The organism is Providencia sp. PROV236, from assembly GCF_033676985.1.
GTDB classification, from domain to species: domain Bacteria; phylum Pseudomonadota; class Gammaproteobacteria; order Enterobacterales; family Enterobacteriaceae; genus Providencia; species Providencia manganoxydans.
The window spans coordinates 3,513,918-3,571,588 of the sequence record NZ_CP096297.1 but is presented as its reverse complement, the minus strand read 5'-3'; the positions used below and the strand labels follow the sequence as shown (position 1 = coordinate 3,571,588).

Annotated in this window: 44 protein-coding genes, 3 tRNA genes and 1 riboswitch (2 of these 48 cut by a window edge); of the genes, 25 read left to right on the top strand and 22 right to left on the bottom strand. The window is 40.8% G+C overall.

Annotated features, from left to right (window positions below; all coding sequences use genetic code 11):
• On the bottom strand, nt 1-14 hold the 5' portion of the coding sequence (gene surA / locus M1E96_RS16420) for a peptidylprolyl isomerase SurA (protein ID WP_070928845.1). 1,306 nt of this gene lie to the left of the window's left edge; 14 of the gene's 1,320 nt are visible here — the first part of the coding sequence; it begins with the start codon at nt 12-14; its stop codon lies beyond the left edge, outside the window.
• Nucleotides 15-249: 235 nt separating this feature from the next.
• Nucleotides 250-2,616 carry an LPS assembly protein LptD gene (lptD, locus tag M1E96_RS16415; protein WP_272580741.1) on the bottom strand — a complete coding sequence of 789 codons (2,367 nt, stop codon included), beginning with the start codon at nt 2,614-2,616 and terminating at the stop codon, nt 250-252.
• A gap of 180 nt (nt 2,617-2,796) precedes the next feature.
• Here lptD and djlA point away from each other — a divergent pair, with 180 nt between their 5' ends.
• On the top strand, nt 2,797-3,612 hold the full coding sequence (djlA, locus tag M1E96_RS16410) for a co-chaperone DjlA (RefSeq protein WP_070928844.1): 816 nt from the start codon (nt 2,797-2,799) through the stop codon (nt 3,610-3,612).
• 358 nt (nt 3,613-3,970) lie between these two features.
• On the opposite strand, the gene rluA is transcribed toward djlA, so the two are convergent.
• From rluA to thiB, 6 genes are all read right to left on the bottom strand, one after another.
• A complete protein-coding gene (gene rluA / locus M1E96_RS16405; RefSeq protein ID WP_070928843.1) occupies nt 3,971-4,624 on the bottom strand; it encodes a bifunctional tRNA pseudouridine(32) synthase/23S rRNA pseudouridine(746) synthase RluA in 654 nt (217 codons plus the stop codon).
• A gap of 84 nt (nt 4,625-4,708) precedes the next feature.
• On the bottom strand, nt 4,709-7,615 hold the full coding sequence (gene rapA / locus M1E96_RS16400; RefSeq protein WP_070928842.1) for an RNA polymerase-associated protein RapA: 2,907 nt from the start codon (nt 7,613-7,615) through the stop codon (nt 4,709-4,711).
• 394 nt (nt 7,616-8,009) lie between these two features.
• Complete coding sequence (locus M1E96_RS16395; RefSeq protein ID WP_272580670.1) at nt 8,010-10,361, bottom strand: DNA polymerase II; 2,352 nt, start codon at nt 10,359-10,361, stop codon at nt 8,010-8,012.
• Nucleotides 10,362-10,412: 51 nt separating this feature from the next.
• Nucleotides 10,413-11,120 (bottom strand): thiamine ABC transporter ATP-binding protein ThiQ, encoded by a 708-nt coding sequence (gene thiQ, locus M1E96_RS16390; protein ID WP_140180423.1) that lies wholly within the window; start codon nt 11,118-11,120, stop codon nt 10,413-10,415.
• On the bottom strand, nt 11,113-12,717 hold the full coding sequence (thiP, locus tag M1E96_RS16385) for a thiamine/thiamine pyrophosphate ABC transporter permease ThiP (RefSeq protein WP_272580669.1): 1,605 nt from the start codon (nt 12,715-12,717) through the stop codon (nt 11,113-11,115). The genes thiQ and thiP overlap by 8 nt, the downstream gene beginning before the upstream one ends.
• Nucleotides 12,693-13,697, bottom strand: coding sequence for a thiamine ABC transporter substrate binding subunit (thiB, locus tag M1E96_RS16380; protein WP_272580668.1), 1,005 nt, complete (start codon nt 13,695-13,697; stop codon nt 12,693-12,695). The genes thiP and thiB overlap by 25 nt, the downstream gene beginning before the upstream one ends.
• Nucleotides 13,698-13,757: 60 nt before the next feature.
• A riboswitch (TPP riboswitch) is annotated at nt 13,758-13,876 on the bottom strand.
• A gap of 113 nt (nt 13,877-13,989) precedes the next feature.
• Between thiB and rppH the strand changes: the two genes are divergently transcribed.
• The 13 genes from rppH (at nt 13,990) to M1E96_RS16315 (ending at nt 33,322) form a co-directional block, all read left to right on the top strand.
• Nucleotides 13,990-14,523: an RNA pyrophosphohydrolase gene (gene rppH / locus M1E96_RS16375; RefSeq protein WP_140180429.1), complete on the top strand. Its 534-nt coding sequence runs from the start codon at nt 13,990-13,992 to the stop codon at nt 14,521-14,523.
• 4 nt (nt 14,524-14,527) lie between these two features.
• Nucleotides 14,528-16,774 carry a phosphoenolpyruvate--protein phosphotransferase gene (gene ptsP / locus M1E96_RS16370; protein WP_272580667.1) on the top strand — a complete coding sequence of 749 codons (2,247 nt, stop codon included), beginning with the start codon at nt 14,528-14,530 and terminating at the stop codon, nt 16,772-16,774.
• A 217-nt stretch (nt 16,775-16,991) separates the two neighbouring features.
• On the top strand, nt 16,992-17,891 hold the full coding sequence (gene lgt / locus M1E96_RS16365; protein ID WP_272580666.1) for a prolipoprotein diacylglyceryl transferase: 900 nt from the start codon (nt 16,992-16,994) through the stop codon (nt 17,889-17,891).
• A 68-nt stretch (nt 17,892-17,959) separates the two neighbouring features.
• Entirely contained in the window at nt 17,960-18,811 is an 852-nt protein-coding gene (locus M1E96_RS16360) for a thymidylate synthase (RefSeq protein ID WP_272580665.1), read from the top strand.
• A 250-nt stretch (nt 18,812-19,061) separates the two neighbouring features.
• A complete protein-coding gene (locus M1E96_RS16355) occupies nt 19,062-19,547 on the top strand; it encodes a prepilin-type N-terminal cleavage/methylation domain-containing protein (RefSeq protein WP_272580664.1) in 486 nt (161 codons plus the stop codon).
• Between the two features lie 9 nt (nt 19,548-19,556).
• A complete protein-coding gene (locus tag M1E96_RS16350; protein WP_272580663.1) occupies nt 19,557-20,144 on the top strand; it encodes a prepilin peptidase-dependent protein in 588 nt (195 codons plus the stop codon).
• On the top strand, nt 20,141-20,587 hold the full coding sequence (locus M1E96_RS16345) for a DUF2509 family protein (RefSeq protein WP_272580662.1): 447 nt from the start codon (nt 20,141-20,143) through the stop codon (nt 20,585-20,587). Before M1E96_RS16350 ends, M1E96_RS16345 begins: the two co-directional genes overlap by 4 nt.
• A complete protein-coding gene (locus M1E96_RS16340) occupies nt 20,584-20,961 on the top strand; it encodes a prepilin-type N-terminal cleavage/methylation domain-containing protein (protein ID WP_272580661.1) in 378 nt (125 codons plus the stop codon). The genes M1E96_RS16345 and M1E96_RS16340 overlap by 4 nt, the downstream gene beginning before the upstream one ends.
• On the top strand, nt 20,939-24,313 hold the full coding sequence (recC, locus tag M1E96_RS16335) for an exodeoxyribonuclease V subunit gamma (RefSeq protein WP_272580660.1): 3,375 nt from the start codon (nt 20,939-20,941) through the stop codon (nt 24,311-24,313). Before M1E96_RS16340 ends, recC begins: the two co-directional genes overlap by 23 nt.
• A 20-nt stretch (nt 24,314-24,333) precedes the next feature.
• Complete coding sequence (gene ptrA, locus M1E96_RS16330) at nt 24,334-27,231, top strand: pitrilysin (protein ID WP_272580659.1); 2,898 nt, start codon at nt 24,334-24,336, stop codon at nt 27,229-27,231.
• A 5-nt stretch (nt 27,232-27,236) separates the two neighbouring features.
• Nucleotides 27,237-30,839 carry an exodeoxyribonuclease V subunit beta gene (recB, locus tag M1E96_RS16325; protein WP_319067392.1) on the top strand — a complete coding sequence of 1,201 codons (3,603 nt, stop codon included), beginning with the start codon at nt 27,237-27,239 and terminating at the stop codon, nt 30,837-30,839.
• Complete coding sequence (gene recD, locus M1E96_RS16320) at nt 30,839-32,701, top strand: exodeoxyribonuclease V subunit alpha (protein WP_272580740.1); 1,863 nt, start codon at nt 30,839-30,841, stop codon at nt 32,699-32,701. The genes recB and recD overlap by 1 nt, the downstream gene beginning before the upstream one ends.
• Nucleotides 32,702-32,752: 51 nt before the next feature.
• Nucleotides 32,753-33,322 carry a hypothetical protein gene (locus M1E96_RS16315; RefSeq protein ID WP_140180515.1) on the top strand — a complete coding sequence of 190 codons (570 nt, stop codon included), beginning with the start codon at nt 32,753-32,755 and terminating at the stop codon, nt 33,320-33,322.
• Nucleotides 33,323-33,385: 63 nt separating this feature from the next.
• On the opposite strand, the gene argA is transcribed toward M1E96_RS16315, so the two are convergent.
• The gene (argA, locus tag M1E96_RS16310; protein WP_070928829.1) at nt 33,386-34,729 is read right to left on the bottom strand and encodes an amino-acid N-acetyltransferase; all 1,344 of its coding nucleotides are present in this window, start codon (nt 34,727-34,729) and stop codon (nt 33,386-33,388) included.
• Between the two features lie 245 nt (nt 34,730-34,974).
• Between argA and amiC the strand changes: the two genes are divergently transcribed.
• On the top strand, nt 34,975-36,222 hold the full coding sequence (gene amiC / locus M1E96_RS16305; protein WP_272580657.1) for an N-acetylmuramoyl-L-alanine amidase AmiC: 1,248 nt from the start codon (nt 34,975-34,977) through the stop codon (nt 36,220-36,222).
• Between the two features lie 87 nt (nt 36,223-36,309).
• Here amiC and M1E96_RS16300 read toward each other — a convergent pair.
• The 3 genes from M1E96_RS16300 to M1E96_RS16290 form a co-directional block, all read right to left on the bottom strand.
• Nucleotides 36,310-36,386 (bottom strand) — tRNA-Met (locus M1E96_RS16300).
• Nucleotides 36,387-36,413: 27 nt separating this feature from the next.
• Nucleotides 36,414-36,490 (bottom strand) — tRNA-Met (locus tag M1E96_RS16295).
• 31 nt (nt 36,491-36,521) lie between these two features.
• Nucleotides 36,522-36,598, bottom strand: a tRNA-Met gene (locus tag M1E96_RS16290).
• A gap of 223 nt (nt 36,599-36,821) precedes the next feature.
• Between M1E96_RS16290 and mltA the strand changes: the two genes are divergently transcribed.
• Complete coding sequence (gene mltA / locus M1E96_RS16285) at nt 36,822-37,916, top strand: murein transglycosylase A (protein ID WP_070927308.1); 1,095 nt, start codon at nt 36,822-36,824, stop codon at nt 37,914-37,916.
• A 111-nt stretch (nt 37,917-38,027) separates the two neighbouring features.
• Nucleotides 38,028-38,846, top strand: coding sequence for a tRNA cyclic N6-threonylcarbamoyladenosine(37) synthase TcdA (gene tcdA, locus M1E96_RS16280; protein ID WP_272580656.1), 819 nt, complete (start codon nt 38,028-38,030; stop codon nt 38,844-38,846).
• Between the two features lie 33 nt (nt 38,847-38,879).
• Here the strand turns inward: tcdA and csdE are convergent, their stop codons facing one another.
• Together csdE and csdA are read right to left on the bottom strand one after the other, a co-directional pair.
• Nucleotides 38,880-39,341 (bottom strand): cysteine desulfurase sulfur acceptor subunit CsdE, encoded by a 462-nt coding sequence (gene csdE, locus M1E96_RS16275; RefSeq protein WP_070927312.1) that lies wholly within the window; start codon nt 39,339-39,341, stop codon nt 38,880-38,882.
• Nucleotides 39,342-39,350: 9 nt separating this feature from the next.
• Nucleotides 39,351-40,565: a cysteine desulfurase CsdA gene (csdA, locus tag M1E96_RS16270; RefSeq protein ID WP_272580655.1), complete on the bottom strand. Its 1,215-nt coding sequence runs from the start codon at nt 40,563-40,565 to the stop codon at nt 39,351-39,353.
• 710 nt (nt 40,566-41,275) lie between these two features.
• Between csdA and M1E96_RS16265 the strand changes: the two genes are divergently transcribed.
• From M1E96_RS16265 to rlmM, 3 genes are all read left to right on the top strand, one after another.
• Complete coding sequence (locus M1E96_RS16265; protein WP_140180458.1) at nt 41,276-42,217, top strand: transcriptional regulator GcvA; 942 nt, start codon at nt 41,276-41,278, stop codon at nt 42,215-42,217.
• A 112-nt stretch (nt 42,218-42,329) separates the two neighbouring features.
• Nucleotides 42,330-42,725, top strand: coding sequence for a DUF423 domain-containing protein (locus tag M1E96_RS16260; RefSeq protein WP_070927317.1), 396 nt, complete (start codon nt 42,330-42,332; stop codon nt 42,723-42,725).
• Nucleotides 42,718-43,815, top strand: a complete 1,098-nt coding sequence (gene rlmM, locus M1E96_RS16255; protein WP_070927319.1) for a 23S rRNA (cytidine(2498)-2'-O)-methyltransferase RlmM — start codon at nt 42,718-42,720, stop codon at nt 43,813-43,815. Before M1E96_RS16260 ends, rlmM begins: the two co-directional genes overlap by 8 nt.
• Nucleotides 43,816-43,863: 48 nt before the next feature.
• Here the strand turns inward: rlmM and xni are convergent, their stop codons facing one another.
• From xni to queF, 3 genes are read right to left on the bottom strand one after another with little or no spacing between them, the layout of a single operon-like run.
• Nucleotides 43,864-44,631, bottom strand: a complete 768-nt coding sequence (gene xni, locus M1E96_RS16250; RefSeq protein ID WP_272580654.1) for a flap endonuclease Xni — start codon at nt 44,629-44,631, stop codon at nt 43,864-43,866.
• A gap of 31 nt (nt 44,632-44,662) precedes the next feature.
• Nucleotides 44,663-46,030, bottom strand: a complete 1,368-nt coding sequence (gene ppnN, locus M1E96_RS16245) for a nucleotide 5'-monophosphate nucleosidase PpnN (RefSeq protein ID WP_140180462.1) — start codon at nt 46,028-46,030, stop codon at nt 44,663-44,665.
• A gap of 52 nt (nt 46,031-46,082) precedes the next feature.
• Nucleotides 46,083-46,928: an NADPH-dependent 7-cyano-7-deazaguanine reductase QueF gene (gene queF / locus M1E96_RS16240; RefSeq protein ID WP_272580653.1), complete on the bottom strand. Its 846-nt coding sequence runs from the start codon at nt 46,926-46,928 to the stop codon at nt 46,083-46,085.
• Nucleotides 46,929-47,196: 268 nt separating this feature from the next.
• Between queF and syd the strand changes: the two genes are divergently transcribed.
• Nucleotides 47,197-47,757 (top strand): SecY-interacting protein, encoded by a 561-nt coding sequence (syd, locus tag M1E96_RS16235; RefSeq protein WP_272580652.1) that lies wholly within the window; start codon nt 47,197-47,199, stop codon nt 47,755-47,757.
• 401 nt (nt 47,758-48,158) lie between these two features.
• Here the strand turns inward: syd and M1E96_RS16230 are convergent, their stop codons facing one another.
• Nucleotides 48,159-49,073 (bottom strand): DUF535 family protein, encoded by a 915-nt coding sequence (locus tag M1E96_RS16230; RefSeq protein WP_070927327.1) that lies wholly within the window; start codon nt 49,071-49,073, stop codon nt 48,159-48,161.
• A 262-nt stretch (nt 49,074-49,335) separates the two neighbouring features.
• Here M1E96_RS16230 and M1E96_RS16225 point away from each other — a divergent pair, with 262 nt between their 5' ends.
• The 3 genes from M1E96_RS16225 to M1E96_RS16215 all read left to right on the top strand — a co-directional run bounded on the left by M1E96_RS16225 (nt 49,336) and on the right by M1E96_RS16215 (nt 51,033).
• On the top strand, nt 49,336-49,671 hold the full coding sequence (locus M1E96_RS16225; protein ID WP_140185886.1) for a YqcC family protein: 336 nt from the start codon (nt 49,336-49,338) through the stop codon (nt 49,669-49,671).
• A gap of 7 nt (nt 49,672-49,678) precedes the next feature.
• On the top strand, nt 49,679-50,428 hold the full coding sequence (gene truC, locus M1E96_RS16220; RefSeq protein ID WP_319067385.1) for a tRNA pseudouridine(65) synthase TruC: 750 nt from the start codon (nt 49,679-49,681) through the stop codon (nt 50,426-50,428).
• A gap of 152 nt (nt 50,429-50,580) precedes the next feature.
• Nucleotides 50,581-51,033 (top strand): flavodoxin, encoded by a 453-nt coding sequence (locus M1E96_RS16215; protein ID WP_070927331.1) that lies wholly within the window; start codon nt 50,581-50,583, stop codon nt 51,031-51,033.
• Between the two features lie 50 nt (nt 51,034-51,083).
• Here M1E96_RS16215 and M1E96_RS16210 read toward each other — a convergent pair whose 3' ends face one another.
• From M1E96_RS16210 to map, 4 genes are all read right to left on the bottom strand, one after another.
• A complete protein-coding gene (locus tag M1E96_RS16210; protein ID WP_070927333.1) occupies nt 51,084-51,470 on the bottom strand; it encodes a DUF3461 family protein in 387 nt (128 codons plus the stop codon).
• 176 nt (nt 51,471-51,646) lie between these two features.
• Complete coding sequence (gene dapD, locus M1E96_RS16205) at nt 51,647-52,471, bottom strand: 2,3,4,5-tetrahydropyridine-2,6-dicarboxylate N-succinyltransferase (protein WP_140180474.1); 825 nt, start codon at nt 52,469-52,471, stop codon at nt 51,647-51,649.
• Between the two features lie 46 nt (nt 52,472-52,517).
• Nucleotides 52,518-55,154, bottom strand: a complete 2,637-nt coding sequence (gene glnD / locus M1E96_RS16200) for a bifunctional uridylyltransferase/uridylyl-removing protein GlnD (protein ID WP_369427207.1) — start codon at nt 55,152-55,154, stop codon at nt 52,518-52,520.
• Nucleotides 55,155-55,341: 187 nt separating this feature from the next.
• Nucleotides 55,342-56,139 (bottom strand): type I methionyl aminopeptidase, encoded by a 798-nt coding sequence (gene map / locus M1E96_RS16195; protein WP_070927339.1) that lies wholly within the window; start codon nt 56,137-56,139, stop codon nt 55,342-55,344.
• Between the two features lie 586 nt (nt 56,140-56,725).
• Between map and M1E96_RS16190 the strand changes: the two genes are divergently transcribed.
• Nucleotides 56,726-57,671 carry the 5' portion of a hypothetical protein gene (locus tag M1E96_RS16190; protein WP_272580649.1) on the top strand. It continues 71 nt past the right edge of the window, so only the first 946 of its 1,017 coding nucleotides appear in the window; the start codon lies at nt 56,726-56,728; the stop codon falls past the right edge of the window.

Sequence of the window (57,671 nt, the reverse complement as noted above, 5' to 3'; positions counted from 1 at the left end):
TTCCAATTCTTCATAATGGTCCTATTTATTGATTTAGGTTCCGCCCAAGGCAGGTTAATCGTCCTTTTGTACTGCTGCTCTTGCTGATGTGAGAGAGCTAGCAGTACAAATAATTATGTATACTCGTCATATTTCTAGATGCAGGGTTGTTGACTGCGCTATGCTTGCCGAGTCACATAGTTCATCTATGCTCCCCGTCTATCTTCGCTTGTCGCCTACCTGCATCTCGAATTATTTAGAGTAAATTTATCAGAAAGCACGCTGATAAGGCATGATACCTTGTTTCAGCATTTCCTGACTACCTAAACTATGATTGTTATTTAGGCCTCTAAGTTCCACATTGAATGACCATTTATTGTCATATTCGCTGTTGAATTTATCTTTTTCCCAGCCGACAATTTTGCGTTCGTAGCCAACATTAAACGCCCAACAGCAAGTATTGTATTGTAAACCAACCAGTTGGCTGGCGGATTGCTGCTGTTTCGTATCATAGTAGTAAGAGCCAACGAAGCCCCAACGTTCACTTAATGGCCAACTTAATACAGCGCCGACTTGTGATATACCTTGTTGGTATTCAGGTAGTGTATATGTGTAACCACCAGATTCATCACGGCGGAATGTGGCTTGAATATAGTCACGGTCAACAAAACGGTAGTTTAACTGTAACAAGCGATCGGCATCAATACGATACTCTGTAACCGCATTCCCCATGGTAACGTTACCTAAGCGACGATCGTATTGCAGACCTCCACGTATACCCCATTTATCATTGATGCGCCAGTAAGAATCTGTCGCCCACAGTAAGGAGCCAGTATTACTTTTATCATCAATTTGTAGGCTGGAGTTACCTGCGCGTGGACGCTCTAGATAATAAATTTGTCCTACGGAGAAGTTAAAGCGTTCAGTTAACGTTTCATCATAAACACGCGTTGTTACACCGGTGGTGAACTGGTTTGCTGAAGCAACACGGTCAAGACCACTGTAGATGCGGTCACGGAATAAACCGTTGTAGTCTGATTGCAGCAGTGCGGAGTCGTAGTTATTGATGTTGTCCTGATCTTTATAAGGAATATACAGATACTGAACACGCGGTTCTAATGTTTGAATAAAATCACTGCCTTCGAGTAGGTTACGTTCAAAGACAACTTTTGCGTCACTTTTGAACATAGGCAAAACTCGGGTGACATTTTTTTCTAAGCTAGTGTTTTTATTTGTTTTAGGGATATCCTGATCATAATGCGTTGCCAGCAACTTGAAACTGTTGTTCATATTCGCCCAGCCGTTTGAGAGCGGTAAGCTCAGTTCTGGCTCGATATGCAGACGGGTCGCATCAGGATTATTTTTGCCTACGCTAGTAAAGCGAGCAGCTTGAGCATAGGTATGTAAATCAAAGGCCCCTAAATTGTTTTTATAGTAGTTAAAATCTAACTGTGGCTCAGCTTTATAGGCACGGCGATTTGGATCATCGACAAAAATTTGGAATTGCTTATGCGTTAAAGTGGCATTCCAGTTTTCCGCAGAATAGCCAGTGCCAAATTTTTGCGTTGCATAGCCATCGGTGGTACTACCGTATTGGGAACTAAAGTCGGTAAAGTATTGGCGGTCACTGACCTTGGTGTAGTCAACATTAAAGTTCCAATGTTGGGCATAGGTGCCCGAATGACGCCAGTAGAATAACCAACGATCATCGCTCTCACGTGCATCACGTTTCTTACGATCTTTATCTTTAATATAGGCTCGGTCGTGGTTGATAAAGTCAAAGGCGAGTGTACCTGTGCCTGGTGCTATTAAGTAACGGAACTCGTTATTCAGTTTAACACCACGGTGAGTCATAAACTGTGGTGTGATCGTCGCATCGTAGTTTGGTGCGATATTCCAATAATAAGGTAGAGAGAACTCTAACCCATCGTTATTAGAATAGCTTCCTGTTGGAATTAAGAAACCTGAACGACGCTTACTGCCAATAGGCAGTTGCATATATGGGCTATAGAACACAGGGACATTGCCAAGACGGAATCGAGCATGCCAGATCTCAGCAACTTCTTCTTCTCGGTCAATGATAACTTCAGAGCCTGCAACACTCCAACTGTCGTTACCCGGTAAACAGGTGGTAAAGGTACCGTTTTCCATAATGGAATAGCGGTTTTCACCACGCATTTTCATTTTTTTCGCGTCACCACGTCCCTGACGGCCCACCATCATGTAGTTACCATCATTAACATCAGTATTTTTATTATTCAAGTTAGACCAAGCTGAAGGGCCTTTGAGAATAATTTGTGGATCATCGTAATGTACGTTACCCGTCGCGGTGACCTCACGGATTGGATCAACACTATCAGGGTTGGTTTGCGTTAATTTTACATTGTCAGCAGTTAATGTTTGATTGCCTTGCTGAATGTCAACATCACCGCTGTATTCAACAAAGTTTGGATACTCGCCTTGAACATCCTCCGCAGTGATACGAATTGGCAAATCTTTGGGATCGCCCTTAACCAGCGGTTTATCATAAACCGGGACGCCCAGCATACATTGTGCTGCAAGATCAGCATGTGCTTGCTGACTATAAATTGCCGCCCATACCATGGTGGCAAGTAGTGTTGGATAGCTTTTTTTCATCATTAAATATGCGGTTCCGTCGTAATTGGCATAGCCGGCAACGCTCAAAGACTAACTTAGCCAACCACATTGCGCCAGTATAATGTAAGAAACTTTACGCGCTTGTAGTTATGCACCGAGCAGAATGGGTAGTATGATAATGCAAAATTGCATTCTGAGCATTGAAGAATTGAGGGATATATGCACTATTGGGGTAAAATTATCGGTGTTGTACTGGCAATTGTCTCTGGTTTGGGCTTTTGGGGCGCACTGATTGGTTTAATTTTAGGCCATGGATTTGATAAAGCATCGGCTCAACGCAAATTTGCCGGTGGGATGAATAAACGTGATCGTCAGGCGATATTTTTTGCTAGTACATTCCAAATTTTGGGGCATTTAACCAAGTCAAAAGGCCGTGTAACCGAGACAGACATTCAGTTAGCGTCGAATTTGATGGATAGAATGCAACTGCACGGAGAAACGCGTAAAGCTGCTCAACAAGCGTTTAGAGAGGGGAAGGCACCTGATTTCCCATTACGTGATGTCCTTAAACAATTACGTATGGCGTGTTATGGCCGTTTTGACCTGATTCAGATGTTTCTGGAAATTCAATTACAGGCAGCATTTGCAGATGGCAACTTACATCCAAATGAAAGAAAAGTCCTGTTTATCATTGCCGAAGAATTAGGAATATCAAAAAGCCAATTTGAGCAATTCTTGGATATGATCCAAGGTGGTCGCCAATTTGGACAAGGTTATTCTCAGCAACAATCGGGTGGCTATTACCAACAATCAAGTGGGCCAACCCTTGAAGATGCTTGCAAAGTACTTGGTGTTTCAATTAATGATGAACCCACTAAGATTAAACGGGCCTATCGCAAACTTATGAGTGAGCACCACCCGGATAAGTTGATCGCTAAAGGGCTACCGCCTGAAATGATGGAGATTGCGAAGCAAAAAGCCCAATCAATCCAAGCGGCTTATGACCTAGTTAAACGCGAGCGCGGCTTCAAATAATTTTTCCTCGTCATATTTCATGCCGTAGCGTTGTTGGCTTCACTTAGTTACCCGAATCACATACTTATGTATGCCCATCGAGATAACTTTCGTTTGCCGCCTAGCTACAGCATGAACTATTTAGAGGAAACTCGAGTGTGTATTTGAATAGAAAACAAAAAAATAACATAAGGTTATAGTTTGGCTGCGACATGCATTGTTTAGAGGAAACTCGAGTGATGCTTGGATAAAAAGCGAACAGCGAACAGCGAACAGCGAAAAGCAAAAAGCAAAAAGCAAAAAGCGAAAAGCGAAAAGCAAAAAGCCTGACCATAGTATTGATGCTACTATGATCAGGCTTTTTTATTCAATTGAATGATTAAAAATCAGGCTGGCAAGTAAAATGCATTGGTGTGCCGTAGGCTGGGTGAGTGATGTATAGCTCTTGAGCATGTAGCTGTAAGCGAGGTGCGAGGGCTAGTGCTTGTTGGTGAGCGTAAAATCGATCTCCTAATATTGGATGGCCTATTGCTAACATATGCACGCGTAATTGATGTGAGCGGCCGGTGATTGGAGATAGCTTGACACGGGTAGCTTGCTCTTCATATTCCAAAACCAGATACTCTGTTTGTGCTGATTTACCCGTTTCGAAGCAGACCTTCTGTTTTGGGCGATTAGGCCAGTCGCAGATAAGTGGTAAGTCAACCAATCCTTCTGATTTTTCTAAATGACCCCAAACGCGGGCAATATAATGCTTCTTAGGCTCTCTATCACGAAATTGACGCTTTAATTCACGCTCTGCGGGTTTGTTAAGAGCGACGACCATTACGCCACTGGTGGCCATATCTAAGCGATGCACAGATTCAGCATTTGGATGATCGCGTTGTATGCGGCTCATAATGCTGTCATGGTGCTCAGGTGCTTTGCCGGGAACGGACAGTAACCCACTCGGTTTATTGACCGCGATGATGTGTTCATCTTGATATAGAATGTGTAACCATGGGTCAATTGGGGGATGGTAGGGTTCCATCATGAGAAATCGCGCTCCTGAAAAATAAATTCTCCCTCGATTGAGGGAGAAATAAACAACAATTTTAAGCCAATTAAAACAGTTTGACTATTGGTGAGTGACAACCACAAGGCGAATGGCATCAAGGCGCCATGTTGCTTGCTCAATATTAGTCAGTAATTGTTTGCGCTCTTCTTCGATCACATCCAGTTCTTCATCACGAATATTTGGGTTTACTGCTTTCAGTGCTTCTAATCGTGATAATTCAAGCGTGAGTGCCTTATCTGCCGCTTCTTTAGCGTTAGCAATCAAGATATCGGCTTCTTTCTGTACCATAGGTTCAGAAAGTTTTAGCACTGAGTGAACTTCGTTTTGTACTGCATTCACTAGCTTGCTCGCCATATGACGGTTGATCGCATTAAGCTGACGGTTAAAGCTTTCGAACTCAACTTGTGAAGAAAGATTATTACCTTTCAAATCGATTAATAAACGAATTGGGGTTGCAGGTAAGAAACGACTAATTTGTAAGTTCTTAGGTGCTTGAGCCTCAAGGACATAAACCAATTCAGTCAGTAAGGTACCAACGGGTAATGCTTTGTTTTTCAACAAGGAAACTGCACAGCTACCCGTATCACCTGATAACACTAAATCCAAACCATTACGTATGATAGGGTGTTCCCAACTAATGAATTGGGTGTCTTCACGGGATAACGCCTGCTCACGATCGAAAGTAATAGTGCAGCCATCTTGGGGGAGACCTGGAAAATCAGGAACTAACATGTGATCAGATGGTGTTAAAATAAGCAGGTTATCGCTCTTATCTTCCTGATTAATACCAACAATATCAAACAAGTTGAGTGCAAAATTGACCAGTTCTGTATCGTTGTCTTCAGCGCCAATCGTTTCAGCTAATTGAACGCCTGATTCACCACCATTAGAGTGCATTTCAAGCAGTCGGTCACGACCTTGTTCAAGCTGTGCTTTCAATGCTTCATGCTCTTCACGACAAGTTTTCAAAAACTCTTCAAAACCATCCGTTACCGTAGGCTCTGCCATATATTGCAGAAGCTGTTGGTAATATTTGTCATAAATGGTGCGTCCGGTTGGGCAAGTATGCTCAAAAGCATCTAGACCTTCATGATACCAACGCAATAGTACTGCTTGTGCGGTATGTTCTAAGTAAGGGACGCTCAGTACGATATCGCGTGTTTGACCAATACGGTCAAGTCGACCAATTCGTTGTTCTAGCAAGTCCGGATTGAACGGTAAATCAAACATAACTAGCTGGTTAGCAAACTGGAAGTTACGTCCTTCAGAACCAATTTCAGAGCAAAGTAGTACTTGTGCGCCATCTTCTTGAGATGCGAAGTAAGCTGCTGCACGGTCACGTTCTAAGAGTGATAAACCTTCATGGAATACTGCCGCACGGATCCCTTCACGTTCACGCAGTACTTGCTCTAGTTGTAGTGCAGTCGCAGCTTTTGCGCAGATCACCAGCACTTTTTCGTTACGATTGGCCATTAAGTAGCCCATAAGCCACTCAACACGAGGATCAAAGTTCCACCAAGTGGCGTTTTCACCTTCGAATTCTTGATAAATTTGCTCTGGATAAAGCAGTTCTTTCGCACGCGTTTCGAGATCTTTTTTCGTCCCCATAATACCCGCGACTTTAATTGCCGTTTGGTATTGGGTTGGCAAAGGCATTTTCAGTGAATGCAATTCACGATGTGGGAAGCCTTTAACGCCATTACGAGTATTCCTAAATAGTAGGCGGCTAGTACCGTGCCTATCCATTAGCATACTGATCAACTCTTGACGGGCAGCGATACCATCTTCACTTTCAACATTTGCAGCTTTCAGTAATGGTTCAATATCCTGCTCTTTAATCAAATCATTGAGTAAGTTTTGCTGGTCGTTAGTCAGTTTATTACCCGAGAGTAATAATGATACTGCATCGGCAATAGGGCGGTAGTTTGATTGCTCATCAAGAAATTCTTGATAATCGTGAAAACGATTAGGATCAAGTAGGCGTAAACGTGCAAAATGGCTTTCTTGTCCAAGTTGCTCAGGCGTTGCGGTTAACAATAGAACAGATGGTACACTTTCAGCCAAGGTTTCAATAACTTGATATTCACGGCTAGGGGCGGCTTCACTCCATTGTAAATGGTGAGCCTCATCGACAACCATCATGTCCCAACCCGCTTCGACGAGTTGGTCAAAACGTTGTTTGTTGCGGCGAACAAAATCTAAAGAGCACAGTACCAGTTGCTCAGTTTCAAATGGATTGTCGCTATCGTGTAGTGCTTCGCTGTAGCGACTATCGTCAAACAGTGAGAAACGCAAATTAAAGCGGCGTAGCATTTCAACGAGCCATTGATGCTGTAAGCTTTCAGGAACAATGATTAATACGCGCTCCGCACGACCCGCCATCAGTTGTTGATGGATAATCATACCTGCTTCGATAGTTTTTCCTAAACCGACCTCATCCGCCAGTAGCACCCGAGGGTGATGACGCTTGCCGACTTCGTTGGCAATGTGCAATTGGTGAGGAATTAAACTAGCACGAATGCCTCGTAAACCTGTTGCCTGATGCTTGACTTGTTCGCTTTGGAATTTACGTGCGCGATAACGTAGTGCAAAGCGATCCATGCGGTCAATTTGACCGGCAAATAAGCGATCTTGTGGCTTATTGAAGGTTAGTTTGCTATCGAGAAAGACCTCTCTCAGATTAACATCCTGCTCTTGTGTATCGAGGCGCGTACCACAATAAGTGAGTAATCCGTTATCTTCATTAACGCTCTCGACTTGTAGCTGCCAGCCTTCATGGCTTGTAATGGTATCACCTTCGTTAAACATCACACGGGTGATGGGGGCATCATTGCGTGAGTAAAGTCGGTTTTCACCACTGGCGGGAAAAAGTAAAGTCACCATTCGGGCATCAATAGCCACAACGGCGCCTAATCCGAGTTCGCTTTCTGTATCGCTGATCCAGCGCTGACCAAGAGTAAATGGCATAGGTTTAACTCAGTTCCATAATTTTGATAGTTTATTTTTAGACTGTTGCAGGCAAATCATTTCATTGCCTTCACCCTGTGTTGGAAAATAAGAGTGTTAATTTTTGTCGTTGCCGGAGTGACAACGATTACTCAGTATCCCGCAGATTTTGTGCAGTAAAGAAGTGCGAGATATCAAAGGGGCGATATATTAATTCAAGCGAGGCTTATCGTCACCTGTTAAAAAAACAACAACACATAAGGAATTCTATTATTTTTGTAGGATCATCGAATATGTTGTTTTCTTTGATATCAACAATAGATAAATCCAATCACTGTTTATTATAACACTTGACTCGTAACTCACTATTGTAGCAAAAAATCGCACAAAATTTAAGCCTAGTTGAGCATCATTATCAAAATAATAAAGTAATTTGCCCAGTTAACAGCGTATCAAAATCTTCTTGTAAAAAAGGTAAAATAGCATCAGCAATTGGCTTTATTTGTTTCAAAATATAATGTTCGTAATCCGGAGTTGCGGTAATAATCTCTAGTGGCTCTGGCCCTGCAAGTGTGATGATATAGCTTATCCAACCGCCATTTTGATACTGCTGAGGGCGCTGTTGCTTTAAATTGTACTCATCTGCTTGGCGAGCGGCTCTGACATGTGGGGGCACATTGCGTTGATAGTCCGATAGCTTACGGCGTAAGCGTTTACGATAAACAAGGCGGTCGTCATATTCACCATTACGAATGGATTGGACATATTCACGAATAAATTCACGGTATGGTTGACGATGAAAAATTCGTGTATACAGCTCTTTTTGAAAGTACTGTGCCAGTGGTGTCCAATCAGAGCGGATAGTTTCTAAGCCGCGAAATACCATTTTTTCACCGCTGAGCCCTGCATAGCGCTTTTTACTGCCAGATTCTGAACCACGGATTGTTGGCATTAAAAAACGCCGATAGTGGGTTTCAAATTCGAGTTCTAACACACCTTCTAGTTGCCATTCGTCTTGTAAATGCTGTTTCCACCAATTATTCACATAATCACGTAGTTCGAAGCCAATTTTTTGAGCTTGTTCCTCACTGTGAGCTTCTTTTAGCCACACAAATGTTGAATCGGTATCGCCATAAATCACTTGATAACCTTGGGACTCAATCAGCTCTTTAGTGATTTTCATGATTTCATGACCACGCATCGTAATTGATGCAGTAAGACGAGGATCAAAAAAGCGGCACCCTTCAGCCCCCAGTACACCAGCAAAAGCGTTCATAATAATTTTTAATGCCTGCGAGAGCGGGGCATTATTTTCTTTTTTGGCTTTATCACGGCCTTGCCAGATATGGCTGACAATATCTGGCAAGCAGTGCACTGTGCGCGAAAACCATGCATTGCGAAAACCTGAAACAGAATGCTGTTTTTCGGGGTGGGCTAGTCCTTCGATCATCCCTGCGGGATCAATTAAAAATGTGCGAATAATTGAGGGATACAAACTTTTATAGTCGAGCACCAGTACAGAGTCATATAAACCGGGTTGCGAATCCATTACAAAACCACCTGGGTTATGCTGTAATTTTTGCTCTGTAAGGTTTGGAGCGACAAAACCTAAACGATGTAACCGAGGTATATATAAGTGTGAAAACGCCGCGACTGAGCCTCCCATGCGATCGACAACTAGCCCCGTTACGGTAGCACGCTCTTGCAGGAAAGCCATCAAATCGGTTTTTTCAAAAATGCGATGGACTAAAATACAGTCCTGAATATTGTAATGAGCAAGTGCGGGTTTATCGTATTGAAAGCGGCGATTGATCTCATCCATGCGATCATAAGGGCTATCAATGGCTTTGCCTTCACCTAATAAAGTTTGGGCAACAGCTTCAAGGCTAAAAGAAGGGAAATTCCACGTGGCGGCTTTTAACGCATCAATGCCATCAATAATCAAACGACCTTCGGCAGACGCGAAAAATACCCCTTGTTTGAAGCCATGTTCACGCCATTCTAATTTTTTACCTTGGCGACCAAATAATAGCGGTATGCCATAACGCTCCGCATGTTTCTGTAGCACATTTAAGTCGAATTGGATCAAATTCCAACCAATAATTGCATCGGGATCATATTGCTGTATCCATTGATTAAGTTTATCCAGCAATTGTGGTCGACTACTGACATAAACTAAGCGATGCGCATCGGTGAGCGCTGGACCTTGCTCAGGCCCCAACATAAATACGACATCATCACCACAGCCAGATAAGCCTATTGAATATAATTCGCCATGTTGGCTGGTTTCGATATCTAAAGAGACCGCTTTAATCGTTGGACGATAATTTTCACATGGTTTGAGTAGATATTCCCCTTGTTGATTACGTGAAAACCAAACGGGCGCAGTAATAAAGCGCTCCATAAGATAACGTTCACATGGGCGAATATCGGTTTCAAGTAATGAGATACCCAACTCTAGGCAATTTTTATCTAAATTCTGGAGCTGTCGATATTGGGGGCTATAAATCGCATAAACTTTTTCACGTTGAAAATCTCTTAACTCAATAGGCCGATAAGCCATATTAGCTTGCCCATCAAGTAAATGTTTGACTTTTGGTAATAACGATTGAGGGATAAACGCAACTGCTTGTTGATAGGGAACAGTGACTTTACGTGGGCCATTATCTGTGATCAGCCAATAACTGACTTCAACGCCTTGGCGAGTATCTCTCCAATGGCGGCTAATAATGAAGCCTTTTTCAGCGGGGGACATAAATTGGGGCATAGCTGGCTCGCATAAAAATCAACGAACCTACTATACGACAGGGGTGGAAATTTATACAGTATTTTTTGTGATGCCAAGTAACTCAGCAGCGAGGCTATCTCCCCGTAATAATTCCTGAGTACTACCGTCGTAGGCTATAGTGCCATCAGCAATTACCAGTGTTCTCGGTGCTATTTGTAAGGCATCTTCAATGTTATGAGATACCATAACTAAGGTGATGTTTTTTGTTTGGCAAATGTCATCAAGCAGTAATAGCATTTCATTGCGTAAAGCCGGATCGAGAGCAGAAAAAGGCTCATCAAGTAGTAAAATAGGCTGCTGGCGGATCAAGCAGCGCGCTAAAGCTGCACGTTGTCGTTGTCCTCCTGAGAGCTGAGCTGGGAGCCTATCAAGAAATTCATAAAGGCTAACTTGAGCTGCGATCAATTCAACTTGCTGCATTTGTGAATTACTTAAGCGTAAGCCTGGATGCAAACCTAACCCAATATTTTGCCTAACGGTTAAATGAGTGAATAGGTTGTTTTCCTGAAATAGCATTGATACAGGGCGTTTCGCGGGAGGGGTAAAGGTATGATCAGTTTCATTTAAATAAATAGAGCCACTTCTGGCAAATTGGAAACCGCTGATCAAACTGAGCAAAGTACTTTTTCCTGCGCCGCTTGGTCCCATAACGGCAACGCGTTCACCTGCCTGGATAGCAAAATCAAATCGCATGTTTAGGTTGTCATACTGATAATCCAGTTTATTTAATTTAATCATGCTGTTTTCCTGATATGCGCTCAAGTAGGCTGAATAAGCCAAAACATAATAAAAGAAGCACCATCGCAGTGACGGCTCCATCATTGGTTCGATAGGCACCAATTTGCTGGTAAAGGTAATAAGGCAGCGTGCGGAAGTCGTCATTACCAAATAAAGCGACTACGCCAAAATCACCAATGGAAATCACACAAGCAAAAGCAAGAGCTTGGGCGAGTGGTTTCTTCAATGCTTTTAATTCAATGATCCGCAGCCGATTTAGCCCACTGATGGCGAGTGAGTGGCACAGTGGGTTATAGCGTTCTGCCAGATCTCTCATTGGGTTTTCGAGTACTTTTAATGCATAAGGAATCGCGAGTAATGCGTTGGTCATGATCACTAATGCATAAGGGGATTCTGGAATACCGATTGTTTCATTAAACAGAATAAAAAAGCCAGTCGCAAGCACGATACCGGGCATAGCTAAAATGAGCAATCCACTCAATTCCATCGCTTGCCCTAGTTTAATCGCTCTACGTAAGCGTAATTCACGGCTACTCCATAACAGCATCATCGTGAGGAATACACATAATGTACCTGCGCAAATAGCAATAAATAGCGAAGTGGAAGCGGCTTGCCACAATGCAGATTGACTGAGTACCTCAAATAAGCGTCCATTTAGGCCATCTAAAATAATAGCCAGTAAAGGTGGAATTAAGAGTAATACAGCTGCGCTGATAATGATGGCATCACGGATACGGCGAAAATAGTTATCAGCCGGATCGTACCAATGATTATGTTGGCTGTGACCAATTGAAAATAAGCTATTGATTTTTTGGCTGAAGAACATTAAACCGACACAGAAAAAGAGTTGGATCAAGGCTAAAATGGCGGCTCTACCGAGATCAAAATCATAGTTGAGAGCTTGATAAATGGCTAATTCTATCGTCGTAGCCGCTGGACCACCGCCTAAAGCCAACACGGTTGCAAAGCTTGCAAAACACAACATAAAAATCAGTGATGCGGTTGGTAGCATTTGCCGACGTAAATAAGGCCACTCTAAAATGCGAAATTGCTGCCACTCATTAAATCCTAACTGAGCTGCAATTTGTCGTTGTTCAATAGAAATATTTTCTAGCGATTGTAAAAGCATACGTGTTGCTAATGGCATATTAAAAAATATGTGTGCAAGCAATATGCCTTTGAGACCATAGGGAGTGAACTGATATTCCAATCCAAGCAAATGATACAGCTGAGCCAGCCAACCCGTTTTACCATAAACAGATAAAATGCCAAATACCGCCACTAAAACGGGTAATACCAAGGTCATGGCGCAAAGACGTAATAATAATGTTCGTCCAACAAAACGCCGCCGAAATAGCGCCCGAGCCAGTAGAATAGCGGGTAAAACTGAGAATACAGCAGATAAAAAAGCCTGCCAAAAAGTAAAGCCAATGACATGCCATAAGTAGCTATCACTGATTACATCGCTAATGGATATTTCAGGTGAAAAAACATACAACGCACCAAAAGCAAGCAATGCAACTGTGATTAGCAAACCGGAGGCTAATGCCCCCGGGATCAGTGATTTATTCATTATCGACTGACAGCGGATTGCCATAGACGAACCCATGCCTGACGGTGTTCAGCAACTTCTTTCGCACTAAATTGTAACGATTTTTGAGGGATAGGTAGTGAGTTATACACCTCTGGAAGTGGTATATCGATCACAGGATACATCCAGTTAGTCGTTGGTAAGGTACTTTGGAAATCAGGGGTTAACATAAATTGTAAAAACTGTTTGGCGAGCTCAGGTTGATTGCTGTTTTTTAATCGTGCTGCAACTTCCACCTGCATATAATGTCCTTCCTCAAACAAAGCGGCTGCATAGTTATCTTTGTTATCGTTTAACATTTGATAGCCCGGAGAGGAGGTGTAGCTAAGAACAAAATCCCCTTCGCCTTTTAAAAATAAGCCATACGCTTCACTCCAACCTTTAGTCACAGTTAACGTTTTATTAGCCATTTTTTTCCAAGCATCCGCAGATTGGTCACCATAAAGTTTTTCAATCCACAATAGGAGGCCAAGCCCTGGAGTACTGGTTCTTGGGTCTTGATAAATGATTTTCCACGGTTGGTCGCTATTTAATAGCTCATTCATGCTTTTTGGGGGCGTTGTGATCTTACTTGTGTCGTAGATAAAAGCAAAATAGCCATAGTCATAAGGGATAAAAGTTGCATTATTCCATTCGATTGGCAGCTTCATGGCTTGCGTATTGATATCGGCAGGAGCGAATAGCCCCGTACTTTCAGCAGAATCAATGAGGTTATTATCGAGCCCTAGTACGACATCGGCCTTACTTTTTTTCCCTTCCATACGCAGACGGTTAAGTAAGGCAACACCATCACCCAGTGAAACCAATTTTAGTTCACAGTCACATTGCGCTTCGAAATTCTGTTTAATTTGTGGGCCTGGACCCCATTCAGCAGCAAAAGAATCATAAGTGTAAACAGTCAGTGTTGGCTTTTCTGCCCAAGCAAGATGAGTAAAGCTAACGGCCGTTAAGGTAATTAATGCGCTAAAGAATGATTTTTTAAACATTTTTATTCCTGCGTTAGAGTAAAAGCTACACAGGATTTGAGAGGGCACCATGGCGATAAACATGGATGATAGCTCAAATCCCTACGCCGGTATTGCCCGGATCAGGTTCTACGGGTGAGTTCTCAGCCTATACTCGTCATACTCTGAGCATAATAATTTCGGCACCCCGTTGAGACAGTCGCTATTGTAGTGTCTTTACGCATATCTGCAAACTCTATTGATATAGGTTTACCAGTTAGGGTATGTGTGAAACAATTAGCCATCTTTCAAATTTGGTTATTGAGGTAGTCTGGTGATCGATGATGATGGCTACCGCCCGAATGTAGGAATTGTAATTTGTAATCGGCAAGGGCAGGTTTTATGGGCTCGCCGCTATGGTCAACATTCATGGCAGTTTCCACAAGGGGGAATTAACCCCGGTGAATCGCCAGAACAGGCTATGTACCGAGAGTTGTACGAGGAAGTAGGCCTACAACGTAAAGATGTTAGGTTGTTAGCTTCAACGCGCAATTGGCTGCGTTACAAATTACCCAAGCGTTTGGTGCGTTGGGACACAAAACCTGTTTGTATCGGGCAGAAACAGCGTTGGTTTTTACTACAGCTGCAATGCAATGAAGCCGATATAAACGTTCAGCGCAGTAAATCGCCAGAGTTTGACGGCTGGCGATGGGTGAGTTATTGGTATCCCGTAAGGCAAGTGGTGTCTTTCAAACGAGAAGTATATCGCCGAGTAATGAAAGAGTTTGCACCTGTTGTGATGCCTCTACAGGAACAAAAAACGGCACAAAGACCTGCGTTTAATCACCGTAGGCGCGGGGCAAGGTAAGATCATGTTGACGCGTCTACGTGAGATTGTTGAAAAAGTCGCGATGGCGACAAGTTTAACTGAAGCGTTGGAAGTTTTAGTAAACGAAACATGTAATGCGATGCAAACTGATGTTTGTTCAATTTACTTAGCTGATCATTCACGTCAGTGTTACTACTTAATGGCAACCCGCGGGTTGAAAAAACCTAGCGGGATTGCTATTCGTCTTGGATTTGATGAAGGGGTTGTTGGTGCTGTTGGCCGTCAATCTGAAATGCTCAACCTCGCCGATATCCGCGAGCATCCTGAATTTAAATATCTCCCTCAACTCAAAGAAGACCGGTTAAAAGCCTTTCTCGGTGTGCCGATTGTTTACCGTCGTCAACTATTGGGTGTATTGGTGGTTCAACAACATGAACGTCGTTTCTTCAATGAAACCGAAGAATCGTTTATGGTGACATTGTCAATGCAACTGGCGGTTATATTGTCTCAAGCTCAAGCGAAGGGGATTTTTGGGCAGTATCGACAAAGTCGTCTGAAAGCACTTCCTGTTTCTCAAGGCATAGTGATGGCTTATGGCTGGCAGGATAGTTCACAGCCCTCCTTTGAAAGTATTTGTGAAGCGACGGCACTCGACCAAAACATAGAAAAACAGCGCCTTATCGCAGCGATTGAAAATGCTGCTTCAGAATGCCGACGTCTTAGTAAGCGTTTTATTGCTAACTCGCAGAAAGAAAGCGCAGCAATTTTCGACCTCTATAATCATTTGCTGCATGACCCACAATTAAAAAAACGATTATTTGATGCTATTGAACAAGGAGCCGTGGCTGAATGGGCCGTTAAAACGGTCATAGAGGATTATGTAGAACAATTTTCTCGTTTACATGATTTGTATTTGAGAGAGAGAGGTGCCGATCTCCGTGCTTTGGGACAACGTTTATTATTTCATTTAGATGATAGTTTGACATCGGTTGATCAGTGGCCTGAGCATTTTATTTTAGTTGCCGATGAGCTAAGTGCTAGCGTCTTGGCAGACATGCCTCTTGAGCAGCTTGTTGGCGTGATAGTACGTGATGGTGCAACACACTCACATTCAGCGATTTTAATTAGAGCGATGGGGATCCCCGCCATTATGGGGGCAGATATTGACCCTTCCTTGCTCCATAATCGTTTTTTGATCCTCGATGGTTATCGTGGTGAAGTATTCATTGAACCTGAAAACATAATCGCCCAAGAGTATAAGCAAATCATTGCTGAGGAAAATGTTCTCAGTCAGCTAGCTGAAGGAGCGTTAGAGCAAGACGTTACTTTGAAAAATGGTGAACCTGTTCACATTCATCTTAACGCAGGATTAAGTCCTCGCTATGAGCAACAAATTAATGTGGCTGTAGATGGTGTGGGACTATATCGCACAGAACTGCCTTTTATGTTACATAATGGCTTTCCATCGGAAGATGAACAAAAACAGTTATATCAAGAGATACTACAGCTATTTATTGATAAACCTGTCGTGCTGAGAACATTAGACATTGGTTCGGATAAGCAATTGCCTTATATGCCTATTAGTGAAGAAAATCCCTGCCTAGGTTGGCGCGGGATCCGTGTAATGTTAGACCAGCCTGAAATTTTCTTGATCCAACTTAGAGCCATGCTACATGCGAATATTGAGACGCAAAATCTACGCATCTTATTGCCGATGATCACCAGTATTAATGAGGTGGATGAAGCGCTCAGATTAATCAAGCGTGCAAATGAAGAGGTGAGTTTGGCTACAGGCAAAACGCTGATAATGCCGAAAATCGGGGTAATGTTTGAAGTTCCTTCTTTGCTGTTCCTCCTTCCTGAATTAAAAAAACGTATAGATTTTATTTCAATTGGTACCAATGATTTAACTCAGTACTTGTTAGCAGTTGATCGAAATAATACCCATGTTGCCGCTATTTACGATAATTTACACCCATCAATGCTGAGATTTTTGGCTAAAGTTAATGAAGAGTGTGATCGCCTCGGTTTACCTGTAAGCGTATGTGGTGAAATGGCAGGACAACCTCTAGGGGTAATGGCGCTAATAGCCCTTGGCTACCGGTCTTTAAGCATGAGTGGAAGAAGTGTTCCTCGAGTGAAATACCTGATCCGTGGCCTACATGCGGGTAAAGTTGAACAATTGGTTCCCGAAATCTTAGCGGCGGAAACGAGCAATAATATCCGGCAAATAATTAGCTTATTTTTGGAAAAAAATGGGCTTGGTGGCTTTGTTCGGGGTGGGATCTAATCAGTCTTACTTTCTCTTCGCATGAGCTATGTTATTATGCGCAATCTGACAGTTAATAAACTATCCTATTTGTTAACTGCGGTTAAGGTTTGTGTGATAAGCAAAGAAAATCCATTGCCTGATTTTCGGCTGATGATATGAAACGGGGAAACCACGCTTTTATCCCACTTCGTCAGTAACCTAAATGATTTTTGATTAACAAATAAAGTGGGGAACGATGAGTAACAGCTACTTAGCATTTCCGGAAATTGATCCCGTAATGTTCTCAATTGGGCCAGTATCACTGCACTGGTATGGCTTCATGTATCTTGTAGGGTTTGTTTTTGCTTTATGGCTAGCGGGCCGCCGCGCAAGCAAACCGAATAGTGGTTGGACAAAAAATGAAGTTGAGAATTTACTCTATATTGGCTTTGTAGGTGTTTTTGTAGGAGGACGATTGGGTTATGTTTTCTTCTATAACCTTCCAGTCTTTCTTGATGATCCACTTTATTTATTTAAGGTTTGGGATGGAGGAATGTCCTTCCATGGCGGCTTGATTGGCGTGATCTGTGCGATGGTATGGTTTGCTCATCGTACTCGCCGCCGCTTCTTACAAGTCTCTGATTTTGTTGCTCCGCTAATTCCTTTTGGCCTAGGTATGGGGCGCATTGGTAACTTTATTAATGGTGAGCTATGGGGGCGTGTAACATTAGATACACCTTGGGCATTTTTATTCCCTCATTCACGCAGTGAAGACATTCAACTTGCAGCACAAGATCCGTCGTTATTGCCTACGCTAGAGCAATATGGCGTACTTCCGCGTCATCCATCACAGCTCTATGAGATGTTTTTAGAAGGAATTGTACTGTTCCTGATCCTCAATTTATTTGTGCGTAAACCGCGCCCAATGGGCAGTGTTTCCGGCCTGTTCCTGATTGGTTATGGCGCATTCCGAATTATTGTTGAGTTCTTTAGACAACCTGATGCTCAACTAGGTTTATTTGGTGGTATTAGTATGGGGCAAATACTATCTATCCCTATGATTATTATTGGTATTTTAATGATTGTGTGGGCCTATAAGTATGGTAAAAATATCCCCGCTCATAAACCGGATAATAAAGCACAGCCAAGTAAGTAAATGAACATAATAAGGTGGCAGTGGTGAATATTTGATACCGCTGCCGCTTATAGCGCAAGAGAATGACTATGAAGCAGTATTTAGAATTATGCCAACGTATCATCAATAAAGGCCAATGGATTGAAAATAAGCGTACAGGCGTGCGCTGCTTAACCGTCATTAATGCAGATCTTGAATATGATGTGGCAAATAACCAATTTCCATTAATCACTACCCGAAAAAGTTTTTACAAAGCCGCAATAGCAGAGCTACTGGGTTACCTACGCGGTTATGATAATGCAGCTCAATTCCGTGAAATCGGCTGTAATACATGGAATGCAAATGCGAATGACAATCAAGCTTGGCTGAATAACCCACACCGTAAAGGTGAAGATGATATGGGGCGCGTTTATGGTGTCCAAGGGCGCTCATGGCAGCGGCCTGATGGTACGCATCTCGATCAGCTTAAAAAAGTGGTTAATAACTTAAAAAATGGTATTGATGACCGCGCTGAAATCATTACGTTTTATAATCCAGGTGAATTTGAAATGGGATGCTTACGGCCTTGTATGCATACTCATACTTTTTCACTGCTCGGTGATACTCTGCACTTAACCTCCTATCAACGTAGTTGCGATGTACCACTTGGATTGAATTTTAACCAAGTACAATGTTTCGTGTTACTCGCTTTGATGGCGCGGATTACGGGTCATCAACCAGGTAAGGCGTATCATAAAATTGTGAATGCACATATTTATGAGAACCAATTACCACTGATGCGCGATGTTCAGTTAAAACGCGAGCCTTTTGCTTTACCATCATTAACGATAAACCCTCAAATTAAAACGTTAGAAGATCTGGAAACATGGGTAACCACTGATGATTTTTCTCTTGAAGGTTATCAATGTCATGAAGCGATTAAATACCCATTTACGGTATAACGTTTAGTCTTCTCTTAGAAGGCCAAGGTCATACTGTACCTTGGCTTTTTTATCGTTTTTTTAACCACTACGTTATCTTTTTCCCCGCATATTTTAGCTTTTTGCGAGCCTACTCCGAAAACACGACTGATTATGTGTAAATCTTGCATCTGTTTGCAAAACGTTACGCAACACTCTTCTTATTTTCTATTTTTCTTCGATTTTGCTGACATTATCAGACGCATATTTTACGAACAGGCGGTGGTTATAGATGGGCAGACAAACTCAAGAACAGGAAAAAGGATTTACGCTGATCGAAATATTGGTTGTGATATTTATATGCTCATTGGTTTTATTACCTGCTTTATATGGTTGGCAGCAACAGCAACAACGCACCCGTTTAATTGACGCTGCAAGGCAAGTTGCCGTATTCATTTACAGTCATTTAATGGAAAGCATTTACTTAAATCAGCATCGTATCTTATTAATTAATAATGCACAGGGTAATTGGTCAATCACTATCAAAGACGCTGTGACTAATCAACAGATTGCAATGTTGTCATCGGCGCAATTTAACAATATCGAAATGAAATCAGCAACTCGTACATCCGTTAATCTTTATGGAAAACAAGGAACTAGTCATGCTTTTCGTATTGAACTGATCAACGATTTTGGGCAGATGACTGTATTTATGTCCGCAGCAGGCCGGATAAGAGGTTGCAGTAATAAAAAAATCATTGGCGTTCCCCGCTGCTAGGGGCTACAGATGAATTTAAGCCATCAAAAAGGGTTCTCGTTAATAGAAACGCTAGTCGCTATGTCGATCAGTAGTTTGGTATGTATTGCTGCAATCTCTGTTTTTCCAACACTAATTAAGCAAGTACATCAATCATATATTCAATATCAAATTGATAGAGATGCTCGTCAGGTGCTAATTAATATGGAGAAGGATCTCAGGCGTATAGGTTATTGTAGCCGTGTTTCTTGCCAAGGTGAGGCGATTAAAATTGATGCTAAATTTTTAAGTCGATACCCTAACTCATGCATTATTTTCGCTTATGACCAGAACTTGTCAGGAACATGGCGGTCGGTTCAAGGTAGAAATAAAGAATCTGATTTTTTTGGCTATCGCCTGAATGACAAAAAATTAGAGTCAAATCGAAATATTACGGATTGTGATGGTAACCGTTGGCAATCTTTATTTGATCCTCTAATGATTAAAGTCTCTTCATTAAAATTTGTATGGCATGAAGTTCAGTCGTTGCTGGAAATATATTTAGTCATTGAAACACCGTATTTGCCAAACAAAGCCTTTCATTATCGTAGCGCTGTTTTGCTAAGGAATTTACGATGAAGCATCGTATTTTTCAGCAGCAGGGAAACATTGCGTTAGTGATGGTCGTGGTATTGATGACAACAGCGCTACTGTTATTAAAAGCATTACATTTTTATCAAGAAAACGCTCGCAACGAATTTTTAAAGGAAAAAAAATATGTTGAAGCATTTAATCAAGCAGAGTCAGCGCTGTCATGGGGGCTTCAGCAATCTTGGGCTTTGCAGACGTTTAGCCGCCAAAAATGGCAATGTCAGAGAGCATCAGAGCACTCATGGGAAAGCTGCCTTAAACATTATAAAGGTTCTCAATTTATTCTCTCTGGTAAAGGAAACTATAGGGGGCAATATGATGTTACGCTCTATCGCTGGGTTTCTCCTATTTCAGGCACACAGAAAGTGCGAAGCCAAATAAAAGGTTGGCTTGATTACTGTCCAGTTGATAAAAAGGGATTTTGCCAATGAATGATGAGCTGGAAGATCAGCGTGGTTTTGCAATCATAGAGTCAATGCTTGCTGTAGTGATTTTTGCTATGCTGCTAGTCGCTCTGTTAAACTATACTCAACATATTACCTTGAATTTCAATTGGATATTTAGTAGCTCAGTTGCAGTAAGGGAGCTACAAAGTCGTTTAGAGCAGGAAGCGGCGAAGATGGCGTTAATACCAAATGACCCATCATTTATTTATCCTAATTGGCAGATAAACTTACAGTCACTTATGGTGTCTGATAGTTGCACAAGTACAACCGTCAGTTTATTAAGTACTCAGCAAGATTTTTCGCTAAACCGTTGGTTTTGCAGAACAGGAGATAGTCATGTTTCAGGTTTATCATTCTAATCAATTAGAGCTATTAAAGGAGTTAATTGCTCATTTAATGGAAAATGAACCACTTTCTCATCCGTTCGAGCAAGAAATCGTTTTAGTACAAAGTCCGGGTATGTCCCAATGGTTACAAATAGAGTTAGCAAAGCGCTTTGGGATAGCTGCGAATATTTATTATCCTCTACCAGCAACTTTTATTTGGGATATGTTTCGTCGTGTACTTCCCGATATACCGAAAGAGAGCGCTTATACCAAGCAAGCTATGGCTTGGAAACTGATGAAAATATTACCTGAAGTCATTGATGAAGAAGAATTTGAGCCGTTACGGCATTACTTACAGAATGATTCAGATAAGCGAAAGTTACACCAGCTAGCGGGACGAGTCGCAGATTTATTTGACCAATATTTAGTTTATCGACCTCAGTGGATAGAAAAATGGCAGCAGAATGAATTAGTCGAGGGGTTAAGCTCAAATCAATTATGGCAAAGACGATTATGGCTGAAGTTGGTTGATTATACTCAAACTCTTGAGCAGTCACCATGGCACCGAGCGAATCTTTATCAGCAGTTTATTGCCAAGCTACAAGGTGAGCAGGATTTAAAAAATGTATTACCAAAGCGTATTTTTATTTGCGGGATTTCATCTTTACCGCCTGTTTACCTGCAAGCCCTAAAAGCAATTGCAGAGCATACTGATATTCACCTGATGTTTACTAACCCATGTCGCTATTACTGGGGAGATATTTACAGCCACTCTTTTCTTGCCAAATTACAGAAAAGAAAATTGAAGCATTATATTGATAAGCATGAAATATCACGTTTTAGAATTGATGGGAATGTTGAAAGGTTATTCAACGATGAAGGTGAACAAGAACTCGCTAACCCATTGCTTGCGTCATGGGGAAAATTAGGGCGGGATAATCTGTATTTTATCTCACAGATTGATAATGCGAATGAAATATCAGCATTTGTTGATACAAATCGTCGCAACCTACTAGAGAATTTACAACAGGATATTTTAGATCTTGAAAATCATGCTCAATTCGGAACTACACTACAAGATTACCTCACGAGTAACAACAAACGTAGGTTAGCTTTATCCGATCAATCAGTGACTTTTCATTCGTGCCATAGTGCACAAAGGGAAGTCGAAGTTTTGCAAGATCAATTATTGTCATTGTTTGAGTATGACCCAACGCTTACACCTAGAGATGTTATTGTCATGGTGTCAGATATCGACAGTTATACACCATTCATTCAAGCCGTTTTTGGCAATACGGCATCTGGGCGCTATATCCCTTTTTCCATTTCAGATAGAAAGGCATTACAAGCCCATCCTATTTTACAAGCATTTATTTTATTACTTGACCTTCCGCAAAGCCGTTTTTCAACTGAACAAGTACTTACATTACTTGAGGTGTCTGCGTTTGCCGCTCATTTCAATATTGATGAAAGTGAATTAAGTTTATTACGTCGATGGGTTAATGAGTCAGGGATCCGTTGGGGGTTAGATGATGATAATGTGCGTGCTTTGGCACTGCCCGTAATTGGGCAAAATACATGGCAATTTGGGTTGAGCCGTATGCTATTAGGCTATGCAATGGATAGTCGATATGGCCCTTGGCATAATGTTTTACCTTATGATGAAAGTAGTGGGTTAGCTGCTCAGTTAGCAGGTAAGCTCGCATTATTAGTCAATACATTAAAAGAGTGGCGAACATTACTAGAAGTTGAGAGAAATCTTGAAGAGTGGAAAGCGATTTGCCAGCAGCTACTTCATAGCTTTTTTAAAATTGATGGCGATACAGAGTTAGTGCTTACTCTTGTTACAGAGCAATGGCATAGGATTATCGAAAATGCCTTAAGCTCTGGTTATGATGAAAAAGTCCCTTTACGTTTGATCCGTGATGAACTAGCTGTATGTTTTGACGATGAAAAGATAAGTCAGCGCTTTCTAGCTGGTGCTGTCAATTTTTGTACCTTAATGCCAATGCGTTCGGTACCTTTCAAAGTCGTCTGCTTATTAGGGATGAATGATGGTATATACCCCCGTAGTATTCCACCACTAGGCTTTGATTTAATGGCAGAGAAGCCTGCCAGAGGGGATCGAAAGCGCCGAGATGATGATCGTTACCTATTCTTAGAAGCATTGAATTCAGCAGCGAAGCAACTTTATGTTAGCTATATTGGTCTATCTATACAGGATAACCAAACCTGTAACCCATCTGTGCTAGTGACTGAGCTTTTGGATTATATTTGCCAAAGTTTTTGTTTACAGGGGGATGAGGAACTTAATATTGATGAGAGTGCGATGAGATTAAAAAAACATCTTGTCACACAGCACAACCGTGTGCCTTTTGCCAAAGAAAACTTCATTGCGGATTCTATAAATCAGAGTTTTGCAAGTGAGTGGTTACCAGCCGCGCAAACTGTATTTCAAGGGAACAAGCCTTTTGTATCTCAGCTTAATGAACGTGAAATCATCACTGAGCTTTCAGTTGAACAACTATTGCGTTTTTATCGTCATCCAATAAGAGCTTTTTTTCAACAACGTTTGAAAGTTCATTTCGCCATTGAAGAAACAGAACTGCCAGAGGATGAGCCCTTTATTTTAGATAGATTACAGCGCTATAAAATTAATGAACGTGTATTAGCTTTATTAGTTAAAGATGAAGATCCAGTTCAGCTTTATCAATCACTGAGAGCCTCTGGGCAGTTACCTGCTAAGCAATTTGGGCAGCTGTTTTGGGAGCAACAAATGAATAATATTATGCCATTGGCTGAAAAGGTTAAGGAGCAAAATGTTCAACCCTTTGACCATGTGATTGATACTGATATCAATGGCATCAAATTAACAGGAGTATTAAGAAATGTGCATGAAAACGGGGTATTACGTTATCGGCCTGCTTATTTGACAGCAAATGATGGTATTCAACTGTGGATAGAACATCTGTTGTTTAATTTTACGATCGGTGAAGGTGATAGTATTGCACTAGGTCGTGATAACAGTACGTGGCATTTTTCTAGTGTAAAGCAAGAAAATGCTAAGAATTATTTAGAACAGCTTATAACGGGTTACTGTAATGGCCTAAATAGCCCATTGTTATTGTTAAATCAAAGTGGTTGGAATTGGTTATCAGCTTGTTTTGATAAAAAAACGAAACAATATGATTTTGTTTCTGAAGATGTACAACAAAAAGCATTATCAGTACTAGTGCAAAGCCTCCAAGGTTCATCCATGAAAAGAGGGGAGATGGAGGATGATTATGTGTTACGAGTTTGTAGAAATATTGACCAAAACTTAATTCAGTCACTGTTGGAAAATTCTCAGCGTTATCTTCTGCCGATGGCAGAATATCTAAAATAAAAAAAGGGGTGCATTAAAGGATGCGACGTTTATCCAAAAGTATCGCTCAATTTTTCTTATTGGTAACCTTAATGGTTTGGGGGGCAGCAGCGATTGGCCAGCCCCTTTGGCAGGTGTTACCCGAAACTATCAATAAGAGCGAAAATGATCCACGAACCTATCAAGCCGTTAAGCTACATAACGGAATGATAGTGTTATTGGTTTCAGATCCAAAAGCGACTAAATCACTAGCCGCTGTTTCTATTCCTGTTGGTAGCTTAGAAAACCCAGATAGCCAATTAGGGCTTGCACACTATTTAGAACATATGGTGTTAATGGGCTCTAAAAAATATCCAGAACCCAGCAGTTTGTCTGAGTTTTTACAAAAGCATGGTGGGAGTCATAATGCCAGTACCGCGGCACATCGTACTGCTTACTATTTAGAAGTTGAAAATAGTGCCTTAAAGGATGCTACGGATAGATTAGCGGATGCTTTAGCTGAGCCGCTACTGGATCCGACTAATGCAGATAGAGAACGAAATGCCGTCAATGCGGAGCTGACTATGGCTCGTTCCCGTGATGGAATGCGTCTATGGCAAGTTCGCTCTGAAACATTAAATCCTAATCACCCCAACTCACGCTTTTCTGGTGGAAATTTAGAGACGTTGCAAGATAAACCCGGTAGTAAGTTACAAGATGAGCTAGTGGGTTTTTATAAGCAATATTATTCGGCGAATTTGATGAATGGTGTTCTGTATGGTGACCAATCTATTGAGTCGCTGGCAAAAATTGCAGCAGAAACCTTTGGGCGTATTCCAGACCATAATATTAAAGCGCCAACAACGGATGTTCCCGCTGTCACAGACAATGAAAAAGGGATTGTGATCCACTATATCCCTGCTCAGCCACAAAAAGCCATTCAATTAGAGTTCAGTATTAAGAACAATATGGCTGATTTTCGCAGTAAAAGTGATGAATACATTGGTTATCTAATCGGGAATCGCAGTCCTGGCACATTAGCAGATTGGCTAGTCTCTGAAGGATTGGCTGAGGGGATTAGTGCCTCTGCAATGCCTAACGCAGATCGGAATTATGGGACTTTTTCTATCTACATTACTTTGACAGATAAAGGGCTGGCAGAACGTGATGAAATTATTGCGGCTGTATTTGCTTATATTGATCTGTTGAAAAAAGAAGGGGTAACCAAAAGTTACTTTGATGAAATCGCGAATGTACTGAATTTATCGTTCCGTTATGGCTCTATTGTCAGAGATATGAACTACATTGAATGGTTATCAGACCAAATGATTAATGTACCGGTCAACCATGTATTAGATTCTGATTATATTGCGGACAAATATGATCCTTCGGCAATAAAGGCAAGGCTCTCTGAGCTAACGGCTAAGGATGCACGGATTTGGTTTATTAGCCCAAATGAGCCACACAATAAGAAAGCCTACTTTGTTGATGCAGCTTATCAGGTCGATAAAATAACTCAGAAGCAGTTAACCCAATGGGAGCAGCTAGAATCTAAAATGAAATTTAGGTTACCTGAATTGAACCCATACATTCCGGATAACTTGTCATTAATTAAGACAGAAAAAACCTATAAACATCCTGAATTAGTTTATCAGGATGGCAATACACGTGTGCTGTATATGCCAAGCCAATATTTTGCAGATGAACCTAAAGCAACTATTAATTTATTACTGAAAACAAAAGTTGGTGATCAAGATGCTAAATCCCAAGTGACTGGAGCATTATTGCAATATATAGCATCATTAAAAATGGATGAGCTGCAATATCAAGCATCGGTAGCAGGTATGTCGGTGTCTGTTTCACAAGGCGTTGGATTGCAGTTTAATGCGAGTGGATATACTCAGCATTTACCTGAGCTATTTCTATCGATGACAAAGCTGTATTTAAGCTTTGAGCCAACAGAAAGAGAGCTTATTCAAGCTAAATCTTGGTATCAGGAACAAATAAAAGTAGCCAATAATGCTAAGGCTTATGAAATAGCTATGCAGCCACTACGACGTATCGATACTGTTCCTTATTTTGAACAAGAAGAGCGATTATCTACATTAGACAGTATTTCTCTAAAAGATATCACGAAATACCGTAGTAAAGTGATAGAGAGCGCGTCATTACAAGCTATGGTAATTGGTAATTTAACCGATAAACAAAGTATTAATGTTATTAAAGATGCTCGTGATTTACTGAAAAGCAAAGGAAAAGGCTGGTGGCGTGGTGACATTGTTGTGATTGATAAGCCTTATCTAGCCGATTTTCATAATCAAGCCAAAAGCACGGATAATGCGTTAGCAGAAATTTTTATTCCTGAAGGGTATAGCCGTATTGAGGGGGCTGTGCTATCTGGTTTACTGTCTAATATTATTCAACCATGGTTCTATGATCAGCTTAGAACTAACGAGCAACTTGGTTATGCTGTGTTTGCATTCAAAGTAGGTTTAGGTGATCAGTGGGGGGTTGGGTTCTTACTGCAAAGTAATGCAAAAACGCCTGATTACTTAAATACTCGTTATCAAGAGTTTTATAGTACGGCTCTTGAAAAGTTGAAAAAATTACCCGCTCAAGAGTTTGAACAGTATAAACAGTCGATCATTACAGAAATGAAGCAACCACCACAAACTTTCTATGAAGAGGTAGGACGCTATTCATCTGACTTTAGCCGCAATATCTTTACCTTTGATACTCGAGCTAAAGTTATTGAATTATTTGGTAAAACGACACAGCAGCAAGTTATTGATTATTACCAAAATGCAGTGATGCAACGTAAAGGTTTAGCGTTAACGTCTCAAGTTATTGGTCAGGATGTTGATGAAAAAACAGGATACGCACCACTGAAAGGCTGGGTGTTCTATCCAAATGCTTCAGAGTTCCAAAAGATGTTACCAATTAAGGAAGATGCAGAGTGAATAAAATGCAGATAAGTTCCCAATTGCTAGATGCTTTTTCATTGCCTTTACAAGGGCAGCGATTAATTGAGGCATCAGCGGGTACCGGTAAAACGTATACCATAGGGATCCTCTATCTGCGTTTACTGCTTGGGTTGGGGGAAGCAAATGCTTTCCCTCGGCCTCTTAGCGTTGAGGAAATTTTGGTTGTGACCTTTACTGAGGCAGCAACCAACGAATTGCGTGGTCGCATACGTGAGCGGATCCATAATATGCGACTCGCGTGTATTCGTGAGGGGGTAGGGTTTGAGGATCAGCCTGAATATTTGGAGCTACTTTCACAAATTGCAACTCCAGAACAACGAGAATTTGCAGCAAATTGGTTGTTAACGGCTGAACGGCAAATGGATGAAGCGGCTATTTATACTATTCATGGTTTTTGCCAAAGGATGTTAGTCAACAATGCTTTTGAATCGGGCGTTTTGTTTGAACAAAATATGATCCAAGATGAACAACCAATTCAAAAGCAAGCATGCGCTGATTTTTGGCGCCGCCACTTTTATCCTCTTGATTATTCGATGGCAAAAGTTATTTTGTCACAATGGAATAGCCCAGAAGCATTATTGGCTGAAATAAAACCGTTTTTACAAGGGGATATGCCATATATTGTTAATGGAGGAGAGGATACAGAGACCTTTGAAGAACGACATCAACGTTTTATTAGCTTAATTAATGATGTCAAAGCTGCATGGTTAGATGGGTGCAGTGAATTTGAAAAATTAATCACTAACTCAGATGTCGATAAACGCAGCTATAGCTCTCGTTATTTACCCAGTTGGTTAGAAAAAATAACCTGTTGGGCAGAGGAAGATACCCAAGATTATCAATTGCCTAAAGAGATTATTCGCTTCTCTCAAGCCACTTTACATGAAAAATCGAAAAGCGGTGTTGGTCCTGAACATCAAGCATTTATTCAAATCGACCAATTGCTTACACAATCATTGACGATTAAAGATTTAATTATCCCTCTCGCTATTACTGAAGTGAGGCAAAGTATTGCTCATGAAAAACATCGTCGTGGTGAAATGGGGTTTGATGACTTACTGACTCGCTTAGATAAAGCATTGAAAAATGAAGGTGGGCAGTTTCTGGCTGAGGCAATTAGCCAGCGTTTTCCTGTCGCAATGATTGATGAGTTTCAAGATACAGATCCACAACAATACCGTATATTTCAGCGTATATATCGTGGTGTCGAACACAGCGCTTTATTATTTATTGGTGATCCGAAACAAGCAATATATGCATTTCGCGGAGCAGATATTTTTACCTATATTGAGGCTAAGAAGCAGGTTAACGCCCATTATACGTTAGAAACGAACCATCGTTCATCTGAGCATATGGTAGAGGCAGTAAACCACATTTTTAGACATTGTGATAATCCGTTTATATTTGAACAAATTCCATTCAACCCTGTTAATTTCTCTGCAAAAAATGCAGGTAAAAAATTATTGGAAAATGGTCAGGCACTGACGGCATTGACATTTTGGCATCTAGATAGAGAAGCGGTATCCATTACTGATTATGAGCAAACCATGGCATCACAGTGTGCTGGGAAAATCAGTGAATGGTTACAGGGGGGATTAGCTGGTACTGCGGTTTTTCAAAATGGTGATGGGAAGCAATCACCAGTTTCTGCGGCAGATATTACGGTATTAGTTAGAAGCCGCCGAGAAGCTGTTTTGATCCGAGATGCTTTGAACCAATTAAATATCCCCTCGGTGTTCCAATCAAATCGTGAAAGTGTATTTGCCACCCAAGAAGCAAAGGATCTGTTATGGATCCTTCAAGCTGTATTGTCTCCAGAAAAAGAGCGAGTGTTGCGTTGTGCGCTAGCGACAGGTCTTATTGGGTTGGATGCTCAGCAAATAGATGCTTTGAATTATAATGAAAAAGCATGGGAAGCACTGGTCGATGAGTTTACCCGCTATGCCATAATTTGGCACAAGCGGGGAGTATTACCTATGTTACGGGTACTGATGGCAGAGCGGCATATTGCGGAAACATTACTTGCTGCGACAGATGGTGAGCGGCGCTTGATGGATATGATGCATATTGGTGAGCTACTTCAAGAAATGTCTTTACAACTTGAAGGGGAACATACGCTAGTTCGCTGGTTAACACAGCAAATAGCTCATCCAGACCATCAATCGAATGCCCAACAAATGCGTTTAGAAAGCGATAAACACTTAGTGCAAATCAGCACTATTCATAAATCGAAAGGGCTTGAATATAAAATTGTTTGGCTACCTTTTGTGAGCAATTTTTTACCACAATCAAAAGCCCTCTTTCATGATCGTGAAGATTACGGTACACGTTTAGATTTAGCGGATAGTGAAGAAAACGTAGCGCTTGCCGATCAAGAACGTTTAGCTGAGGATTTACGCTTACTCTATGTTGCACTCACTCGTGCTATTTATCATTGTAGTGTTGGTATTGCCCCTATCATTAAAGGTAACCGCAAGAAAAGCGGCGAAACAGATCTGCATTTATCTGCTCTAGGTTATTTAATACAAAAAGGTGAAGCAGGGGATTTTAATTTACTTAATGCAAGATTAGCTGAGCTAGTTAATAGCACGATTAGTGTCGAACAAATAGCACATATTAAATCCAATTCGTTATCTTTAAGTGAAGTCGATGATGAAGTGCTTTGTGCAAGGAATATTACCCGTTTTTTTGATGATCATTGGCGAGTTACGAGTTATTCAGGTTTAAGCTACAGTAGTGGGCATGTTGAAAGTGCACAAACAATTAGTGCTGAACAGTTGGCGAACTCACTCGCACCCACAATGGATATTGAAGTGAGTATTGATGCCTCTCTTCCTTCAAAAGATGAACAGACTTTAACGCCTCATCAATTCCCTAAAGGAGCAGCTCCAGGCACGTTCTTACATGAACTAATGGAAGAAATCGATTTTTCTCAAGAGGTTTCATTAGAGTGGCTGGTGGAGAAATTAGAGCTCTCGGGCTTTGAGAGTAAATGGGCCGATATGCTTCAGCTATGGCTGACTGCGATTGTTCAAGCGCCGCTTAACGATGATGGCTTATGTTTATCTGCATTAGCGGCCAGTGATATGCTAGATGAAATGCAGTTTTACCTACCTATTGATAGTTTATTAGAAGCTAAACAGCTTGATCAAATTACGCATCGTTATGACCCATTATCTAAAGTATGCCCGCCTCTTAACTTTGAAAAAGTTCAAGGTATTTTGAAGGGGTTTATTGATTTGACATTTTTATGGAAAGGTAAGTTTTATATTCTTGATTATAAATCAAATTACCTCGGTGAAAGTGCAGAGAGTTATACTCAAGCCGCCATGGCAGAAGCCATGGTAGATCATCGTTACGATTTACAATATCAGCTGTATTCATTGGCATTACATCGCTATCTAAAACAACGTTTACCAAATTATCAATATGATGTGCATTTTGGAGGAGTTTATTATCTCTTCTTACGAGGTATTGATCGGGCTGAGTCGAAAAATGGTATTTTCTATTATCGACCTGAATCTTCGTTTATCAATGAGCTTGATCAGCTATTTTGTAAGGCATTAGAGGAACAAGAAAAATGATGAAAGAGCTGTTTGATAAAGCGCTTGAAGAACATTTGTTCACGCCTCTTGATGTTCAGTTTGCTTACAATATCGCAGAAGGGCAGAGCCCATTATTACTCTTTACCGCAGCTTTATTAAGTTCGGAGACTATGGCTGGGCACGTGTGTTTAGCGTTGTCTGAAATTAGTGTTGAGACGTTATTTGCAGGTAGGCATCCTGAATTAGCTGAGGAATTTTGGCTAGCAATCGGGGAACCGAGTGCCGAAGCTATTTATCAAGATATCAAAGATGCGCCTTTTGTCTCTTTAGCTGATGAGAAAGAGCTATCACCGTTAATTTTATCTAATCATTTCTTGTATTTTCAGCGTTTGTGGCAATACGAACAAAGGGTATCTCGTTTTTTTTCGCATACTTCGTTGCCTCAGTATGATAACCAAGCGGTTAAACTCATATTAGATGGGCTATTTCCTTTAGCCAATGAAATCGATTGGCAAAAGATAGCTGCGGCAGTTGCAGTCACTAGTCAAGTATCTGTCATTTCAGGTGGTCCGGGAACAGGAAAAACAACCACAGTTGCACGGATCCTCGCCGCTTTAATTAAACTTGCAGTCAATAATAAGCAAATTATTAAAATTGAACTTGCAGCACCAACAGGAAAAGCGGCAGCAAGGCTAACAGAATCTTTAGGGACAGCATTAAATAGCTTGCCACTTAATGATGATGAGAGAGGCATGTTACCCAATCAGGCTAAAACACTGCATCGATTATTAGGTGCACAACCTGAAAGCCAGCAATTTCGCTACAATCAAGATAACCCATTGGTGCTAGATATATTGATTGTCGATGAAGCATCTATGGTTGATTTGCCGATGATGGGGAAGTTGATTGAGGCTTTACCCAAACAGGCAAAATTAATTTTTTTAGGTGATAAAGATCAGTTAGCATCGGTAGAAGCGGGAGCTGTACTTGGTGATATTTGTCAATTTGCTGATGTAGGCTACAGTCCTCAACGAGCCGCTGAGTTATCTCAATTGACCAATTATTCGCTTGAACATTTTACTTCTGAGCAAGGACCCCCAATTAGAAATAGCCTGTGCTTACTACGCAAAAGTTATCGTTTCTCTGCATCTTCAGGAATAGGGCAGTTAGCTTTAGCGGTCAATGAAGGTGATACAAAGCACGCTGAAAAATTATTAACTAAGGACTTAGCCGATGTGCATACATACTTACAACAAGATGAAGACGATTATGCACAAATGTTGATTGCAGCGGCAGGCTTTTATCAGGAATATCTGTTAGCAGTAAAAACTAGGCAGCTTGCTTCTGAGGTGTTACATAAGTTTAATCAATATCGGTTATTGACTGCTTTGAGAGATGGCCCTTATGGTGTTATGGGGATCAATGACAAGCTAGAAAAACTGCTTCATCGGCAAGGGTTGATCCACCGTCCATACAATCAGATGAACAAACATTATGCAGGAAGGCCTATTATGATCAGCCGTAATGATAGCCCACTAGGCTTATTTAATGGTGATATAGGTATCATACTTCCAGATGAAGATGGTGCATTAAGGGCATACTTTCAATACCCAGATGGAACAATTAAAGGTATTCAGCCTAATCGTTTACCATTGCATGAAACAGCTTATGCAATGACGGTTCATAAATCACAGGGTTCGGAGTTTACTCATACCGCTTTAGTTTTACCGAAGGTATATTCGCCTGTATTGACTCGTGAGCTCGTCTACACAGCAATTACTCGAGCGAAAAAAGAACTTTCATTGTATTGCGGTATGAAAATCATTCGTCGCGCTATTGAAACACCAACCAAACGGCGTAGTGGTTTGGCAATACAGCTTTTGAGTGCCAAAGAAAAGTAACCCCCGTAGTTTTGGCAATATAATTGGATTTAAATGCAAAAAGGTAATGATATGGAAAACCAGCAAGAAATGACGGCGATGACGGTAACATTAAAAGCTAGGATTGAACCGGAAAGACGTGCTGATTTAGAGGATGCATTTACACAAGTCATGCAAGGAATGGGAAAAGAAATCCAAGTGACTGGTGGTGGAACTTTACTTTCTGATAATGGTGAAGCCGAAGAGTGCGATATTGAACTCGCCGTTGCAGATGCAAGCGATGAGAATATTAGCTTGATTATTCAATTGTTTTCATCAATGTTAGCTCCTAAAGGATCTCGCTTAGTCATTCATGGTGAAGACACCGTAATTGAGTTTGGTGATGAAGAAGGGCTGGCGCTATATTTCAATGGTACTGAATTACCTGATGAGGTTTATGAAAATAGCGATATTAATGAAATTTTCGATAAACTGGATGAGGCTGTTGAAGAGATAGGTGCAATCCATGGCGTTTGGGAAGGACCGACAGAAACTGCATTCTATTTCTATGGTACTTCATTTGCAGAGATGTCAGCACTCATCCAGCCTGTGATTGATAGCTTCCCACTCTGTGAAAAATCACGCATAGTGCAAATAGCGTAATAGCCTAAATCATAAGTGCATAACCAACGACTAACCTAAGAGTTAGGTTAGTCGTTTAGTGAGTTATTTATCTGCTTGCGTTTTTAAATCAAGCATCAAAATTTTAGAGCGTCGTTGGTAATTATAGAGAGCCTGTTTTTTTACAGGCAACATTTCAATTTCCGCAGGTACGAAGCCTCGCTCTTGGAACCAATGGATGCTACGTGTTGTAAGGACAAACAATTTATCTAGCCCTAATTGTTTTGCTTGTAATGCGACACGGTGTAATAATTCTTCTCCTCGAGAGGAGCTGCGATAGTCAGGATGCACTGCAACACAGGCCATTTCACCTAATTTTTCATCGGGGTAGGGGTATAGCGCAGCACATGCGATAATTAAGCTATCGCGTTCAATGATGGTAAATTTATCAATTTCCATCTCAAGTTGTTCTCTCGATCGTCTAACTAGGATACCTTGTTGTTCAAGAGGGCGAATAAGCTCAAGGATCCCTCCGATATCATTAATATTGGCACGGCGGATTTGCTCTGCGCTTTCCATAACAATTTGCGTACCGATACCTTCACGAGAAAATAGTTCTTGGATCAATGCTCCATTTTCTTGATAGCTTAATAGGTGGCTACGACGCACTCCGCGGCGGCAAGCCTTCGCAGCTCCGCGTAAGAAACGGACGGTTCCTGAGTAATAATCACCTTCGGATTCTAATTCTTGAATACGAATTTCTGCATCATTGGGGAACAACTCAGATAAAATATTACCTTCTTTATCAGCAACACCTTGCGAAGAGCAAAAACCAATCAGCTTTTCCGCCTTCATTTTGACAGCGAGTTGAGTAGCAACTTCTTCGGAAGTGAGGTTGAAGCTTTCTCCTGTGACAGAAACAGCAACTGGGCCAATTAGCACGATAGAACCATTGTCGAGTTGCTTATTGATAGCATCTTCATCAATACGACGAATACGTCCGCTGTGACAATAATCAACACCATCATCAACACCAAGTGGTTGGGCAATAACAAAGTTTCCACTAACGACATTGATGTGGGCACCTTGTAATGGCGTATTGTTCAGGCTCATTGATAAACGTGCTGTAATATCAAGTAATAAAGCGCCTGAAGCTTGTTTAACATATTCAAGTGTATTCGAATCAGTAACCCGAGTATGTTTATGGTAAATAGCCTCATAATTATGTTCAGCTAAAATGCCTTCAATTTGTGGGCGAGCGCCATAAACAACAATAATACGGATCCCAAGGCTATGTAATAGCCCTATATCATTGACAATACTTGGAAAATTTTCGTGCGCAATTGCTTCGCCACCAAGCATAATAATAAACGTTTTGCCGCGGTGGGCATTGATATAAGGTACCGAATGGCGAAATTCATCAACCAATTCGGTGCTGCGCTCTTTCATAACCACCCTCTTAAGTGAATTTTTATTCGTTAATTATGTATTTTTATTCTTTTTAGCGATAAATATCAAGTAAAAGATAAGATAAGACTTGTAACATTTTTATTATTTGAGTTTACATATCTCTATATTTAAATGTGTATTCTTGATGACAGTATGCTAATGATTCGTTAGAGTTATCTTTCTGGCCTCTACTTGGCTTTTATTCTAAAATCACCTGATATTATGTTTTAGGTTCGGAATTATTGATGAGTCACCGAGATCACAGTTCATCGAAGCGCCGCTTTATCAAAGGGGCAGCGGCAGTTATGTTGCTCAGCGTTAGCCCATTCGGTTTTGCTGCGAGTAGTAACGTTATTGCCGTTCGTATTTGGCCGGCATCGTCTTATACACGAGTAACGTTAGAATCGACTGTCCCATTAAAATATCGTCAGTTGGTATTACACAATCCTGAGCGCATAGTTATTGATCTCGAAGGTGTGCAGCTGAATAATGTTCTGAAGCAAATGGGAACGCAAATTCAATCTCGAGATCCTCACTTAAAATTAGTTAGGGTCGGACAATTCGATCCAAAAACAGTACGTTTGGTTTTTGAAGTTAAAAATAAAGTTAGCCCACAGATTTTTACTATAGGCCCAGTTGCTGAATTTAAAAATCGTTTAGTGATGGATTTCTATCCGCAGGGTGTTAGTGCAAATGATGATCCATTACTGGCATTACTAGAAGATTACAATAAAGGTGATTTAGAAGAAAAAATGCCTGCTCAGGCCAAAAAACCAGGTCAAGCAGGTAGAGATCGCCCAATTATTATCATGATAGACCCAGGTCATGGCGGTGAAGATCCCGGGGCAATGGGTAAATATAAAACACGCGAAAAAGACGTGGTGCTGCAAATCGCACGGCGTTTAAAGGCGCTAATTGATAAAGATCCTGAAATGCGTGCTTATATGACACGTAATGAAGATGTGTTTATCCCATTAAAAGTTAGAGTTGCGAAGGCGCGGAAAATGCAAGCGGACTTGTTTGTCTCAATTCATGCTGATGCTTTCACTAATCGCTCTGCAAATGGTTCTTCTGTGTTCGCGTTATCAACTAAAGGGGCGACGAGTAACACAGCCCGCTACCTTGCTCAAACTCAAAACGAAGCTGACTTAATTGGTGGGGTGAGTAAAAGTGGAGACGCATACCTTGACCATACGATGCTTGATTTAGTGCAAACGGCGACCATCAATGATAGCTTGAAGTTTGGTGATGAAGTGTTAAAGCGTATGGGGAAAGTGAACCGCTTACATAAAAACAAAGTCGATCAAGCAGGCTTCGCGGTACTTAAAGCACCGGAGATCCCCTCTATTTTAGTTGAGACGGCGTTTATCAGTAACCTTGAGGAAGAGCGAAAACTAAAAACGGCTAAATTTCAGCAGCAAATGGCTGAATCAATCTTTCATGGAATTAAAGCTTATTTCCGCAATGGCGGTGAACTTGCCATAAGAAATTAATCAGATGATATTGCGTTTTTAAGAGGCGGCGAACAGAGATGTGAGTTGCCTTTTTTATTTGTGGATTCTATTGGAAATGACGAAAATTGGTTGCGGGGGCTGGATTTGAACCAACGACCTTCGGGTTATGAGCCCGACGAGCTACCAAGCTGCTCCACCCCGCGACAGAAGAGGGTATATTTCAGGGATATTGGTTGCGGGAGCCGGATTTGAACCGACGACCTTCGGGTTATGAGCCCGACGAGCTACCAGGCTGCTCCATCCCGCGCCTGAAATATATTTTGATACTAACTTATTATTGGTTGCGGGGGCTGGATTTGAACCAACGACCTTCGGGTTATGAGCCCGACGAGCTACCAAGCTGCTCCACCCCGCGTCCGATGCGGGCACTATACTCGGGATGAGATCTGATGCAAGTTTTTTCGTGTTTTTTTTCAAAATTTCGCATAAATAGAACAAAAATCACTCTCCATGCTCATTTATTAAACTCATGTATGAGTGAATGAATTAATTAACGTACTAAATAATTTTTGTCATTTCATTATTGATTTGGGTTTGCTATTGTGCGCTACATATTGGATTGGTGTGGGCATTATGATATGAAACTATGGCAAAAATGGTGTGTCGCAGGGGCATTTATTTCGTTGTTGGCGGGTTGTCAGTCTCATCCGACGGACAAAGGGCAGCAATATAAAGATGGACGTTTAAATCAAGATCTTAAACAAGTCAGCCAACTGAATGTTCAGGGGCGTCCTGTCAACTCGCAAGACTTCGAGCGCCAAATTACTGAAATCAAAAATGCATCACCAAGACTCTTTCAAAATAACAATGATACCTACCATGCAATTGAAAACTGGTTAGTTGCGGGTGGTGATCCTAAATTGTTGGCAAATTTCAATTTAACCGCTTTCCAGATGGAAGGGGTAGATAACTACGGTAACGTGCAATTTACGGGTTACTATACCCCAGTTATTGAAGCACGTCGTACTAAACAAGGCACTTTCCAACATCCACTTTATGCCATGCCGCCAAAAGGAAAGAAACGATTGCCTAGCCGTGCTGCCATCTATAATGGTGCTTTAAGCGATAATTTGATTTTGGCTTATAGCAACTCAGCTGTTGATAATTTTATGATGGAAGTACAAGGCAGTGGCTATGTTGATTTTGGTGATGGTAGCCCATTAAATTTCTTTGGTTACGCAGGCAAAAATGGTCATGGATATAAAAGCATCGGTAAGGTTCTTGTAGATCGTGGTGAAGTTCCTTTAGAAAAAATGTCTCTGCAAGCAATCCATGATTGGACAAATAGCCACAGTGAGCAAGAAGTTCGCCAGCTACTTGAAGAGAATGCTTCATTTGTTTTCTTTAAACCACAATCATTTGTACCAGTAAGAGGGGCAAGTGCAGTACCGCTGATTGCTAAAGCTTCTGTTGCTTCTGATAAAACATTGATACCACCTGGCACCGCATTATTGGCTGAAATCCCTGTTCTGGATAATACGGGTAAATTTACGGGGCGTTACGAAATGCGTATGATGGTTGCCCTTGATGTAGGTGGGGCTATCAAAGGCCATCATTTCGATATTTATCACGGGACAGGTCATGAAGCAGGTAAAATGGCCGGTTTTTATAATCATTATGGAAGAGTGTGGGTTTTGAAGAAAAGCCAACCACTTTTTGGAACTGTGCTCTAAATAATTCATGATGCAGCTAGGCGACAAGTGAATGAGTCGTCATACCTTAACGAAAAGTGCTGCGACTTGAAGTATGACGAGTATATGTAGTTATTAAGGTTGTTACTTATTATGCAAACTAAGCTTTCAGATGCTTGGATGCAGCGTTTTGCTGGAATCGGTCGTCTTTATGGGCAGCAGGCGCTGTCTCTTTTTGCTCGTTCTCACATTTGTGTGATTGGTATTGGTGGCGTAGGCGTTTGGGCTGCTGAAGCGTTGGCTCGTACTGGTATTGGTGCGATCACGTTGATCGATATGGATGATATTTGTATTACTAATACTAATCGTCAGCTGCATGCTCTCAAAACAACCGTTGGCCAGCCAAAAGTTGATGTTATGAAAGCCAGGATCCTTGAGATTAACCCTGAATGTACTGTTAATGTTGTGGATGATTTTATAACAGCTGATAACGTAGCAGAGTTGCTTGCTGTGGGATTTGATTATGTGATTGACGCCATTGATAGTGTTAGGCCGAAGGCTGCGCTTTTAGCTTATTGTCGACGTTATAAAATTCCTATTGTGACCACTGGTGGAGCAGGTGGCCAAATTGATCCAACCCAAATTCAAGTGGTTGATCTGGCAAAAACAGTTCAAGATCCTCTAGCGGCTAAGTTACGTGAGCGATTGAAGTCTGATTTTAATGTGGTGAAAAATAGCAAAGGGAAGTTAGGTATTGATTGTGTTTTTTCCACAGAGCAATTGGTTTATCCACAAAGTGATGGTTCTGTCTGTGCTGCTAAAAGCACGGCAGATGGCTCAAAACGGATGGATTGTGCGTCAGGCTTTGGTGCTGCAACTATGGTAACTGCCAGCTTTGGCTTTATTGCTGTATCACATGCACTTAAGAAGATGGTTGCTAAATACCAAAGAGAAAATGTGGCAAAAAATTAGAGGGGAAAACCCGTTGTTTTCCCTTCTAATAAACTATTCTGTTGGGGTCATTTCACTTGCAAAGTTCTGAATAGTGGTGATTAATGAGGCTATTCCATTTTGCCTTGACTCACTGAGCTGCCCTGTAAGACCAGTTTTATTCAAAATTTCTTTGAAATCAATAGCCAAAATTTCTTGGCTATTTTTTTGTTCAACAGCGGCGAGTAAAAGCGCAAATAAACCTTTTACAACGCGTCCTTCACTATCACCGTAGAAGTGAAAAGTTTGGTCGTCATTGAGCCTAGCACCAATCCATACTCGATTTTCGCATCCTTTAACTTCTTGGGTCTGCTGTTTTTGCTCTTCAGTCAAAACTGGAAGTTGGCGAGCGAGTTGGATGAGTAAACGATATTTATCTTCCCACGCTTTTTGTGTCGAAAACTGTTCTATCATTTCCTCGATTTTTAACTCCGTACCAAACGGGTGTGGAGCAAATGTCGGTGTTATTGAAGTCATTAGGCTTCCTTATTCATCTTCATCATTTAATATCGAGAGTGCAAATTTGACTGCATTAATAAATTTATCAATGTCTTGCTGATCATTATATGGCATAACCGAAATACGTAAACAACCACTAATTGCCATCGCATCCATTAACGGTTGTGCGCAGTGTTGACCATAGCGTAATGCAATTTTTTGTTCAGTCAACAATAGCCCTAAATCACTAAAGTGGATCCCTGCAAAATTGAAAGCAAGTAGAGGTGAGTTTGGCTGGCTGTAACAAATAAAACCGGGTAATTGCTTCAATTGCTGGTATGCATATTCAATTAAAGCGCAGCAGTATGTTTCAGATTGAGGCAAGTCAATTGTATCAAGCCATTCAAGAGCCGCAGAAAAAGCGATAACGCCCGCAATATTCGGTGTGCCTGCTTCAAAGCAGTATGGAACAGGAGCTGGAGTAAAATGTTCAAAATTAACCTCTGTGAGCATTTTCCCTCCTCCGTGCCATGGTGGCATTTTAGCGAGCAGCTCTGTTTTGCCATAGCACACACCTAATCCTGTTGGGCCATAGAGTTTGTGTGCAGAGAATGCATAGAAATCGATATCCATCTCACTGACATCAATAGGGCAGTGAACGACCCCTTGGGCACCATCAACGACAATTAGGGCGCCTACAGAATGGGCTAATAGCGTTATTTGTGCAATATCGGGTTGAAAGCCAGTTACATTTGACATTTGGGTAATCACAACGACTTTTGTTCGTGAGCTCAATCGAGGTTTAAGGCTCTCTATATCTAAAGTGTAATGTTTATTCACCGGCCATTTAATAATTTTAGCACCAGTTTGTTGAGCAAGAATAATCCAAGGTAATAAATTGGAGTGATGTTCTAATTCACTAACAATGATTTCATCATTAGGTGCTAAATTATTTCTAAAATAACTTTGGGTAATTAGGTTAATTGACTCAGTTGTTCCACGTGTCCAGATAATATTTTTATCGCTTTGCGCATTGATCAATTGTGCAGCCCGATTACGCCCTAGCTCATAATTTTTTGTTGTTGTTAATGCTTCAGGAGATTGACCACGATACACCGAGCTTCCTGAATAGCGATAATAATCATCAGAGGCTTGAGACATTAATGAAGGTTTTAGTGATGTGGCCGCGCTATCAAGGAAGATAGTTTGAGAATGAATAGCAGGAAACTGATCGCGAAATTGTTTTGCAGAAAAATAATGCATTTTATTTATTCTTTATCTGAGTGTGTTCTGTATCTGAAATTTGAGCGTTTTATTTGTAATCAATACTAATAATGATATTCTAGATCTACCATTGAAATATCTTGTTACATTTATTCGGTGTTAGGGTGATTAAGACTACACAGAAATGATTATGTGTTTTAGGTCATATTGCAATCACTTTTATTTATCACTCATCATACCTTAGTGTAGTGCTTTCTGTGGAGGAAGTGTGACTATTTTCATTTGTACTAGTCACTGAGTTGTACCTCGAATAGTTTAGAATATATTGAGTAGGCACTTAGATCTGTAACTGCATCAAATTCAAGATTTATCTTAAATATCTTACTAAGGATATTTTTTGTAAACTAATGAATGCTTGTCTTTTTTAGACTTTTTTGTGTTGTTAGAAAAAAAAGCACCGCATTTTAGCGGTGCATCACAAAAATCACTATGGACAGACAGGGTAAATGTACAGGAAGTGAAAAAAACAGTAGCTAACGCTACAAAGTCTGGTATATCCAGACAACTTGCAAACACAACATCACAACCACAAAGCCAAAAGTTCCAAAGTAACTAAACTCTGTAACTTTTCGTTCCGGCTTAGGAAGTGGGCATACTATAGGTATTTACTGGCGTATCCTCAATGGACAATTTATAATGCTTCGGATGAAAAAAACTAATGCATGTAACCATGTCGAGTAGAAGTGATTATGTCTAAAAGATTACCGCCACTTAATGCGTTAAGGGTATTTGATGCAGCCGCTCGTCATTTAAGTTTTACTAAAGCGGCAGAGGAATTATTCGTTACCCAAGCAGCTGTTAGCCATCAAATGAAAAGTTTGGAAGATTTTCTTGGCTTGAAACTATTTCGTCGTCGTAACCGTTCACTGCTATTAACGGAAGATGGGCAGAGTTACTACCTTGATATTAAAGAAATATTTTCCTCAATTAATGAGGCGACAAGAAAATTACAGGCGCGTAGCGCAAAAGGGGCGTTGACCGTTAGTTTATCCCCTAGTTTTGCTATTCAATGGCTTGTACCGCGTCTTTCAAGTTTTAATCAAGCCTACCCTGGTATTGATGTACGTATTCAAGCTGTTGATAGGGAAGAAGATAAATTAGCTGATGATGTTGATGTGGCTATTTTTTATGGGCGTGGCAATTGGTCGGGTCTTCGAACCGATAGGTTGTACGCCGAGTATTTAATGCCTGTTTGTTCTCCGGCATTACTAACTGGAGCACACCAGTTAAAGCAACCCGAAGATCTAGTGAATCATACTTTATTGCATGATTCTTCTCGTCGGGATTGGCAAGCTTACATTCGCCAATTAGAATTGCACAACGTTGTCAATGTACAACAAGGTCCAATTTTTAGTCATAGTGCTATGGTGATCCAAGCTGCGGTACACGGGCAAGGGGTGGCATTAACCAATAATGTAATGGCTAAAAATGAAATTGACGCAGGTCGTCTGGTTTGCCCATTTAGTGAGGTGCTTGTCAGTAAAAACGCGTTCTACCTTGTTTGTCAGGAAAACCAAGCGGATTTAGGAAAAATAGCCGCATTTCGTCAATGGATCCTGGCTCAGGCAGCGAGTGAACAAGAAAAATTGGGTTTTATTATGGGTGACCAGGATGTGGCGCTTATTCAGTAATCATACATGCCAATAATGCTTCAAATCATGATAAAAAGTAGTTATCTGTTAATAGATTCTGCAATCTATATGACTTGAAGTGTGACGCGTATAGTTAAAAGAAGGTGTTACTGTGAATAGTCGTTTGATGTTGATTTTTGCAGGGATTAGTGGCTTTTTTAGTGTCGCTTTTGGTGCGATTGGTTCCCATGCACTTTCATCAGTCATGAGTGCGCATCAGATGGAATGGATTGAAATTGGTTTACGTTATCAAATGTTACACACCGTTGCCTTAATGGTACTGGGAGCTATTTTATTGCGTAAAGTGATTTTGTGGTTCTACTGGTGTGGCGTTTTTTTTGCTGTAGGGATACTTCTTTTTAGTGGTAGCCTTTATTGTATGGCCTTGTTACAGGTAAAATACTTTTCCTATTTTACGCCAATAGGGGGAGTGTGTTTTCTTATTGGCTGGCTGTTGGTCGTTATCGGCGCTATGCGTCTAAGGAAACCGGCGTTACGCCATGAGTAATAAAATTGCATTATATTGTCGTCCAGGTTTTGAAAAAGAGTGTGCGGCAGAAATTACAGACAAAGCAGGGCAGAAAGAAGTTTATGGTTTTGCTCGCGTTAAAGAAAATAGCGGTTATGTTATTTTTGAATGTTATCAGGCTGAAGATGCCGATAAGCTTGCTCGTGAGTTACCTTTTCGTGAGCTAATTTTTGCACGTCAAATGATTGTGGTGGGTGAATTACTTAAGGATCTACCTCCAGAGGATCGCATTACACCAATAGTAAATGCACTTAAGGAGCAAGTCGAGCGTGCTGGTGATGTTCGGGTTGAAGTAGCAGATACTAATGAAAGCAAAGAGTTAATGAAATTTTGCCGTAAATTTACGGTGCCTCTACGTAATGCGTTAAGGCAGGAAAAAATCTTATTAGCGAAAGAAAACTTTAAACGTCCTGTTATCCATGTTTTCTTTATTGCATCAGGCTGCTGTTATACAGGTTATTCATATAGTACAAACAGCTCTCCATTTTATATGGGGATCCCTCGTCTGAAGTTTCCATCGGATGCACCAAGTCGTTCAACATTGAAACTTGAAGAGGCATTCCATGTGTTTATTCCTTATGATGAATGGGATGAGCGCTTAGGTAGCGGTATGAATGCCGTTGATTTAGGGGCATGCCCCGGAGGTTGGACTTACCAGTTAGTAAAACGCAGTATGATGGTACATGCGGTTGATAATGGTCCGATGGCTCAGAGTTTAATGGATACAGGGCAAGTTAAGCATCATCGAGTAGATGGTTTTAAATTCCAGCCTAGCACCAACAATATCACTTGGTTAGTGTGTGATATGGTTGAAAAGCCAGCTAAAGTTGCGGCACTTATGACGGAGTGGTTGCTACAGGGTTGGTGTCGTGAAGCCATTTTTAACTTAAAATTGCCAATGAAAAAACGCTATGAGGAAGTTGCTCACATCCTTGAAAAGATGCGTACTCAATTAACCGAACAGGGTATTAACGTGCGTATTCAAGCGAAGCAGCTCTATCACGATCGTGAAGAAATTACAGTACATGTTCAACGAATTTGGTCTGCATACGCACCAATTCGTGATTAGCGATTAGATAATCTTAATAACCTACCGAGCCATTTAAGGCTCGGTTTTTTATGGGGTATTCAATGTCCCCTGATAACGCAGTTGGTTTAAATTCCCTTGTAATTTAATATCCGTTTTTAGTGTCGCGATGTCGCGACAAATTTTGGCGATATCCAACTGCCCAGTGAGTTTTTTTCGCCATTTTTCATCAACTGTATCTAAATTGGCATACAAGTTTTCAATCGAATGATACTGCTGTAAAAGTTGAGTCGCGCTTTTGGCTCCGATCCCTGTTACCCCCGGAACTTTACTACTGCTGATCCCTGCAAGTCCCCAATAATCAGGCAATTGGTGAGGTTTTACGCCAAATTCTTTTTCAATAAAAGGGACATCTAGCCAGCGCTTTTGAAAATAATCACGGATGCGAATTGATGGTGATAACAGTTGGCAGTAGCCTTTATCCGTTGAAACAATAGTCACTGTTTGGCCTGCATCAGCGATTTTCTTTGCCAATGTTGCTGCTAGATCGTCAGCTTCATCACCACTTGATTGCCAGCAATGGATGCCTCTAGACTCAAATTGCTGTATCAGCTGAGGAAGCTCGGCTTGCAAATTTTCAGGCATGGGCTGCCTACCTGCTTTATAGTCAGGTAATTTTTCATGTCTCCAGCTATGGTGTCGACCTTCTTCATCAAAGACAGCAACAATATGTGTTGGTGAAGAGTGTGCGATTAGCTGTATAACGGCAGACATACAAGCATCGCCGCAAGGGCTACCTTGGACAGCATGTATGCGACGAATTAAGTTGAGTGCATCAATAATTAATAAGTGGATCATAAAATTTTTGCCATCCTTGGCCTGTTAGTGATTATTTTACTATTTCGTAGCAAGGCTCATAGGCGGTTCCACCCGGGAGCTTCATACGATGTTGGTTAACGAAGCCACGTAATAAGGTATCCATGCGTTGCATGATTTCTTTATCACCGTGGATCTTGAATGGTCCATGCTGCTCTATGGCTTTCATGCCAACTTCTTTCACGTTACCCGCCACAATACCGGAGAAAGCACGACGTAAGTCGGAAGCTAATTTCTCAGGGGATTGATTTGGATTTAAGTTAAGTGACGCCATGTTTTCATGGGTTGGTTCGAACGGATGCTGTAGCTCTGAATTGATCTTTATTGACCAGTTGAAGCTATAGGCATCACCTGTACTACGGCGATTGTCTTTGACCAGAGGCATATGCTTTTTCATGACACGAGCAACTTCTTGCGGGTCGTCGATAATGATTTGGTAATGTTTGCTAGCTTCATCACCCAGTGTATGGCGAATAAAATCATCCAATACCGCAAAATATTCAGCACTTTCTTTTGGACCGGTCAAAATCAGAGGCAATACTTGTTCACTATTTTCAGGATCCATCAAAATACCCAATAGATAGAGTAACTCTTCAGCTGTACCCACACCGCCCGGGAAGATAATAATACCATGAGCTAAGCGAACGAATGCTTCAAGGCGCTTTTCAATATCCGGCATGATGATCAGCTCATTAACCAGAGGGTTAGGTGGCTCAGCAGCAATAATAGAAGGCTCGGTCAGGCCAATAAAGCGGCTATTTTTATAGCGTTGCTGCGCATGACCTACTGCGGCACCTTTCATTGGTGCTTCCATTGCACCCGGTCCACATCCCGTACAAATGTTCAACTCACGTAAACCGAGCTCATTACCAACTTTACGTCCATAGAGGTACTCAACTTCATTGATTGAGTGCCCCCCCCAGCAAACGATCATGCTAGGATCTTCATCGAGGTGTAGCGTTCGTGCATTACGTAATATTGAGAAAATGATATTAGTAAGATGAGCGCTATTTTCTAAATCGAGATGCAGTTTTTGTTCTGCATAGATGATTTGGCCATGTACAAAGAGAATGTCACGCAATACAGCAAACAAGTTAGCTTGAATTGAACGAATAATTTTACCATCCACAAATGCTTCTTGCGGTGGATTAATTAGCTCAAGTTTAACACCTCGCTCACGGCGTAACACATTGATGTCAAAGTCAGTGTGTTTATCTAATAAATCTTTACTATTATCAGTTAAGCTGCCTGAATTTAACACTGCTAATGAGCAGTTCCTAAACAGCCGATAGAGATGGCTGCTGGCAGTGCGCTTTAACATATCAACTTCGAGTTGAGACAAGAGATCCATGGATCCTAATGGACTGATATGAGTAATCAAGTAACTCTCCTTTATCCCAAAGGGAAAAATTATTTCAATTAACTTAATTTGCTTATTGCCGTGCTAAACGTCCTATTTCAGGCGTAAATAGTGTATTGCTGCGCCATGGGTTGATATCAAGACCACCTCGGCGAGTATAACGTGCATAAACACTGAGTTTTCCAGGGTTGCACAGTTGTTTTATGTCATTAAAAATGCGTTCTACGCACTGTTCATGAAATTCATTATGATGACGAAAAGAAACCAAATAGCGTAGTAATGCTTCACGGTTAATTTTAGGGCCACGATAATGAATTTGTACTGAACCCCAATCAGGTTGATTAGTGATCAGGCAATTCGATTTCAATAAATGGCTGACTAGTGTTTCTTCAACTATGTCACTTTCGCTACTACCCGCTAGGAACTCACGATTGAATTCATAATCATTTATTTCAATATCCAAATCATCAATACAGATACCTTGGAACTGATTAATGGGCTGTTGTGAAAACTCATCAAGTTTATGGAGTGTAACGCTAACTTTTCCATTAGCACAGCCGCAGAGATCATTTTGCAAAACGCTTCGCACATTTTCCCAAGTTTCATAACGTGTTTGGTTGAAACTATTAAGGTAAAGCTTAAAACTTTTCGATTCGATTAGATTTTCGCTTTGGGCATCGACACTGACTAAGCCAATAGCGACTTGGGGAACCCCTTTGCTGTTTAGCCATGAAAGCTCATATAAAGTCCAAATATCGGCACCATGGAAAGGAAGATTGTCAGCGTGAATATCGAGTGGATCCCTATTTAGGCTACGAGGAACGGCTTGCAATAGGCTTGGATCATATTGGTCATAATATGCCGTTTTTTTGCCTAATGTAAGGTTATCCAAAGCAGGGTTATTCTGATAGTGTGACATGTTGATCCTTAAAACGTCATCGGTTGAGCTATGCTCTTTATGTTTCAAGGTGTGGCTCTTTTGTCGGGGAATGGTCACGCTAGCCACTGTGCTTACAATGCCTTTAGCGACTCATTCACCTTTGCTTAGCTGCATCTCGAATTATTTAGAGCATAAATGCCGTTAACAATGAGGTGTGTTCATTCATTAGTTAATTTCTGCCATAATATCACTTATTAACGACATTGCCGCCATCTCTATTAATAACATTCTGAATAATTAAATAAACATGAATATGACTGTCTCTGAAGCACTAACTCATTTTACTCAACAATATGTCGCGATGTGGCTGGAGCATACGGGGTTACCTCCTGCCTCAACCGAACTTTATGGTATACCTTCCCCTTGTATTGTGCGCACAGGTGAAAACTGGGTGTATTGGGAACCGCAGGCATTTCCTGAGCAGAATAAAAACTTAGATAAAGTGGCGATTGCATTAGATATTGAGCTACAGCCCGCGATCCATGATTTTTATACCACACAGCTTGCGGGAGATATGAAAGCAAAATTCCAAGATCAAACGTTGAGTCTGGTTCAGGTGTGGAATGAAGATGATTTTATACGGTTACAAGAAAATTTAATTGGTCATTTAGTCACTCAGAAACGTTTGAAACTATCACCAACATTATTTATAGCTACATTAGAATCCGATTTAGAAATGATTTCTTTGTGTAACTTAACTGGGGAAATTATTTTAGAAAAATTTGGTAGTAAGGAACGAAAAGTATTAGCCCCTGATTTAGCCCAATTTATTGGCAAACTATCACCTATCTTAGAGCATGTCGAGTAAGCTATTGAGGATTTTACTTGTAGGAAATGACTTACAAATTAATGAAGAGATAAGCTCTAAATTTCTTAATTTATCTAAATGAGAATTATTTAAATTTTTAATTTCATGTAGTTACTATCAACCTACGTAAATCAAGTTTTATAGTTTTTTTTTAATTTGTTTTACTAGGTTGTTTCATTAATGTTTTTAATACATTCTTAAACGGCTGGGTGAGGGTGCACTTGCTCAGCAATTCTATCAGTAATACAGGGTCAAGGATGGCTAAGTGATGCATGTAGCTCACTAAACTGTTTACAGAGACAGGATGTCAACGGCAGGATGTCGTCATTGCAGGATGCAGTAACACCATTTAAAACATGAGATAAGCCAGTCAACCCCACTTGTTGGCTGGCTTTTTTTTATTAATTAAGCGTCTTGCTCTGCTTGTTTGGATCCACAGAATACTGCGATAGTGAGCTTAAAACACTTTGATACATCGCTTCTCTTAACGCTTCACGTTTACGAAATGCGGAACGGTGTTGGCTTTTAACCGATTCAATATCACGAACTGGCTCAGTTAATGGCAAGTAATACCAGCCATCACTGTTTGCTGTTGCATTGCATTCTTGCCAAAAATTATCATAACTCGATTTCAAATGTTGACGTTTGATATGGCTATTATTTGAAATACCTAAAATAGCGGTGCAATGGAAAAATGCAGCAACGGCATATATCGCTGACATTAAAAGGTTTTTAGGACGCATATTATGCATTTGCTTAGTAATAGATTTAACTTGCTCTGTACTTTGTTCTGTTGATGGCCCTTGCAGCGAGCATACATAGAGTTGGCCTTCTGTACCGAATGAAAAGCTCATTAAGTAGATATCATCACCAAATTCGTTGAACAAATGTAAGGTCAAGTCTCCCTCTCTTGGGAATGCAGAATACACAAGTTTTAATTGAGCAAAATCGCCTGATTTCAGTTCGATATTGGCTACATTTAAACCTTTACGTTCTGTAGAAAACATTGCTTGAATAGCGTCAGCAGTAAAGGTTTTTTCTATCAGCTCTAATGTATAACTTGCTGTTAGTAGTTTTTGCTTTCCATTCCATTTGCGGTGCAAATATTTATTTAGTGGGCGCTCAGCAAAATCAGGAGTATGGCTAAATTGCTTAGACATGCGAGCACTAGTGTAATTTTCACACATGATTTGGAATTGCTGATAAGGTTTTTTAGGAAGTTTGGCAATACGTGCTTGTCGTTTTAAATTATCATAACCCTTATTTATGGATTGCCAAATTTTATTCTGATTGCGCCACTGTTTTAATAATCCCATATATAACCATGCTTGATTGTTGAGTTATCTTTTATTTGGATGATATAAAAGCGAACAATAATGCGCCTCTGAACTACAACAAAAGTTAAATAAACCTTAAATAACTTTACAAAAATAACTTGCGGTAAAATGTTCTATGTGAAAGCACGAGTAATACTTGTGAGAGCTTAATTGTTTTTGATTGTTGCAAACCCCATATATACGACAGAGTTAATAAGGAATATGTCGTATAATTGAGTCAATTTTATCGAGTGAGTGAATTATGAATATTGAACTGCGGATCATCGAAAAGCTTCGTCATATTGAAGAAGAGATGAGAGCGAAATCGCTATGGAATGAATATCCGCCTAGCCCTGAAGCTTTTGAAAGCACGGAGCCTTTTTCGATTGATACTATGGAAGCCACCGAATGGTTGCAATGGGTGCTGATCCCGCGTTTATATGCACTTATTGAGCAAAATGCTGTTTTACCTGGCGCCTTTGCTATTACTCCTTATTTCGAAGAAGCGTATAAGCATGATGAAGAAGCGCAATATAGCTTATTACTTGAGCATTTGCGTGAGTTAGATAGCTTTTTTAGCACTGGATCATGCAGGTAATTTATTGATGTTAGAAATTATTTACCATGATGAATTCATGGTTGCAGTGAATAAACCTGCTGGCATGTTAGTTCATCGGAGCTGGCTCGATAGCAAAGAAACCGTATTTGTGATGCAAACATTACGTGACCAAATTGGTCAGTTTGTTTATCCAATTCATCGTCTCGATAGGCCAACTTCTGGGGTTCTGTTATTTGCGCTTTCAAGTGAAGTTGCACGGTTATTAGCAGCTCAATTTGAATCTCATCAAATTGAAAAAATTTATCATGCAGTGGTTAGAGGTTATGTTGAAGAAGCTCAAACCATTGATTATCCACTGCTGGAGCAGTTGGATAAAATAGCCGACAAACATGCAACTCGTGAGCCAGCACTGCAAGAGTGCGTGACTCATTGTTTGCCACTGGCTCAAGTCGAATGTCCCATTGCTATTGGTCGATATCCTACATCGCGTTTTAGCTTATTAGAATTAAAGCCGGAAACGGGTAGAAAACATCAATTAAGACGTCATATGTCGCACATTCGTCATCCTATTATTGGGGATAGTAAGCATGGCGATCTGCGGCAAAATCGTGGTATTAGCCAAAATTTCGCAGTTTCACGGCTCATGTTGCATGCAACTCAGTTAATATTAAGTCACCCTATTTCGGGGGAGCGGCTATCATTAGTGGCTAAATGGGATGGATCATGGCTATCGTTGATTAACCAGTTTGGTTGGCAACAGGTGGCTGATAGCTTAGGTATGATCAAATTGGATTGATATACTCGTCATACTTCAAGTTGCAGCGTTGTTGACTACGCTCAGCTAGCCGAGTCACATAGTTTATCTATGCTCCTCGCCTATCTTCGCTTGCTGCCTAGCTGCACTCCGAATTATTTAGAATATAAGCAGTAAATTTAATGGAGGTGTTCATGTCAAAGATTGGTATTTTTGTAGGAACAGTTTACGGTAACTCTTTAGCAGTGGCTGAATCTGCTAAGGAAATATTAGAGCAATTGGGTCATGAGATAACCATTTTTGATGAACCCATTCTTAATGACTGGCAACAATACAATGGTGGTGAAGGTATCGCGTTAATCATCACTTCATCAACGGGGCAAGGGGATTTGCCTGACACAATTGCTCCATTATTTTATGAAATCCAAGATGTGGTTGGATATCAACCTGAATTACGCTATGGCTTAATTGCGCTTGGTGACAGTAGTTATGAGAACTTCTGTGGTGCAGGGAAACGTTTTGATGAGTTACTTACTGAACAATCGGCAACAAGAATTGGCGATGTTCTGTTTATCGATGCGCTTGAAGAAGATATGCCTGAAGAGTATGCAAAATCGTGGTTACAATCTTGGGCTGAACTACTGTAAATATCAGCACCGCGAGTATATTTTACGGTGCTGTTAAGACAATAGCATTATTATTTGCGAGTTAGTTTTTCAAGATCAGCTTCAATTTCAGCGATTTTATTTGAAACAACGTGCTCAAGATGGCGTAAATCATCCAGAATCTTATGTTTCAAATCAATGTCTGTGCTGACGGTTTGACAAATTTGGTCTAGCTCTTCAATTGCATAGCGCAGGTTTGAGTTAATTTCATTAATTTCTTTGAAATTGTTGCTGCCATCTGCTGCGGCAACCGTTTTGCGCTGACGTGGATATTTAAATTTCACGCTTTTGGCGAAAAATTCACCTTTATCTTTGCGAAAATAGATTTTTAAAATATCGTTATTGGCTTCTTGGCGTAGTGTATAACGATCAATATCTTGCGGATTACTAATACCTAAACTTTTTAGATTATCGTACATAAAGTTCACCGAATTATAGAAAATCGAGAATGGTAGAAATACAGAGTCATTGTTTAAAACAATATTATGCGTGAAATATTTGATTTGACAAACCCCCCCTTGAAATAAAAGGGGGTTAATCATTTTTTGGATAGTGAAAGAGGTTGGCTCGATTTTTAGCCACTTAGGAGAGGGGCTTAATCAATACTTCTGAGTAATTCGTTAATCCCCACTTTACCGCGTGTTTTTTCGTCAACTTTTTTAACGATCACTGCGCAGTACAGGCTATAACTGCCATCTTTTGACGGTAAGTTACCCGATACAACGACTGAGCCGGCTGGTACGCGACCATAATGAATTTCGCCAGTTTCTCGGTCATAAATTTTGGTACTTTGGCCGATGTATACGCCCATTGAAATCACAGATCCTTCTTCAACAATTACACCTTCAACGATTTCAGAACGTGCCCCAATAAAGCAATTGTCTTCAATAATTGTTGGGTTTGCTTGTAAAGGTTCAAGTACACCACCAATACCAACACCACCAGATAAGTGAACGTTTTTACCAATTTGAGCACAAGAACCAACGGTAGCCCACGTATCAACCATCGTTCCTTCATCAACATAAGCACCGATATTGACATAAGAAGGCATCAGCACACTATTTTTAGCGATGTAAGCGCCTTGGCGAACTGCGGCTGGTGGCACAACGCGGAAACCTTCCCGTTCAAAACGAGCTTGGTCATAATCTGCAAATTTCATTGGCACTTTATCAAAGTAACGACTCTCTGCACCCTCTATTACCTGATTATCGTGAATACGGAATGAAAGCAATACGGCTTTTTTCAGCCATTGATGGGTAACCCAAACCCCATCAATTTTTTCTGCGACACGAAGTTTACCGCTATCGAGTAATGCAATTGTTTCTGTGACTGCTTGATGAATTGCTGGTGTCACTGTAGACGGCGTTATTGAGGCTCTGTCTTCAAATGCTTGTTCAATGATTGCTTGTAAATGCTGCATTGATTGTTTTTCCCCTTTAAGGACGAGTAATAATATTGCTTTAAGGTTATGTTTTATCCTTCGAATTGAGGGTTTCTGTCAACCTTTCTGATAACTCTTGTTGCATTTTTTTATTAAGTGCTTGGTGATTTTTATCTGCAAGCACGAAAAAGTCTTCGACTTTTTCACCAATAGTCGTGATCCGAGCGCCATACAAGGAGATTTCCATTTGTGCTAAAACATGACCCACTCTAGCAAGCAAGCCTGGCTGATCAAGTGCAAATAATTCCATAAAACTACGACGTTCGTTGGTCGAATGTAAAAAATTCACTCTAGTCGGTACAGTAAAGTGACGTAATTTAGAAGGTAATGTCCGTGGTTTAGGGAGTGGGATCGCAGGTTGTTGAACGGCATGCAATAATGTTTTACGGATTTGCTCATACCGGTCTTTTGATAATGGCATGCCATTAGGTTCGAGCACAACGAAGGTATCCATTGCCATATTATCTTTATTGGTGAAAATTTGGGCGCTGTGAATGCTTAGGTTACGCCTATCAAGTTCGCCCGCAACAGCGGCAAATAAGTGAGGTTTATCAGGACACCAAATAAAAATCTCTGTTCCGCCATGTTTGGGTTGTGTACTAATCAAAACTAAAGGTCGTTCGAGGTCGTGCTTGAGTAAATTACAAGCGTGCCAAGCGAGTTGTGATGGCGTATGTCTCAGGAAATAATCAGCATGGCAGCGAGACCATAATTTGTTGAGCTTTTCTTCATTAATAGGGGATTGTCGCAGTAGGACCAGCGCTTGATGGCGGTGATGGCGGATGCGCTCACGTAAGTCCGGTGTGTTCTGTATACCTTGATTGAGTTGATGCTCTGTTGAGAGGAATAGCTCACGGATCAAACTCTGCTTCCAACTATTCCACAGCGTGCTATTGGTGGCACAAATATCAGCAACAGTTAGGCACATTAAATAATTTAAGCGAGGAACGGTTTTCACTTCGAGGGCAAACTGTTTGATCACATCGGGATCTTGGATATCTCTGCGCTGTGCGGTGACTGACATGAGTAAATGACTTTTTACCAACCAAGAGGCCAGCTCAGCTTCTTTGATGGGATAATTATGTTGCATCGCAAATTCATAGACAAATTCAGAACCTAAATCAGAGTGATCTCCTGAGCGCCCTTTGGCAATATCGTGAAATAATGCAGCAAGCCTTAATGTTTCAGGATGCAGTAATTTGGGATAAACACTGACACATAATGGGTGATCGCGACGATTTTCTTCATGTGTAAAACTATCGATTTTTTGTAACACACGGATAGTATGCTCATCCACAGTATAGGCATGAAAAAGATCAAACTGCATTTGGCCAACAATATTGCTCCAATAGGGCGTATAAGCGCTTAATACACTATGTAAGTGCATTGGCACAAAGGCACCTTTAATTGCCCTTGGGTGACGTAATATTTTAAGGAATAGCTGTCTTGCTTCTGCTAATTCACATAATGGTGCTGACAAATTACGTCTTGCAAAACGTAGTTGGCGTAAAGTTGTTGAGTAGATCCCTGTAATATTCGGATAGCGGGCCATTAAATAGAACATTTTTAGAATGGCAGCCGGTTGTTTGATAAATAGCATGTCATCAATGACATCGATAAACGAACCGCGTAGTTGGAATTGTTCATCGAGTGGTCGTGGCTTTTCATCGGGATTGAGTGCAAGGATCGCGTCATCAAATAACTGCAATAGCATCTGATTGAGCTCACGCACGCGTCGAGTAACACGATAAAAATCTTTCATCATGCGTTCAACAGGCTGATTTTTCTCTCCTTCATAACCCAACAAACAGGCAACGCTAAACTGACGATCAAACAATAGGCGATTATCATAGCGTTTAACCACTAAATGTAATGCAAAACGAATTTTCCACAAAAAAGCCAAACATTCTTTAAGTTCTTGTCGCTCTTCTTCGGTTAAAAAGCCAAACCCGACCATTTCATCGACCGTGGTCGCGCCGAAATGACGCCTCCCAACCCACAGTAGCGTGTGTATATCACGTAAGCCACCTGGACTGCTTTTAATGTCCGGTTCTAAGTTATAGCTAGTGCTGTGGTAACGCTGATGACGCTCTTGCTGTTCAGTCAATTTTGCGGCAAAAAAGGCCTCTGAAGGCCAAAAGTTATCGCTAAATATGGTTTTTTGTAAGCGCAAAAATAAGGTGATGTCGCCGCAGATCAGTCTTGATTCAATTAGATTAGTGGCAACCGTTAAATCGGCGTTACCTGCATCAATACACTCCTGTAACGAGCGAACACTGTGGCCAATATCAAATTTTAAATCCCACAGTAAGGTAATAAATTGGCCTATTTTGGCGGCAATTTCGTCGCTCAAGGGCTGGGCGCTGAGCACTAAAATATCAATATCAGATAAAGGGTGCAGTTCGTGTCGGCCATAGCCTCCAACTGCGACTAATGACACTTGTGGTTGTTGATCAAACTGATACTCCTGCCATAGTCGAGTTAAAAGAGCATCAAGATAATCACTGCGTGCATGCACCAGATCGATGACCGACTGACCTTGCTTGAATGCTTCTTCTAGATAGTTGTTAAAAGATTCGACATGTTGTTTTAGAGAAAACAGTTCAATATCTGAAGATTGAAATAAAGAGGGCGATAAGAAGGTTACAGGAGATGGTGTCATCGTTATCTTTCCACATAGAGAGCTCAACTGGATAATTAACAGCTTACTGGGGATTATTGTGGATGAACAGCCAGAAGTTGAATTATTTTGAGTGAATGAGTGGACGGTAAAAATGAAAAATGTGACATGTCACGTTGGTATATAGAAACCTGAACGTGACATGACACAATGCATTAGCGTGTAAAGGTTAAGCGTTAACTAAAACCGCGGAGATAAACGGCTCTTCTTCTTTACGGAGTGTCATGATTTCACAACCATTGTCAGTAACGACTAACGTGTGTTCATATTGCGCTGACCAACTTCTATCTTTGGTTTTGACTGTCCAGCCGTCATTCATGGTACGGATACGATAATCGCCAACGTTGACCATCGGCTCGATGGTAAATGCCATGCCTTTTTGCAATACAACACCGCTGTCATCTGCATCATAGTGGAGAACTTGAGGCTCCTCATGGAATCCTTCGCCAATACCGTGGCCACAATATTCACGAACAACAGAGAAATCGTTTTTCTCTACGTATTCCTGAATAGCTTTACCCAGTGTGCGTAGGCGAATACCCGGTTTTACCATACGCAATGCTAAATAAAGGCTTTCTTGTGTAATGTGGCACAGACGTTCACCTTGGATCGTGGGTTTACCGACAATAAACATTTTAGAGGTATCACCATGGAAACCCTCTTTAATGACAGTCACATCAATGTTAACCACATCGCCATCTTTCAAAATTTTATCATCACTAGGAATGCCGTGACAGATAACATCATTGATGGAGATACATACAGATTTAGGAAAACCATGATAATTTAAGCATGCGGGGATCGCTTGTTGAACATCGACAATATGTTGATGGCAGAGGCGATCTAGCTCACCAGTGCTTACCCCAGGTTTGACGTGTGGTGCGATCATTTCTAACACTTCGGCAGCGAGCCTGCCAGCAACACGCATTTTCTGAATATCTTCTTCAGTTTTGATAATAATAGCCATGAATTCAGTCCATTTATGTCAGCAACGGCTGCGTGACACAATTTAAATGAAAAGGATTAATAAATAGGCAGCAGTGCCATCTATTCAAGATTAATGGGATTATGGTACCAGCCACCGCATTTTCTGCCAACTAGGCATCGATGTTTATTGGGTTGTAAAAATGGTTGTAGGATACGCTGAGCGGCTCGTGTGGCTTATCATTTTGAGCTTTGGGTAGCACAAATTGCCAAAAATAAGGTTCTAGTGAATAAACCAATAATCGAAAAAAATGTAAGAGCTCTGTAGGGCAGGTTGGATACATCTTATTATTCCATCGATATTATCCCCCTAAACCGGCTTTAATATGTATGTTGGCTGGTTTAATCGATATCAATTAATAATTATCTCGCTAAAATTATACTGATATTTGTCACTTAACGAAAGAAATGAGTATGTCAACTTTATGTTATATCTATAAAAAATACTTTATGAGTCGTTCTTGAGATATAGAATAGTATATATCAGTATTATTAAACATTCAGTTAAATGTATTTAATTTTATTTCCTTTCATTTAGAATGCGTATTTAACTTAAGGATGGGGGGTATATGCAGTGCGGTGATTTAGAATGGTTTTATTGTAAAAACGGTGAAATCATGGATGCTAATGAAGCCATGGAAAAAAGATTGGTTATTTATCGTCGAATTTTGAAAAACCTTAAAAGTGCACATAATCGATCCAATGAATGTTTACCCCCTAGCGGATTAGATGAGTCAATTTATTATAGGTGTGATGGTGATGAACCTTCGGTTAAAACGGCACTCAGTAATCCTTGGGTAAAAGGAACTGAGGATTTTGCTATCACCTCGGCAAAAGGTGTTAAACGTTCGATAAATACAGCTGCTGAACTTGGTGTGTTACCTCCTCCTTTGCAAGGTATGAATTTTCTTCTTAAATCTCGGGTGTCTCAAAATCCCCGTATCATGAAAGAGAATGTTGAAGCCATCTATTTATTGCGGTTTGTTTATGATCCCTATGAAAATTTTTCTGAGGTTATCAATATTATTATTGGCGCTATCGTTAGCCAAATGCCGCCACCAAGAAGGCGAAAGTTATCTGATTATATTCAAATGGCAAGTACCGTTTCTAATATAAATAAACCAATTAATTTTAATGATAGATTTGATATTGAACAGCGAGTGAATGTGTCGGTTAGACATTTTGCCGAAGGCGTGACGATTGATATTATGACGGAATCACAGATTCGGAAATTTATTGTGACTGCAATAATCACGCGTATTGTTGCGTTCATTGTCACAAAACATCCGTCTTTTTTTAAACCGTTAGGTGGCCCTCGTGCGGTGATCAGTCGCACGATCATTGCAGCTACTCTGATATACAGCTACGGTACCATTGAAAAAATGTCGGAAGCGGCAAGACGACTGAAGAATAAGAATCGCGTCGTTTATGACGCGATGAATAAAAGCCAAATCACCATGGCTTATTACTTTGTTGAAGAGGAATTAAGCCCATTAATTACGTTAGCTGCAAGTC

Bases quoted from the DNA above. Each gene is read 5' to 3' on its own strand.
- M1E96_RS16340 (WP_272580661.1), top strand. From the start codon at position 20,584: ATGAATGATGAGCTGGAAGATCAGCGTGGTTTTGCAATCATAGAGTCA.
- mltA (WP_070927308.1), top strand. From the start codon at position 36,822: ATGAAACTATGGCAAAAATGGTGTGTCGCAGGGGCATTTATTTCGTTG.
- dapD (WP_140180474.1), bottom strand. From the start codon at position 52,471: ATGCAGCATTTACAAGCAATCATTGAACAAGCATTTGAAGACAGAGCC.
- xni (WP_272580654.1), bottom strand. From the start codon at position 44,631: ATGATCCACTTATTAATTATTGATGCACTCAACTTAATTCGTCGCATA.
- M1E96_RS16265 (WP_140180458.1), top strand. From the start codon at position 41,276: ATGTCTAAAAGATTACCGCCACTTAATGCGTTAAGGGTATTTGATGCA.
- syd (WP_272580652.1), top strand. From the start codon at position 47,197: ATGAATATGACTGTCTCTGAAGCACTAACTCATTTTACTCAACAATAT.
- recC (WP_272580660.1), top strand. From the start codon at position 20,939: ATGTTTCAGGTTTATCATTCTAATCAATTAGAGCTATTAAAGGAGTTA.
- queF (WP_272580653.1), bottom strand. From the start codon at position 46,928: ATGTCACACTATCAGAATAACCCTGCTTTGGATAACCTTACATTAGGC.
- amiC (WP_272580657.1), top strand. From the start codon at position 34,975: ATGAGTCACCGAGATCACAGTTCATCGAAGCGCCGCTTTATCAAAGGG.
- rluA (WP_070928843.1), bottom strand. From the start codon at position 4,624: ATGATGGAACCCTACCATCCCCCAATTGACCCATGGTTACACATTCTA.
- M1E96_RS16315 (WP_140180515.1), top strand. From the start codon at position 32,753: ATGGAAAACCAGCAAGAAATGACGGCGATGACGGTAACATTAAAAGCT.
- csdA (WP_272580655.1), bottom strand. From the start codon at position 40,565: ATGCATTATTTTTCTGCAAAACAATTTCGCGATCAGTTTCCTGCTATT.
- lptD (WP_272580741.1), bottom strand. From the start codon at position 2,616: ATGAAAAAAAGCTATCCAACACTACTTGCCACCATGGTATGGGCGGCA.
- rapA (WP_070928842.1), bottom strand. From the start codon at position 7,615: ATGCCATTTACTCTTGGTCAGCGCTGGATCAGCGATACAGAAAGCGAA.
- lgt (WP_272580666.1), top strand. From the start codon at position 16,992: ATGAGTAACAGCTACTTAGCATTTCCGGAAATTGATCCCGTAATGTTC.
- ptrA (WP_272580659.1), top strand. From the start codon at position 24,334: ATGCGACGTTTATCCAAAAGTATCGCTCAATTTTTCTTATTGGTAACC.
- glnD (WP_369427207.1), bottom strand. From the start codon at position 55,154: ATGACACCATCTCCTGTAACCTTCTTATCGCCCTCTTTATTTCAATCT.
- recD (WP_272580740.1), top strand. From the start codon at position 30,839: ATGAAAGAGCTGTTTGATAAAGCGCTTGAAGAACATTTGTTCACGCCT.
- argA (WP_070928829.1), bottom strand. From the start codon at position 34,729: ATGAAAGAGCGCAGCACCGAATTGGTTGATGAATTTCGCCATTCGGTA.
- M1E96_RS16210 (WP_070927333.1), bottom strand. From the start codon at position 51,470: ATGTACGATAATCTAAAAAGTTTAGGTATTAGTAATCCGCAAGATATT.
- M1E96_RS16345 (WP_272580662.1), top strand. From the start codon at position 20,141: ATGAAGCATCGTATTTTTCAGCAGCAGGGAAACATTGCGTTAGTGATG.
- M1E96_RS16225 (WP_140185886.1), top strand. From the start codon at position 49,336: ATGAATATTGAACTGCGGATCATCGAAAAGCTTCGTCATATTGAAGAA.
- tcdA (WP_272580656.1), top strand. From the start codon at position 38,028: ATGCAAACTAAGCTTTCAGATGCTTGGATGCAGCGTTTTGCTGGAATC.
- csdE (WP_070927312.1), bottom strand. From the start codon at position 39,341: ATGACTTCAATAACACCGACATTTGCTCCACACCCGTTTGGTACGGAG.
- rlmM (WP_070927319.1), top strand. From the start codon at position 42,718: ATGAGTAATAAAATTGCATTATATTGTCGTCCAGGTTTTGAAAAAGAG.
- map (WP_070927339.1), bottom strand. From the start codon at position 56,139: ATGGCTATTATTATCAAAACTGAAGAAGATATTCAGAAAATGCGTGTT.
- recB (WP_319067392.1), top strand. From the start codon at position 27,237: ATGCAGATAAGTTCCCAATTGCTAGATGCTTTTTCATTGCCTTTACAA.
- thiQ (WP_140180423.1), bottom strand. From the start codon at position 11,120: ATGATTAAATTAAATAAACTGGATTATCAGTATGACAACCTAAACATG.
- thiP (WP_272580669.1), bottom strand. From the start codon at position 12,717: ATGGCAATCCGCTGTCAGTCGATAATGAATAAATCACTGATCCCGGGG.
- M1E96_RS16355 (WP_272580664.1), top strand. From the start codon at position 19,062: ATGGGCAGACAAACTCAAGAACAGGAAAAAGGATTTACGCTGATCGAA.
- M1E96_RS16395 (WP_272580670.1), bottom strand. From the start codon at position 10,361: ATGCCCCAATTTATGTCCCCCGCTGAAAAAGGCTTCATTATTAGCCGC.
- ptsP (WP_272580667.1), top strand. From the start codon at position 14,528: ATGTTGACGCGTCTACGTGAGATTGTTGAAAAAGTCGCGATGGCGACA.
- M1E96_RS16230 (WP_070927327.1), bottom strand. From the start codon at position 49,073: ATGGGATTATTAAAACAGTGGCGCAATCAGAATAAAATTTGGCAATCC.
- M1E96_RS16350 (WP_272580663.1), top strand. From the start codon at position 19,557: ATGAATTTAAGCCATCAAAAAGGGTTCTCGTTAATAGAAACGCTAGTC.
- djlA (WP_070928844.1), top strand. From the start codon at position 2,797: ATGCACTATTGGGGTAAAATTATCGGTGTTGTACTGGCAATTGTCTCT.
- M1E96_RS16215 (WP_070927331.1), top strand. From the start codon at position 50,581: ATGTCAAAGATTGGTATTTTTGTAGGAACAGTTTACGGTAACTCTTTA.
- truC (WP_319067385.1), top strand. From the start codon at position 49,679: ATGTTAGAAATTATTTACCATGATGAATTCATGGTTGCAGTGAATAAA.
- thiB (WP_272580668.1), bottom strand. From the start codon at position 13,697: ATGTTTAAAAAATCATTCTTTAGCGCATTAATTACCTTAACGGCCGTT.
- M1E96_RS16360 (WP_272580665.1), top strand. From the start codon at position 17,960: ATGAAGCAGTATTTAGAATTATGCCAACGTATCATCAATAAAGGCCAA.